Source organism: Sphingomonas sp. PL-96, from assembly GCF_020707215.1.
Taxonomy (GTDB): Bacteria; Pseudomonadota; Alphaproteobacteria; order Sphingomonadales; family Sphingomonadaceae; genus Sphingomonas.
In genome coordinates this window covers 1-54990 of sequence record NZ_JAJFET010000004.1, presented here as the reverse complement: position 1 = coordinate 54990, position 54990 = coordinate 1, and the positions used below count along the sequence as shown (strand labels likewise).

At 68.4% G+C, this 54990-nt stretch carries 54 protein-coding genes, 2 tRNA genes and 1 riboswitch (1 of these 57 only partly in view); of the genes, 25 read left to right on the top strand and 31 right to left on the bottom strand.

The features are described from left to right. From glyS to LK533_RS09415, 3 genes are all read left to right on the top strand, one after another. Window positions 1-137, top strand: partial view of a glycine--tRNA ligase subunit beta gene (gene glyS / locus LK533_RS09425; protein WP_229362542.1) — the 3' portion only. 2362 nt of this gene lie to the left of the window's left edge; only the last 137 of its 2499 coding nucleotides appear in the window; the start codon falls outside the window, past its left edge; its stop codon occupies window positions 135-137. 97 nt (window positions 138-234) lie between these two features. Beyond that, on the top strand, window positions 235-2901 hold the full coding sequence (gene ppdK / locus LK533_RS09420; RefSeq protein WP_229362541.1) for a pyruvate, phosphate dikinase: 2667 nt from the start codon (window positions 235-237) through the stop codon (window positions 2899-2901). Further along, entirely contained in the window at window positions 2898-3104 is a 207-nt protein-coding gene (locus tag LK533_RS09415) for a hypothetical protein (protein WP_229362540.1), read from the top strand. The genes ppdK and LK533_RS09415 overlap by 4 nt, the downstream gene beginning before the upstream one ends. A 191-nt stretch (window positions 3105-3295) precedes the next feature. Here LK533_RS09415 and LK533_RS09410 read toward each other — a convergent pair whose 3' ends face one another. The 8 genes from LK533_RS09410 to LK533_RS09375 form a co-directional block, all read right to left on the bottom strand. After that, entirely contained in the window at window positions 3296-3880 is a 585-nt protein-coding gene (locus LK533_RS09410) for a hypothetical protein (RefSeq protein WP_229362539.1), read from the bottom strand. Between the two features lie 66 nt (window positions 3881-3946). After that, window positions 3947-4945, bottom strand: a complete 999-nt coding sequence (locus LK533_RS09405) for a type II secretion system F family protein (RefSeq protein WP_229362538.1) — start codon at window positions 4943-4945, stop codon at window positions 3947-3949. Window positions 4946-4949: 4 nt separating this feature from the next. Further along, entirely contained in the window at window positions 4950-5927 is a 978-nt protein-coding gene (locus tag LK533_RS09400) for a type II secretion system F family protein (protein ID WP_229362537.1), read from the bottom strand. Window positions 5928-5972: 45 nt separating this feature from the next. Beyond that, window positions 5973-7259 (bottom strand): AAA family ATPase, encoded by a 1287-nt coding sequence (locus LK533_RS09395; protein WP_229362536.1) that lies wholly within the window; start codon window positions 7257-7259, stop codon window positions 5973-5975. Beyond that, on the bottom strand, window positions 7259-7966 hold the full coding sequence (locus tag LK533_RS09390) for a CpaD family pilus assembly lipoprotein (RefSeq protein WP_229362535.1): 708 nt from the start codon (window positions 7964-7966) through the stop codon (window positions 7259-7261). The genes LK533_RS09395 and LK533_RS09390 overlap by 1 nt, the downstream gene beginning before the upstream one ends. Then, window positions 7963-9459 (bottom strand): type II and III secretion system protein family protein, encoded by a 1497-nt coding sequence (locus tag LK533_RS09385; protein ID WP_420705839.1) that lies wholly within the window; start codon window positions 9457-9459, stop codon window positions 7963-7965. Before LK533_RS09385 ends, LK533_RS09390 begins: the two co-directional genes overlap by 4 nt. 1 nt (window position 9460) lies before the next feature. Beyond that, window positions 9461-10480: a Flp pilus assembly protein CpaB gene (gene cpaB, locus LK533_RS09380; protein WP_229362534.1), complete on the bottom strand. Its 1020-nt coding sequence runs from the start codon at window positions 10478-10480 to the stop codon at window positions 9461-9463. Window positions 10481-10530: 50 nt separating this feature from the next. Next, entirely contained in the window at window positions 10531-11001 is a 471-nt protein-coding gene (locus tag LK533_RS09375; protein WP_229362533.1) for an A24 family peptidase, read from the bottom strand. 48 nt (window positions 11002-11049) lie between these two features. Here LK533_RS09375 and LK533_RS09370 point away from each other — a divergent pair, with 48 nt between their 5' ends. Both LK533_RS09370 and LK533_RS09365 read left to right on the top strand, forming a co-directional pair. After that, window positions 11050-12000: an alpha/beta fold hydrolase gene (locus LK533_RS09370; RefSeq protein ID WP_229362532.1), complete on the top strand. Its 951-nt coding sequence runs from the start codon at window positions 11050-11052 to the stop codon at window positions 11998-12000. Beyond that, on the top strand, window positions 11997-13091 hold the full coding sequence (locus tag LK533_RS09365) for an NAD(P)/FAD-dependent oxidoreductase (RefSeq protein ID WP_229362531.1): 1095 nt from the start codon (window positions 11997-11999) through the stop codon (window positions 13089-13091). Before LK533_RS09370 ends, LK533_RS09365 begins: the two co-directional genes overlap by 4 nt. Before the next feature lie 4 nt (window positions 13092-13095). On the opposite strand, the gene rnhA is transcribed toward LK533_RS09365, so the two are convergent. Genes rnhA through ispH form a run of 3 tightly spaced genes read right to left on the bottom strand, consistent with a single transcriptional unit; the run spans window position 13096 to window position 15476 of the window. Further along, window positions 13096-13548: a ribonuclease HI gene (rnhA, locus tag LK533_RS09360; RefSeq protein ID WP_229362530.1), complete on the bottom strand. Its 453-nt coding sequence runs from the start codon at window positions 13546-13548 to the stop codon at window positions 13096-13098. Then, a complete protein-coding gene (gene thrB / locus LK533_RS09355; protein WP_229362529.1) occupies window positions 13545-14498 on the bottom strand; it encodes a homoserine kinase in 954 nt (317 codons plus the stop codon). Before thrB ends, rnhA begins: the two co-directional genes overlap by 4 nt. Before the next feature lie 3 nt (window positions 14499-14501). Next, complete coding sequence (ispH, locus tag LK533_RS09350; protein ID WP_229362528.1) at window positions 14502-15476, bottom strand: 4-hydroxy-3-methylbut-2-enyl diphosphate reductase; 975 nt, start codon at window positions 15474-15476, stop codon at window positions 14502-14504. Between the two features lie 194 nt (window positions 15477-15670). On the opposite strand from ispH, the gene LK533_RS09345 reads away from it, so the two are divergent. The 6 genes from LK533_RS09345 (at window position 15671) to LK533_RS09320 (ending at window position 22391) form a co-directional block, all read left to right on the top strand. Then, window positions 15671-16240 carry a hypothetical protein gene (locus tag LK533_RS09345; protein WP_324255280.1) on the top strand — a complete coding sequence of 190 codons (570 nt, stop codon included), beginning with the start codon at window positions 15671-15673 and terminating at the stop codon, window positions 16238-16240. Window positions 16241-16503: 263 nt separating this feature from the next. Beyond that, window positions 16504-16606, top strand: a riboswitch (glycine riboswitch). 156 nt (window positions 16607-16762) lie between these two features. Further along, window positions 16763-17944, top strand: coding sequence for a glycine cleavage system aminomethyltransferase GcvT (gene gcvT, locus LK533_RS09340; RefSeq protein WP_229362527.1), 1182 nt, complete (start codon window positions 16763-16765; stop codon window positions 17942-17944). Window positions 17945-17956: 12 nt separating this feature from the next. Continuing rightward, the gene (gene gcvH, locus LK533_RS09335) at window positions 17957-18328 is read left to right on the top strand and encodes a glycine cleavage system protein GcvH (protein ID WP_229362526.1); all 372 of its coding nucleotides are present in this window, start codon (window positions 17957-17959) and stop codon (window positions 18326-18328) included. Window positions 18329-18604: 276 nt separating this feature from the next. After that, window positions 18605-19963: an aminomethyl-transferring glycine dehydrogenase subunit GcvPA gene (gene gcvPA / locus LK533_RS09330; RefSeq protein WP_229362525.1), complete on the top strand. Its 1359-nt coding sequence runs from the start codon at window positions 18605-18607 to the stop codon at window positions 19961-19963. Then, a complete protein-coding gene (gcvPB, locus tag LK533_RS09325) occupies window positions 19960-21531 on the top strand; it encodes an aminomethyl-transferring glycine dehydrogenase subunit GcvPB (protein ID WP_229362524.1) in 1572 nt (523 codons plus the stop codon). The genes gcvPA and gcvPB overlap by 4 nt, the downstream gene beginning before the upstream one ends. A gap of 191 nt (window positions 21532-21722) precedes the next feature. Next, on the top strand, window positions 21723-22391 hold the full coding sequence (locus tag LK533_RS09320; protein WP_229362523.1) for a hypothetical protein: 669 nt from the start codon (window positions 21723-21725) through the stop codon (window positions 22389-22391). A gap of 50 nt (window positions 22392-22441) precedes the next feature. On the opposite strand, the gene LK533_RS09315 is transcribed toward LK533_RS09320, so the two are convergent. The 10 genes from LK533_RS09315 to LK533_RS09270 all read right to left on the bottom strand — a co-directional run bounded on the left by LK533_RS09315 (window position 22442) and on the right by LK533_RS09270 (window position 32010). Further along, window positions 22442-23725 (bottom strand): ectonucleotide pyrophosphatase/phosphodiesterase, encoded by a 1284-nt coding sequence (locus LK533_RS09315; protein ID WP_229362522.1) that lies wholly within the window; start codon window positions 23723-23725, stop codon window positions 22442-22444. Between the two features lie 221 nt (window positions 23726-23946). Then, window positions 23947-25047, bottom strand: coding sequence for a redox-regulated ATPase YchF (gene ychF / locus LK533_RS09310; protein ID WP_229362521.1), 1101 nt, complete (start codon window positions 25045-25047; stop codon window positions 23947-23949). 362 nt (window positions 25048-25409) lie between these two features. Continuing rightward, window positions 25410-25712: a hypothetical protein gene (locus tag LK533_RS09305; RefSeq protein ID WP_229362520.1), complete on the bottom strand. Its 303-nt coding sequence runs from the start codon at window positions 25710-25712 to the stop codon at window positions 25410-25412. Window positions 25713-25928: 216 nt separating this feature from the next. Beyond that, a complete protein-coding gene (locus LK533_RS09300) occupies window positions 25929-26534 on the bottom strand; it encodes a TIGR02466 family protein (RefSeq protein ID WP_229362519.1) in 606 nt (201 codons plus the stop codon). Window positions 26535-26543: 9 nt separating this feature from the next. Further along, entirely contained in the window at window positions 26544-27116 is a 573-nt protein-coding gene (pth, locus tag LK533_RS09295; protein ID WP_229362518.1) for an aminoacyl-tRNA hydrolase, read from the bottom strand. A gap of 95 nt (window positions 27117-27211) precedes the next feature. After that, window positions 27212-27829 carry a 50S ribosomal protein L25/general stress protein Ctc gene (locus tag LK533_RS09290; protein WP_229362517.1) on the bottom strand — a complete coding sequence of 206 codons (618 nt, stop codon included), beginning with the start codon at window positions 27827-27829 and terminating at the stop codon, window positions 27212-27214. Between the two features lie 127 nt (window positions 27830-27956). Beyond that, window positions 27957-29276, bottom strand: coding sequence for an amidohydrolase (locus LK533_RS09285; protein WP_420705838.1), 1320 nt, complete (start codon window positions 29274-29276; stop codon window positions 27957-27959). 64 nt (window positions 29277-29340) lie between these two features. After that, complete coding sequence (locus LK533_RS09280; RefSeq protein ID WP_229362516.1) at window positions 29341-29970, bottom strand: DUF4893 domain-containing protein; 630 nt, start codon at window positions 29968-29970, stop codon at window positions 29341-29343. A gap of 68 nt (window positions 29971-30038) precedes the next feature. Continuing rightward, window positions 30039-30824, bottom strand: coding sequence for a 3-hydroxybutyrate dehydrogenase (locus LK533_RS09275; protein WP_229362515.1), 786 nt, complete (start codon window positions 30822-30824; stop codon window positions 30039-30041). 16 nt (window positions 30825-30840) lie between these two features. After that, window positions 30841-32010, bottom strand: coding sequence for a patatin-like phospholipase family protein (locus LK533_RS09270; protein ID WP_229362514.1), 1170 nt, complete (start codon window positions 32008-32010; stop codon window positions 30841-30843). A 124-nt stretch (window positions 32011-32134) separates the two neighbouring features. On the opposite strand from LK533_RS09270, the gene LK533_RS09265 reads away from it, so the two are divergent. The 5 genes from LK533_RS09265 (at window position 32135) to LK533_RS09245 (ending at window position 35382) form a co-directional block, all read left to right on the top strand. Next, entirely contained in the window at window positions 32135-33034 is a 900-nt protein-coding gene (locus tag LK533_RS09265; protein WP_229362513.1) for a neutral zinc metallopeptidase, read from the top strand. Window positions 33035-33038: 4 nt separating this feature from the next. Then, entirely contained in the window at window positions 33039-33515 is a 477-nt protein-coding gene (locus tag LK533_RS09260) for a GreA/GreB family elongation factor (protein ID WP_229362512.1), read from the top strand. 8 nt (window positions 33516-33523) lie between these two features. Continuing rightward, complete coding sequence (locus LK533_RS09255) at window positions 33524-33967, top strand: YaiI/YqxD family protein (RefSeq protein WP_229362799.1); 444 nt, start codon at window positions 33524-33526, stop codon at window positions 33965-33967. 160 nt (window positions 33968-34127) lie between these two features. Continuing rightward, window positions 34128-34307, top strand: a complete 180-nt coding sequence (locus LK533_RS09250) for a hypothetical protein (protein ID WP_229362511.1) — start codon at window positions 34128-34130, stop codon at window positions 34305-34307. Between the two features lie 67 nt (window positions 34308-34374). Then, window positions 34375-35382, top strand: coding sequence for a zinc-dependent alcohol dehydrogenase family protein (locus LK533_RS09245; protein WP_229362510.1), 1008 nt, complete (start codon window positions 34375-34377; stop codon window positions 35380-35382). A gap of 116 nt (window positions 35383-35498) precedes the next feature. Here the strand turns inward: LK533_RS09245 and LK533_RS09240 are convergent, their stop codons facing one another. Next, window positions 35499-36884 (bottom strand): DUF2171 domain-containing protein, encoded by a 1386-nt coding sequence (locus LK533_RS09240; protein ID WP_229362509.1) that lies wholly within the window; start codon window positions 36882-36884, stop codon window positions 35499-35501. A 214-nt stretch (window positions 36885-37098) separates the two neighbouring features. Here LK533_RS09240 and LK533_RS09235 point away from each other — a divergent pair. Next, window positions 37099-37174: transfer RNA gene (locus LK533_RS09235), tRNA-Ala, on the top strand. Window positions 37175-37550: 376 nt separating this feature from the next. On the opposite strand, the gene LK533_RS09230 is transcribed toward LK533_RS09235, so the two are convergent. From LK533_RS09230 to LK533_RS09220, 3 genes are all read right to left on the bottom strand, one after another. Then, on the bottom strand, window positions 37551-37787 hold the full coding sequence (locus LK533_RS09230) for a hypothetical protein (RefSeq protein WP_229362508.1): 237 nt from the start codon (window positions 37785-37787) through the stop codon (window positions 37551-37553). Window positions 37788-38187: 400 nt separating this feature from the next. Further along, complete coding sequence (locus tag LK533_RS09225) at window positions 38188-38382, bottom strand: hypothetical protein (protein WP_229362507.1); 195 nt, start codon at window positions 38380-38382, stop codon at window positions 38188-38190. A gap of 180 nt (window positions 38383-38562) precedes the next feature. Further along, window positions 38563-38700, bottom strand: a complete 138-nt coding sequence (locus tag LK533_RS09220; RefSeq protein WP_229362506.1) for a hypothetical protein — start codon at window positions 38698-38700, stop codon at window positions 38563-38565. A 315-nt stretch (window positions 38701-39015) separates the two neighbouring features. Between LK533_RS09220 and LK533_RS09215 the strand changes: the two genes are divergently transcribed. Continuing rightward, window positions 39016-39411 carry a hypothetical protein gene (locus LK533_RS09215; RefSeq protein WP_229362505.1) on the top strand — a complete coding sequence of 132 codons (396 nt, stop codon included), beginning with the start codon at window positions 39016-39018 and terminating at the stop codon, window positions 39409-39411. 285 nt (window positions 39412-39696) lie between these two features. Here the strand turns inward: LK533_RS09215 and hspQ are convergent, their stop codons facing one another. Beyond that, complete coding sequence (gene hspQ / locus LK533_RS09210) at window positions 39697-40077, bottom strand: heat shock protein HspQ (protein WP_229362504.1); 381 nt, start codon at window positions 40075-40077, stop codon at window positions 39697-39699. Window positions 40078-40209: 132 nt separating this feature from the next. Between hspQ and LK533_RS09205 the strand changes: the two genes are divergently transcribed. The 3 genes from LK533_RS09205 to LK533_RS09195 all read left to right on the top strand — a co-directional run bounded on the left by LK533_RS09205 (window position 40210) and on the right by LK533_RS09195 (window position 42490). Next, a tRNA-Ser gene (locus tag LK533_RS09205) sits at window positions 40210-40299 on the top strand. Window positions 40300-40593: 294 nt separating this feature from the next. Beyond that, window positions 40594-41691: a Gfo/Idh/MocA family protein gene (locus LK533_RS09200; protein ID WP_229362503.1), complete on the top strand. Its 1098-nt coding sequence runs from the start codon at window positions 40594-40596 to the stop codon at window positions 41689-41691. Between the two features lie 67 nt (window positions 41692-41758). Beyond that, complete coding sequence (locus LK533_RS09195; protein WP_229362502.1) at window positions 41759-42490, top strand: SDR family oxidoreductase; 732 nt, start codon at window positions 41759-41761, stop codon at window positions 42488-42490. A 47-nt stretch (window positions 42491-42537) separates the two neighbouring features. Here the strand turns inward: LK533_RS09195 and LK533_RS09190 are convergent, their stop codons facing one another. Then, window positions 42538-43608 carry an amidohydrolase family protein gene (locus LK533_RS09190; RefSeq protein ID WP_229362501.1) on the bottom strand — a complete coding sequence of 357 codons (1071 nt, stop codon included), beginning with the start codon at window positions 43606-43608 and terminating at the stop codon, window positions 42538-42540. Continuing rightward, window positions 43605-44831: a Bcr/CflA family efflux MFS transporter gene (locus LK533_RS09185; RefSeq protein ID WP_229362500.1), complete on the bottom strand. Its 1227-nt coding sequence runs from the start codon at window positions 44829-44831 to the stop codon at window positions 43605-43607. The genes LK533_RS09190 and LK533_RS09185 overlap by 4 nt, the downstream gene beginning before the upstream one ends. A 118-nt stretch (window positions 44832-44949) precedes the next feature. On the opposite strand from LK533_RS09185, the gene LK533_RS09180 reads away from it, so the two are divergent. Next, window positions 44950-45831: a LysR substrate-binding domain-containing protein gene (locus LK533_RS09180; RefSeq protein ID WP_229362797.1), complete on the top strand. Its 882-nt coding sequence runs from the start codon at window positions 44950-44952 to the stop codon at window positions 45829-45831. 80 nt (window positions 45832-45911) lie between these two features. Here LK533_RS09180 and LK533_RS09175 read toward each other — a convergent pair whose 3' ends face one another. Beyond that, entirely contained in the window at window positions 45912-46805 is an 894-nt protein-coding gene (locus tag LK533_RS09175; protein ID WP_229362499.1) for an AraC family transcriptional regulator, read from the bottom strand. A gap of 131 nt (window positions 46806-46936) precedes the next feature. On the opposite strand from LK533_RS09175, the gene LK533_RS09170 reads away from it, so the two are divergent. After that, entirely contained in the window at window positions 46937-47692 is a 756-nt protein-coding gene (locus tag LK533_RS09170) for an SDR family oxidoreductase (RefSeq protein ID WP_229362498.1), read from the top strand. A gap of 545 nt (window positions 47693-48237) precedes the next feature. After that, complete coding sequence (locus LK533_RS09165) at window positions 48238-49260, top strand: phytase (protein WP_229362497.1); 1023 nt, start codon at window positions 48238-48240, stop codon at window positions 49258-49260. A 45-nt stretch (window positions 49261-49305) separates the two neighbouring features. On the opposite strand, the gene LK533_RS09160 is transcribed toward LK533_RS09165, so the two are convergent. Beyond that, entirely contained in the window at window positions 49306-50952 is a 1647-nt protein-coding gene (locus tag LK533_RS09160; RefSeq protein ID WP_229362496.1) for an alkaline phosphatase D family protein, read from the bottom strand. Window positions 50953-51122: 170 nt separating this feature from the next. Between LK533_RS09160 and LK533_RS09155 the strand changes: the two genes are divergently transcribed. Further along, window positions 51123-53510 (top strand): TonB-dependent receptor, encoded by a 2388-nt coding sequence (locus tag LK533_RS09155; protein ID WP_229362495.1) that lies wholly within the window; start codon window positions 51123-51125, stop codon window positions 53508-53510. Window positions 53511-53567: 57 nt separating this feature from the next. Here the strand turns inward: LK533_RS09155 and LK533_RS09150 are convergent. After that, a partial coding sequence (locus tag LK533_RS09150; RefSeq protein ID WP_324255279.1) for a L,D-transpeptidase family protein occupies window positions 53568-54990 on the bottom strand: 1423 nt, incomplete at its 5' end.

Here is a 54990-nt window from a genome sequence, read left to right as displayed (position 1 = left end):
CGCCAATCGACGGCTTCTTCGACGACGTGACCGTCAACGACGCCGATCCCGCCAAGCGCACGGCACGGCTCGCGCTGCTGGCGCGGGTGCGGGCGGCGGTGCACCGGGTGGCCGATTTCTCCCGGATCGAAGGATAGCGGACAGCCCGATGCGCTGATGCTATCCTTCGTCCGAAGGTCTGGTTTGTGATCCTCCTCCCCAGGGAACGCACTCCAACCCACGCAAGGAACCACGATGACGCAGTATGTGTACCGTTTTGGCGGCGGAGTTTCCGACGGGGGCTCCGGCGACAAGACGCTGCTTGGCGGCAAGGGCGCCAACCTGGCGGAAATGGCATCGATCGGTCTGCCGGTGCCGCCGGGGTTCACCATCTCCACTCAGATGTGCACGCGCTATTACGAGGAGGGGCAGCGCTTCCCGGACTCGCTGCGCCAGGAAGTGGCCGAGGGGATCGCGCACATCGAGGGCGTGACGGGCAAGCGCTTCGGCGACGCCGCCGATCCGCTGCTGGTGTCGGTCCGCTCGGGCGCGCGCGTGTCGATGCCGGGCATGATGGACACGGTGCTGAACCTGGGCCTCAACGACCAGACGGTCGAGGGGCTGGCGACCGCGTCGGGCGACGCACGCTTCGCCTGGGACAGCTATCGCCGCTTCATCCAGATGTATTCGGACGTCGTGCTTGAGCTCGATCACGGCCGCTTCGAGGAAGCGCTGGAGATCGCCAAGGAGGACAATGGCTACAACCTCGACACCGAACTGACGGCGGAGGACTGGCAGACGCTGGTCGCCGAGTACAAGGCGCTGGTCGAGGAGCTGTGGGGCAAGCCGTTCCCGCAGGACGTGCAGGACCAGCTGTGGGGCGCGGTCGGCGCGGTGTTCGGATCCTGGCAGGCGGAGCGTGCCAAGGTCTATCGCCGGCTGAACGACATTCCGGGCGACTGGGGCACCGCCGTCAACGTGCAGGCGATGGTGTTCGGCAACATGGGCGACACCTCGGCCACGGGCGTTGCCTTCACGCGCAACCCGGCGACCGGCGAGAACGCCTATTACGGTGAGTTCCTGATCAACGCGCAGGGCGAGGACGTGGTCGCGGGCATCCGCACGCCGCAGTATCTGACCAAGGCAGCACGCGAGGGCGCGGGCGCCAAGCCGCTGTCGATGGAAGAGGCGATGCCGGACGCTTATGCCGAGCTGGCGGCGGTGTTCGACCGGCTGGAGCGGCATTACCGCGACATGCAGGACATCGAGTTCACGGTGCAGCAGGGCAAGCTCTGGATGCTCCAGACGCGCTCGGGCAAGCGCACGGCCAAGGCGGCGCTCAAGATCGCGGTCGACATGGCCGAGGAAGGCCTGATCACCCGCGAGGAAGCCGTCGCGCGCGTCGACCCGGCGGCACTCGACCAGCTGCTCCACCCGACGCTCGATCCGGATGCGCCGCGCGACGTGCTGACCAAGGGACTGCCTGCGTCGCCGGGTGCCGCCTCGGGCGTGGCCGTGTTCGACAGCGAAACCGCCGAGCGCCGTTCCGCCACCGGCGAGCCGGTGATCCTGGTGCGCGTCGAGACCAGCCCCGAGGACATTCACGGCATGCACGCCGCCAAGGGCATCCTGACGGCGCGCGGCGGCATGACCAGCCACGCGGCGGTGGTCGCCCGCGGCATGGGGCGGCCGTGCGTGTCGGGTGCAGGCTCGCTCGCGATCGACAGCCGTGCGCGCGTGATGCGCGTCGGCACGCGCGAGATCCGCGAGGGCGACACGCTTACCATCGACGGCTCGACCGGCGAGGTGATGGCGGGCTCGGTGCCGACGGTGCAGCCGGAGCTTGCCGGCGACTTCGGGACGCTGATGGTGTGGGCCGATGGCGTCCGCCGCCTGAAGGTGCGCGCGAACGCGGAGACGCCGCTCGACTGCCGCACCGCCCGCGACTTCGGTGCCGAGGGCATCGGGCTGTGCCGCACCGAGCACATGTTCTTCGAGGGCAGCCGCATCACGGCCGTGCGCCAGATGATCCTGGCGGAGGACGAGAAGGGGCGCCGCGCCGCGCTCGAAAAGCTGCTGCCCGAGCAGCGCCGCGACTTCATCGAGATCTTTGAGGTGATGGCGGGGCTGCCCTGCACGATCCGCCTGCTCGATCCGCCGCTGCACGAGTTCCTGCCGCACCAGGAGGCGGAGTTCGCCGAGGTGGCGGAGGCCGCAGGTGTGGGCGTCGAGCAGCTCAAGCGCCGGGCTGCCGAACTCCATGAGTTCAATCCCATGCTCGGCCATCGCGGCTGCCGCCTGGGCGTGACCTACCCTGAGATCTACGAGATGCAGGCGCGCGCCATCTTCGAGGCGGCGTGCGAGGTTGCGGAGAAATCGGGCGAGGCGCCGATCCCGGAGGTGATGATCCCGCTGGTCGGCACGCGCAAGGAGCTCGAGCTGATGAAGGCGGTCGTCGACAAGGCGGCCCAGGACGTGTTCGCCGAGAAGGGCCGCACGATCGAGTATCTGGTCGGCACCATGATCGAGCTGCCGCGCGCGGCGCTCAAGGCGGGCGAGATCGCCGAGGTGGGCGAGTTCTTCTCCTTCGGCACCAACGATCTGACGCAGACGACACTGGGCGTCAGCCGCGATGACGCCGCACGCTTCCTCGGCACCTATGTCGACAAGGGCATCTATGCGCGCGATCCGTTCGTGAGCCTGGACGTCGAGGGCGTGGGCGAGCTGATCGAGATCGCGGCGGAGCGCGGGCGCAAGACGCGGCCGGACGTGAAGCTCGGCATCTGCGGCGAGCATGGCGGCGATCCGGCGTCGATCGCGTTTTGCGAGCGGACTGGCCTCGATTACGTCTCGGCCTCCCCCTATCGCGTGCCGATCGCGCGGCTTGCGGCAGCGCAGGCCGCGTTGAAGACGAAGGCATGAGCATGCGCCGCCCGGGCGAGGGTCAGAAGCTGACTCGGGACGGGTTCGATCCGATCGGACCCTTCCACCCCTATGTCGTCTGGGCGGCGATCCTGCTGTTCGACATGCTGGTGGTGGCGGCGATCCTCGCCGCGCTCACCCTGGCTGGCGACCGCATCGAGGACCAGCTTTGGCCCGGCGGGACGGAGTGGGTGACGATCTGAGGGGGCGCAGTCTGCGTCTCCAGCGGCGCCCAAGATAAGAATGTATCGCTGCGCAGGCAGGGATCCAGGGCCGAGCAGAACCGCGGCGTGCAGTGCTCGGGCCCCTGGGCTCCCGCCTACGCGGGAGCACGAGGATGGATCCCGCGAGAGTAGGTGAGGGCGTTGCAAGGGCGTCCTTGCCCCTGAAGCCGTCACCCCCAGCGGCGGACGTGGTCGTCGTCGCGACCTTCGCGGATCATTGCCGCCTGCTCGCGCCAGCCGTCGCGCGCGATGGTGCCGGGGGCAAGACGCAGCTGGACTTCCAGCGCCTGCTCGTCCTCCGCGGTCATGGTCTCGATCGCCTTGAAGGTCTTGATGCCGCGATCGTTCAGTTCGCGCTCGCGGACCTCGTCAATGCCACGGATACGCGACAGATTGTCGCGGCCCCAGCCGAACCAGCCGCCCAGGCTGCCTTCGTGGCGATGCGTGTCGTGGCCGTTGGTCGCGGCCACCGCGGCGGTGGATGCCGCGGCAAGCGGAACCGCACTGGTCGTCACGGTCCCCGCCGGGGCGGCGCGGACGGCGCGGTCACGCTCGGCCTCAAGCTCGCGGATGCGGGTGTCGCGCGCCTTGAGTTCGGCGACGGTCTCGTCGCGGTAGCGGCGGTGCTCGACCTCCTCGGCATGGTGCCGCTCGCGCCACTTGCGCCCGCCCGAACTGGAGGCGAGGCCGAACAGCCAGCCTGCCACCAGGCAGAGCACGAGGACCAGATATTGGGTGGGCGTGTGGAACAGCATGGCGGCGGCCTCCGATCGGTTCGGGGGCACAACGACGCGGGCGCGGCGTGCGTTCCTTTGAGGCGCTCAGCTCGTGACCAGCGTGTCGGAAATCGAGCAGGCAGCGGGCCCCAGGATCACCACGAACAGCGTCGGCAGGATGAACAGGATCAGCGGCACCGTCATGATCGCCGGCAGCCTTGCCGCCTTTTCCTCGGCGCGCATCATGCGTTCGTTGCGGAACTCGCCTGACAGCACGCGCAGCGCGGAGGCCAGCGGCGTGCCGTATTTCTCGGTCTGGATCATGGTGGTGGCGACGCTGCGGATCGCGTCCAGATCGATGCGCTGGGTCAGGTTCTCGAACGCCTGACGCCGTTCGGTAAGAAAGCCCAGCTCAATCGCGGTAAGCGAGAACTCCTCGCCCAGCTCGGGATAGGCGCGGCCCAGCTCGCGCGCCACGCGCCCGAATGCCGCGTCGACGGTCAGGCCCGCCTCGGCACAGATCACCAGGAGGTCGAGCGCGTCGGGAAGCCCCTTGCGGATCGCCTGCGACCGTTTGGTGATGCGGTTCTTCAGGTACAGGTCGGGCGCCTTGTAACTCACGATCAAGGAGCCTGCGACCAGCAGATAGGATTTGAACGCGCCCCAGTCCGCGAATGTGTCGGTCCCATACACCAGGAAGATCACCGGGCCGCCGATCAGGATCGGCAGCACCAGCCGGCCGAAGATCACCGCCACGGCCCATTCGCGCGAACGGATGCCGGCGCGCAACAGCTGGGTCTGGGCGGTCTTGAGCTGCTCGTCCTGCAGCACCTTCAGCGACGACAGCAGCGCGCGCATGCGGTCGGTCGTCTCGTTCTTCTTGACCAACTGTGCGCGGCGGCGGGAGACGGGCGCGGTGATGCCGGCTTTCAGCTGTTCGCGGCGTTCGTTGAGCGCCTTCACCCGCTTGGCCATCGGATCGCGCACCGACAGCGCGGCATAGATGGCGACCATCACCGCAAAGGCCGCAACACCGGCCAGCAGCGTCGCCACCATCAGCACGTCGATGCCCATGATCGTTGGGCCTTCGGGGTTGCTCAGCATCGCATCAGATCTCGAAACTGACCATCTTGGCCATCACAAAGGCGCCGATGCCCATCCACAGGAAGCCGCCGGCACCGATGATCATCAGCCGCTGGTCGGAAAAGAAGGCGGACAGATAGCCGCTGTTCACGAACCAGATCAGCCCGAACACCACGAACGGCAGGGAGCCGACGATGTAGGCGGAGGCCTTGGACTCCGACGACATCGCCTTGATCTTGAGCTTCATCTGCGAACGCTTGCGCAACACGTCCGCCAGGTTGCTCAGCGTCTCGGACAGGTTGCCGCCGGTTTCGCGCTGGATGGCGATGGTGATCAGGAAGAACTGGAACTCGGGCGTGCCGATGCGATCGGCCGTTTCCTGAAGTGCCGTGTCGAGCGTGCGGCCGATGCGCATCCGGTCGGACACCGCGCGGAACTCCTCGCCGACCGGACCCGGCACTTCCTGGCCTACCACCCCCATGGTCTCGGTGATCGGCAGGCCGGAGCGCAAGCCGCGTACCAGCAGCTCGATCGCGTCCGGGAACTTGGCAGTGAACTTGTTGACGCGGCGATTGATGGCCATGCCGACGACCTTGTGCGGCACGCCCGCGCCCAGGAACAGGCCGACGAACAGGCTCAGCAGCAGCGGCATGCCCTGGGACCATAGGAACAGCATCGACCCGATCGCGATGCCAAGCGTCGCCAGGCCGTACTGGCCCACGGTCCAGCTCTTGCCCGTCATCGACAATCGTTTCTGGAGCTGGGCCGGATTGGGAAGCAGCCGCCCCGCAGCCACGTCGACGCGCGTGGCGCGCGCGGTGGTAATGCGCCGGATCTGTGCTTCAATGCTGGCGCCGCCGGTTGCGGGCAGATGCCGCTCGCGCACGGCCGCCAGCCGCCGCGCCCGTGCCTTTGCCGGCGAGGGGCCCATCAAGGCGAACGCGAGCAGCAGCAACACCAATCCCGACCCCAGGATCAGCAGCAGGATCGGCAGTGGATTCATGCCCGCCTATCCCGGATGTGCATGCGGCGCCGCATCACCTTGATCCTAGCGCTTGCCGGCTCGGGCGCCGACGCGCGAGCGCAGGAGCCCAAGCTTGCCCAGCAACGAGGGAGCGCCGCCCGCTGCCTTCGGCCCGCCAAGGGTGCGTGAGCCGCCGCCTGCGCTTGCGTCGGTGATCTCGATCAGCCTGGCGGCCAGCTCGACCAGCGGCGCAACCGTCTTGGAGCCCTTGCCGACCTCCGCCAGCGGCTTACCGAGCTTGGCGGCCTGTGCGGCGAGCTTGGCATCGAACACCAGCTGATAGTCGACGCCACGCTCGATCGAGGTCTCGAACTCCTTGCGGCTGATCTCCATCTGGGCCGCCGGCTGGACGCGATTGGCGACCACCAGCACCGTCGCCTCGGGCACGTTGCTGCGGAACCAGGCAAGGATGCGGATCGCGTCGCGGGCCGCTGCAAGCGTATATTCGGTCACCACCACGGCGACCGGCATGCCTTGCGCCAGCTGCGGATGGTTGACGAGCATCGAGCGCGGCAGGTCGACGATCGTGCATTCGAAGCTGTTGCGCATCTCCTCCTGCAGGCGGCCGAACACGCTGCCGTCGGTAAGGATCGGGCTGTTGATCGGTGCTTCGGCGGAGAGCACGGCCAGTCGATCCGACGCGCGCACCATCGCGCGTTCGATGAACAGCCCGTCGATGCGGCTGGGATTCTCGATCGCATCGGTCAGGCCGCGGCCAGGTTCCAAGTCGAGCGCCAGCGCGTCGGTGCCGAAATGCACGTCGAGGTCGAGCAGCGCCGTGCTGCGCTGGGCGCGCTCGCTCACCAGCCAGGCGAGCGAGGTGGCCACGGTCGAGGCGCCCGCACCGCCGCGGGTGCCGACCACGACCGCGGCGCAATGCGGCCGCTCGACGGCGGCGGCATCATTCGCCTTGGGCGCGGTAAGCATCGCCTGTGCCTGGGTGAAGGCGTCGCGCACCGCATCGGCGTTGAGCGGCTTGAGCAGATAGTCCTGAATGCCGCTGGCGACGAGGTCGCGGTACAGGCGCACGTCGTTCACCTGGCCCGTGGCGATCACCACCGTGCCGGGCTCGCACACCTCGGCCAGCGCATTGATGTCGTTGGTCGGATCGCTCGATTCGGACAGGTCGACGAACAGTACGTGCGGGCTCGAGGCGACCGAAAGCGCCTGGACGGCGCTGCGCAGATTGCCGCGCTGTACCTTGTCGGCCTGCCACCCGAGCGCCTGGACCACGGGGCGCAAGACGTCGGCGGACGCTTCGTCAGTGACGAAGCCGGCGAAGGGGTCGCGGCTGGCTGAACGATCCGGCATCAGTTGCCCGCCGTTCCGCTGGGGCTGGAGCCGATACTGCTTGCCCCACTGGCGCCGCTTGCGCCGCTGGATTCAACCGCCGTCCCGCCGCCGCCGGTGGGCGCGGCTCTGCGATAGGCGGCGATCGCGCGCGCTGCGTTGCGCGGATCGGCCAGACCGGTCCCCGGCTGGCCGTGGATCAGGTGCTCCGGATTGGCGACCATCGCTGCCAGGTTCGAATTGATCGCGCAGCCGTGGTTGGCGGCGGTATGCGAGTCGAAGGTGTAGGCGCCATAGGCGTCCACCTGCGGACAAGTCGGGACACTTGCCGAGGCGCGGGTTACCACGACCCGCAGGGTTCCAGGCGCCACCGCGTCCCGGCTGGTCGCGGTGGTGTCGGCGAGCAGCAGCCCGTAGCGGGCTACCGTGCTTGCCACCTGCGTGCGGGCTCCGGTCGACCTGCTCGGGTCCTCGACCGCGATGCGGTCGCCATAGCCGGGGGCGAGCGACGCCATCCACCCGGCCAACCGGCCTGCCTCACCCTCGGCGAGACCATAGGGGGTAGTGCCCAGGTCGAGCACATAGTCGGTGCGGGACACGACCGGCTGATGGACCGATTCGATGCCGCGGCTCGCCCGCGGGTTGCAGGCGGTGAGAAGCAGGGCCGGAGCGCACAGCGCCAGAACTGCGAGACGCGAGGACATGTTCTTCTCCAACGGCTGCGTCATGGGTTGCTGAAGCCCGGGGTCGCGGGCGCCTTTTGCTTCTTGCGCTTGCCCGCGCCATCCTCGGCCAGCACCGGCAGGTTCGGGCCCGCAGGAAGCGCTGCGCCGAGTACGGGCGCACTCGCCGCCGGGGGCGCCAGGGTGGGGACGGGGCGCGAGCCTTCGGACGCGCGGCTGGCAGGCTGTCCCCACAGCACCCGCTCGGCATCGTTGGGCGCACGATAGCCATCGGTCGGCAGCACGATCTGGTTCGCGTCCACCGGCTTCACCAGATAGGGGGTGATCACGATCACCAATTCGGTCTCGTTGCGCTGGAACGCGTTGGAGCGGAACAGCGAGCCGATGATCGGCAGATTGGCCAGGAACGGCGTCTGGCTGATCGAATTGTCATGGCTGTTGGACAAGAGCCCCGCGATCATGAAGCTCTGGCCCGAGCCGAGCTCGACCGTCGTCTCTGCCCGGCGGGTGGTCAGCGCCGGGATGGTGATGTTGTTGACCTCGACCGCGCCGGTCGTGGTGATCTGCGAAACTTCGGGGCGGACGCGCAGGGTGATGCGGCCGTCCGACAGCACCGTCGGCGTATAGGCGAGGCTCACGCCATATTGCTTGTACTCGACCGAGATGGCCGCATTGTTGCCGCCCTGGGCGATCGGGACCGGGATCTCGCCGCCGGCCAGGAACGTGCCGGTCTCGCCCGAAATCGCGGTGAGGTTCGGGTTCGCAAGCGTCGTCACCTGGCCGTTGCGCTCCCCCAGGTCGAGGGAGGCGAGCAGGTCGAGGCCCAGCAGCCGTCCGGCAGCACCAAATGTGCCGCCGATCTCCGGGGCGCTGGGAAAGCTGGCGTCGGTGCCCTGCCGGCCCTGGCCGATGTTGAACCGGAAGCCGCCGGTGGTGTCGCTGGACTGGAGGTTGACCCCGATGTTCTTGACGTAGCTGCGGCTGACCTCGGCGATGCGGACCTGCAGGTTGACCTGCATCGGCGTCGCCGTCTTCAGCCGGCTGAGCACCTGGGTGTTCGCGCCGACGAACGCCTGCGCCAGCGTCTGCGCCTCGGCGATGTCGTCGGGCGACCGGACGGTGCCGGTCAGGAGCACCATGTTGTTCATGGGCGTGGCCGTGATCTGCGCATCCGGCATCGCCAGCGCGAGCATGTCGCCGACGGTGGTGATGTTGTTCCCCACCCGGACGGTCGCGGCATAGACGGTGGCGCCGCTTCGCGACACGGCGTGGATGGTGGTCTCTCCCGGCGTCTTGCCGAAGACATAGAGCTGGTGGGCTGACCGGACCTGCACGTCGGCGATGCGATCATCGGCGACGAACACGTCGGTCATGGCCGCCGGCAGATCGATCAACTGCCCGCGCCCGCTGTTCATCTGGACGACGGGGGGCGAGGGCGCGACCGCTTGTGCCGCAACGGGGGCGGAGCCGCCCATCCCGGCCGCAAGCGCAGCGATCAGCGCGAAGGGCGTGCCCAGCAGTCTGGCCTGAATGCGCATGTCAGTTCCTCCCCCCGACCGGAACCACCGTGGACGTGCTGCCACGCGCGATGCGGACGCTCGGGCCCGTCACCACAGCGGCGCTGCCGGAGGTTGCCGGCGCGCCCATCGGGCCGCCCGTGTTGTTCTGCGGCTTGCCCGGAACCGAGCTGCGCTGGAAGCGCGACACGTCCGCGCCGGTCGAATAGGTGACGCTGCCGTCAACCGGCCGTGCGGCAAGGCGGGCAAGCGCCGCGCGCTCGGCCTGTGGATCGTCGGTATCGGGCAATTCCGCATCGCCGCTCGCGATTGCCTCTTCCAGTTCGGTGCTGTTGTCCGCGATCGAGCGCAGCGACAGCGACAGCTGGCCGACGGTCTGCGCGACCGCGATCTTCTCGGCGATGCGCGGCGTCGCCTCCAGCGTCACGGTGGAAAAGGCGCTGACCACGGTGTTGCCCTTGTCGTCGACCTGCTTGTCGGTGCGCTGGTCGGTGGCGAGCACGCGCAGGTTGCGCAGCATCGTCTCCGAGGCTTTCAGCGGAGGCCCATCGCCGCCGCCCTCGATCGTCTGCGTCAGGATCAGGTCGACCCTGTCGCCCGGGAACACGAAGCCGCCGACCGCGCCCTGGGTGGAGACGGGCACGGTCACGGCCCGCATCCCCGGCCCAAGCGCTGCTGCCAGGAAGCCGCGATCGCCCGGCTTCACCAGCGCGCCCTGGGTGATCGGCTGGCCGGCCGGGATGGCATAGCGCACCACCGTGCCGACAAGCTTCCCGGCATCGGGCGATCCCTCGGTATAATAGGCGTTGGTGACCAGATCCTGCGGCCAGGACTGGAACGCGATCGCGCCCGGATCGATGATCGTACCCACCGGCAGCGCGCGCTTGGCGACCAGCACCTTGGGGCCGGCGACCACGGTCGGCTCTCCGCCCGCGGTCGCGACCGGGGTGGTTGCGTCCTGCATCAGGCTGCGCGCCATGAAGGCGGTGATCGCCGCCACGAACAGCGCGCCTACCAGCAGCAGGACTTTACGAGAATCCATGTCGTCGAGACCTTTCCGTCCCAAGGCGCAGTTGGTGCCGCATCAGGCAGTCACCGGAACTGATTAAGAATGGGTTCCCGGATCACCAGCAACGCCGCCAGCGCGATGGCGACGCCATAGGGTATTTCAGGAAGTTGTTGCTTTTTTCTCAATCGCTTGTCGATCAGCATCAGCAGCGTGAGGGCGCCACCCAGCAGCGACATCAGCACCAGCATCCACAGCAGGGGCTCGGGCGGGAGCCACAGCGCCAGGGCACCGATCAGCTTCACGTCGCCGCCGCCCATCTGCCCGATCGCAAAGGCGCCGACGAACAGGCCGAACACCAGGGTCGCGATTCCAAGCTGGATCGCCACACCCGGCCAAAGCGTCATTCCGCTCGCCATCCACCACGCCGGCGCGAGCAGCGCGATGACGCCATTCTTCCAGTTCGCGATCTCGCGCGTGCGCACGTCCTCGATGGCCGCCGACAGCAACAGCAGCATCAGCGCGAGCAACAGAAGCGAGGGAAGCGACAGCGGCATCGTTCAAGGCCCTAGACGCGGCCGCTTACGAAACCGTAACCGTGGCCCATGGCTGCCCACGCCCTGTATCGCCGCGCGATCCCGTCCGCGGCGCGGATCACGCATTGGAATGCTCCGGACGGCTGGACGCATCGCCGCTTCGACTGGCCGGCGGCCGACGGCGGCCGCACGCGGGGCGCGATGCTGTTCCAGGTCGGCCGCGGCGACATATTCGAGAAGTATCTGGAGAGCTTTGCCCATTGGCGCGCGTGCGGCTGGTCGATCACCAGCTTCGACTGGCGCGGGCAGGGGGGCTCCGGGCGGCTGACCGACGACCCGCATTGCGGGCACATCGATTCGTTCGACACCTATGTCGACGACCTCGCCGCCTTTGCCGGCGAATGGCAGGCGCAGGTGAAGGGGCCGTACGTCCTGATCGGCCATTCGATGGGCGGGCATCTGGTGCTGCGCGCGCTGGCCGAGGGCCGAGTCGCCGCCGATGCGGCGGTGCTGGTCGCGCCGATGCTGGGGCTGAAGGCGCCGATCAGTGCCGGGTTCGGCGAGCGCGCGGCGGGTCTGCTCGCACGGCTTGGCCCGCGCGCGCGCCGTGCGTGGCGCAGCAACGAGCGGCCGTACACACGTCGGGCCCGCCAGTCGCTGCTCACCTCCGATGCCGCCCGCTACGAGGACGAGCTGTGGTGGCAGGCGGCCAACCCGGCTCATGTCGCGGGTCCGCCGAGCTGGGCGTGGATGGTCGAGGCGTTTCGGTCGACCCGCGAACTGCTCGCCAGCCCGGCGCTCGCGACGCTGGACGTGCCGGTGCAGTTGCTGGTGGCAGACAAGGATGCGCTGGTCGATCCGCGCGCGGCACTGAAGGCGGCCGAGCGGTTGAAGCGCGCGACGCTGGTACGGTTCGGCGCCGAAGCGCGCCACGAACTGCTGCGGGAGGCCGATCCGGTCCGCAACCGGGCGATTGCGGAGATCGACCGCTTCCTGGCCGAGGCGCTGGCGGCGGCATGACCCGGCGCATCGCCATCGTCGGGGCGGGCATGGCCGGCACCAGCCTCGCCGCGCTGCTGGCCGGCGAGGACTCGGTCGTGCTGCTGGAGGCGGAGGCGCATCCCGGCTTCCATGCGACGGGGCGTTCGGCCGCCTTCTGGTCGGAAACCTATGGCGGACCGGGTGTCCAGCCGCTCACCAGCGCTTCCGGACCCTTTCTGCACAAGCCGCCGGCCGAGTTCGGCGGCGAGTCCTTCCTAGGTGAGCGCGGCGAGCTGATGATCGCGCCGGCCGGCGATGGCGGGGCGATCGACGCGTTCGAAGCGCGCTTCGCCGGGGCCGGCGTCGCGATGACGCGCGAGGATGCGGCGGCGCGGGTGCCGGGCCTGCGCGGCGAGTGGCAGGGGCTGTGGATGCCGAGTTGCGCCGACATCGACGTCGCGCGGCTGCACGGAGCGTTCCTCGCCCGCGCGCGCCGGCTCGGTGCAGAGCTACGCTGCGACTCTGCCCTGGTGGAAGCCCGAAGAGTCGGAGGCGCATGGCAACTGCGGCTGGCGGATGGCGAGACGCTTGCGGCCGATGTGCTGGTCAACGCCGCGGGCGCCTGGGCGGACCGGGTGGCGCAGATCGCGGGGGCGGCGCCGGTCGGCATCCAGCCCTATCGCCGCACCATGGTGCAGCTGCGCGTCGACCCGCCCGCACCCGCGACACTGCCGCTGGTGATGGATGCGGCCGGCGGCTTTTATTTCAAGCCCGAGCCAGGCGGGCGGGTGTGGCTGACCCCGCATGACGAGACGCCGGCCGCGCCCGGCGACGTGGCGGCGGAGGAGATCGACGTCGCGGTCGCGATCGACCGCATGCAGCGGGTGGTCGACTGGCGCGTGGAAGCGGTCGAGCGGCGTTGGGCGGGCTTGCGCAGCTTCGCGCCCGACCGGCTGCCCGTCTATGGCTGGGACCCGGCGGTCGAGGGGCTGTTCTGGTGCGCCGGCCAGGGCGGCTTCGGCATCCAGACCGCGCCCGCGGGCGCGGCCTTGTGCGCGGCACTGTTCGGGCGAGGCGGGGTGCCGACGAGCGTGGATGCGGCGCTCTATCGCCCGGGACGGTTTGGCTGAGCCTTCAGGCCGCGCGCCCGGCCGCCATCGCCGCGTCGCTCGCCAGCTTGTCGGCGCGCTCGTTCTCCGGGTGGCCGGCATGGCCCTTGACCCAGACCCATTGGATCTGGTGCGGCTTGGCGGCAGCGAGCAGCGCCTGCCACAGCTCCGCGTTCTTGACCGGCTTCCTGTCGGCGGTCTTCCAGCCGTTCTTCTGCCAGCCCTTGATCCACTTGGTGAGGCCGTCCATCACATAGCGGCTGTCGGTCGACAGCGTCACCCGGCACGGACGTTTCAAGGCGTTCAGCCCCTCGATCGCCGCGGTCAGCTCCATGCGGTTGTTGGTGGTGTGCGCCTCGCCACCCGACAGCTCGCGCTCATGCTCGCCGGAGCGGATCACCACGCCCCAGCCGCCGCGGCCCGGATTGCCCTTGCACGCACCGTCGGTGAAGATCTCGACGGGGGTCAGTTCGGTCATGCAAAGGCGTTCCTGTTGTTCTCGTACCATTCCAGTCGCCGCAGATAGGCGAGTGGGTCCTTGCGCGTCACCAGCGCATCGGCGGGGGTGTTGATCCAGTCCCAGGCGCGGGTCAGCAGGAAACGCAGGCAGGCGCCCTCCGCCAGCACCGGCAGCGCCGCACGCTCCGCATCCGACAGAGGAAAGCCTGCCACATAGCCTTGCAGCAGCGCGCGTCCGACCTCCGCATCGAGCGGCGTGCCGGCGCCGTCGAAGCTCCACGCCGAATGCATCACCGCCAGGTCGTAGGCGCGCACATCGGTGCAGGCGAAATAGAAGTCGATGAGGCCGGTGACCCGGTCACCCAGCATCAGCACATTGTCGGGGAACAGGTCGGCATGGATCGCGCCGACCGGCAACTGCCGCGGCCAGGCGGCGACCACGCGGTCGAGCGAAGTGCCGACGCGGTCACGCAGGCCGGGCTGGATGGTGTCGAGGCCGGGCGCGCACTGGTCGAACAGCTGCGGCCAGGCTTCGACGCCCATGGAGTTTGGGCGGGTGGGGGCAAAGTCGGTGAGCGCTGCGTGCATACGCGCCATCGCCGCGCCGCCCGCACGCGCCTGCGCCGGGGTGGGCTGGCTCAGCGAGACGCCGGACAGGAACTCGATCAGGCAGGCAGGGCGGCCCTCCAGCGTCTGGATCACTGTTCCGGTGCGGTCGGGCAGCGCGCGCGGCACGGGGTTGCCGGCGTCCGCCAGCCGGTCGATCATCGCGAAGAAGAAGGGCAGGTCGCCCGCATCCACGCGCTTTTCATAGAGCGTCAGGATGAAGCGGCCGCGGGTGGTGTCGACCAGATAGTTGGAGTTCTCGACCCCTTCGGCGATCCCTTTGGCCGAGACCAGCGCGCCCACGTCATAGCGGGCGAGGAAGGCGACGAGCGCCTCCGCCGAAACCTGCGTATAGACGGCCACGGATCAGGCGGCGACGGCTTCGAGGCCGCGGGGCAGCTTGAAGGTGAGGGTCTCGCGAGTCATTTCGACTTCACGCTCGTCGATCTCGAAGCGCTCGGCGAGGCGGTCGACCACTTCGCGCACCAGCATCTCGGGCGCGGACGCACCGGCGGTAAGGCCGAGCGAGCCGACGCCTTCCAGCCAGGCGAAGTCGATGTCGCTGCCGCGCTGGATCAGGTGCGACGGCGTGCCCTCGCGCTCGGCGACCTCGACCAGGCGCAGCGAGTTGGACGAATTGGGCGCGCCGATCACCAGCACCAGGTCGACGGACGAGGCGATCGCCTTCACCGCCGCCTGGCGGTTGGACGTCGCATAGCAGATGTCATCGGCCTTGGGCGCGACGATCGCGGGGAAGCGGCGCTGGAGCGTCGCCATGATGTCGGCGGTGTCGTCCACCGACAGCGTGGTCTGGGTGAGAAAGGCGAGGTGCTCGGGATTGGCGGGCATCACCGCTTCCGCATCCGCCACCGTCTCGATCAGCGTCATCTGGCCCTGGGGCACCTGGCCGAAGGTGCCGATCACTTCCGGGTGGCCGGCATGGCCGACGAACAGGATGTGGTGCCCGGTGGTCACCAGCCGCTCCGCCTGGCGATGGACCTTGGACACCAGCGGGCAGGTGGCGTCGAGATATTCCAGGCCGCGATCCTCCGCCTCGGCCGGGACCGACTTGGGCACGCCGTGGGCGGAAAACACGACCGGCACGCCCGGCGGAACCTCGTCCAGTTCCTCGACGAACACCGCGCCCTTGGCGCGCAGGCTGTCGACCACGAACTTGTTGTGGACGATCTCGTGCCGGACATAGACGGGGGCGCCGTGCTTCTCGATTGCGAGCTCGACGATGCGGATGGCGCGGTCGACGCCGGCGCAGAAGCCGCGCGGGGCGGCGATCAGCAGCTCGAGGACGGGCTTGGGCGACGGCGCTGTGGCAGGATCGGTCATCACTCCCGCGCATGTACGCGATTGCTTGCGCGCTTGAAAGGCGGTTCCTATGCTGGCGGCGGTCCGGGTCGGCGCTGCATGCGACGGCCCGTTCGTCGTGAAAGGTGTACCCCTCTGTGATCGTCCGAACGCTCGCTGTTTCCGCTGTCGCGCTCCTCGCCCTCGCGGGGTGCAGCCGTAAAGGCGAGATCGACGTGACCCGCGGCGTCGGCATCACCACGGTCCGCTCTGCCTGCCCGGCGGCAGGCGTGCCGGCAGGGACCGGCGACGTCACCCTGTTCGATCCCGCCGGCAGCCAGCTGGCGAGCGCGATCGACGTGACTGCGACCATCACCAACGTGCGCGCCAGCTGCAACGAAGCGGGCGAGGACATCGTCTCCACCGTCACCTTCGACATCCAGGCGCGCCGCACCCGCACCGACGGCGCCCGCCAGGTCGACCTGCCCTATTTCCTGACGGTGGTGCGCGGCGGATCGCAGGTGGTGGCAAAGCGCATCAACCACGCGGTGCTCGACTTCGCGCCGGGCGAAGCGCGCGCGCAGGCGACCGGCAGCGCGACCGCCGTCGTCCAGCGTTCGGCCGCAACCCTGCCGGCGGACATCCGCGAGCAGATCGTCCGCCCGCGCAAGGCCGGTGCCCAGGACGCTGCGGTTGATCCCTTGTCGACGCCGGAAGTGCGCCAGGCCGTGCTCAACGCTTCGTTCGAGGCGCTGGTCGGCTTCCAGCTGACCCAGGACCAGCTGCGCTACAACGCCACGCGCTGATTTCAGGTGGTTGGCTTCCATCAACGCCGTTTGTCTCGAGCAGGGATCGAGCTTGTAGAGAGCCCGTGTCGAGAGAGCCGCCGCAACCGGTTCTCGATACGCCGTCTCGACGGGCTCGACGGCTACTCGAACTAAACGGGAGGCCTGAAGACCCGAGCAAGCTCCGGATCGCACCGCTGCGAACCAGCTTTCCCGCGCGTGGCTGATTGACTCGGCCCCGCAGCCGAGCCACAGCAACTTCCGTCGATGGTCGGAAACGGCCATGGGCACGCGCGGGAGAGTGCCGCCGGCCTTCGAGGCCGCATGCGGCCGCCGAAGGAGCAACCGCCCCGGAATCTCTCAGGCAGAAGGGACCGCGCGCGCCAACGACACTCTGGAAAGCGCGCCGGTGATGCCGGCGCCACCGAAGGGGTAAGCGCAGCTTCTCTGCGCGAAAGCTCTCAGGTTCCGTGACAGAGGGGGCGGCGAAGATGCGGGGAGGCCCGCGTCTGCGTCGTGCCAGACCTGCCGGAGACTGCGCGAATGAGCGACTCGATTTCCTCCACTGATGCGGACGGCCTGGAGCCGATCGCCCCGTCGCTGCTGCCGCTCGATGCCTGGCACCGCGCCCAGGGTGGCCGGATGGTGCCCTTCGCCGGCTATGTGATGCCGGTGCAGTATGAAGGCATCATGGCCGAGCATCTGTGGACGCGCCAACATGCCGGGCTGTTCGACGTCAGCCACATGGGCCAGCTGCTGTTCACCGGCGAGGGCGTGGCGCAGGCGCTGGAAGCGCTGCTGCCGGGCGACCTTCAGGTGCTGGCGGCCAACCGCATGCGCTATTCGCTGCTGCTGGCCGACAATGGCGGCATTCTCGACGACCTGATGGTGACGCGCCTGCCGGAAGCGCATCCGTTCGGCGAGGCGGGCGAGCCGGCGCCGGCGGGCGAGGCCTTCTACATGGTCGTGAACGGCGCCACGAAATATGACGACCTTGGCCATCTGCGCGAGGCGCTGGCCGATACGATCACCATCAACCATCTCGAGGACCGCGCGCTGCTGGCGCTGCAGGGTCCCGAAGCCGTCGCCGTGCTCGCGCGCCTGATCCCGGGCGTCGACGCGCTGCGCTTCATGACCGCGGGGGCGTTCGAATGGGCCGGCCACGCGCTGTGGATCAGCCGTTCGGGCTATACCGGTGAGGACGGCTGCGAGATCTCGCTGCCGGCCGAGGCTGCCGAGGCGTTTGCCGACGCGCTCACTGCCCAGGCGGAGGTCAAGCCGATCGGTCTGGGCGCGCGCGACTCGCTGCGCCTGGAGGCGGGCCTGCCGCTCTACGGCCACGACCTGGACGAAGAGACCACGCCGGTCGCCGCCGACCTGGGCTTCGCCCTGTCGAAGCGTCGCCGCGAGGAAGGGGGCTTCCCCGGTGCCGATCGCATCCTGGCCGAGCGTGCCCAGGGCCCGGCGACCAAGCGCGTCGGCCTGCGCGTCGACGGCCGGCAGCCGGTGCGCGAGGGCGCGACCGTGGTTGACCAGAAGGGCAACACCATCGGCCGCGTGACCTCGGGCGGCTTTGCCCCCAGCGTGGGTGCGCCGATCGCCATGGCCTATGTGCCCGCCGCGCTTGCGGTCGCCGGCACCGACCTGATCCTGTCCCAGCGCGGCAAGGCGCACAGCGCCGAAGTCGTGCCCATGCCGTTCATTTCCCACCGTTACGTCCGCTAAGGAGCGCCGTCGATGAGCCGTTATTTCACCGAAGAGCATGAGTGGGTCGAAGTCGACGGCGACGTCGCGACCGTCGGCATCACCGAATATGCCCAGAGCCAGCTGGGCGACATCGTGTTCGTGGAAGTCCCCGACGAGGGCCGCGAGCTGTCCAAGGGCGACGAGGCCGCAGTGGTCGAGTCGGTGAAGGCCGCCTCCGACGTCTACACCCCGGCGTCGGGCACCGTGATCGAGGGTAATGCCGCCCTTGCCGACAGCCCCGCGCTGGTCAACGAGGATCCGGAAGGCGATGGCTGGTTCTTCCGCCTGACGCTGTCCGACCCGTCCGAGCTCGAGGAGCTGATGGACGCGGACAAGTACGCGGCTTTCGTCGCCAAGCTCTAAACGTCACGTCCTGCCAGTCGCGAGGCTGGCATCTCGGGCGGCGGGTAGGGCTCTTGAGCATTCCCGCCGCAGGAGGAACCCGGCGGTCGCCGGATCCTTGCATAGGCGCAACAGGCGCCCAGACACTCCTGTATCCCTGCGCAGGCGGGGATACAGGGCCAGGCAGAACAACGGCTTGCGGCGTCTGGAACCCTGGGCTCCTGCTTTCGCAGGAGCACGATGGCGGGCTTTCGCAAAGGTCTCGTGGGTGCCGGGGCAACGTCCCGAAGGATTGCCATGCGCTACCTGCCTTTGACTCAGCCCGATCGTGAGGCGATGCTCGCCGCGGTCGGCGCGCCTTCCGTCGAAGCCCTGTTCGCCGACGTGCCGGAGGCTGCCCGCCTCGACGGCCCGGTGCCGGGCCTGCCCAACCACGCCAGCGAACTCGCCGTAGAGCGCCACCTGTCGGCGCTCGCCGCCAAGAACCTGGCCGCGGGCACCGCGCCGTTTTTCCTCGGCTGCGGCGCCTATCGCCACCATGTGCCGGCGAGCGTCGACCATCTGATCCAGCGCGGCGAGTATCTGACCGCCTACACGCCCTATCAGCCGGAAATCGCGCAGGGCACGCTGCAGATGCTGTTCGAGTTCCAGACGCAGGTAGCGACGCTGCTCGGCTGCGACGTGGCCAACGCGTCGATGTACGACGGCTCGACCGCCTGCTGGGAAGCGATCACCATGGCGCGCCGGGTCACCCGCCGCGGCAAGGCGATCCTCTCGTCCGGCCTCCACCCGCACTATGTCTCGGTCGCGCAGACGATGGCGAAGTTCACCGGCGACATGCTGGAGACCTCGGCCCCGACGCTCACCGCCGACACCGACAGCGAGGCGCTGATCGCGGCGATCGACGGCGATACGTCGTGCGTGGTCGTCCAATATCCTGACATTCTGGGCCGTATCCCCGACCTGCGTCCGATCGCGGAGGCCGCGCACGCCAACAAGGCGCTGCTGATCGCGGTGGTGACCGAGCCGGTGGCACTGGGTGCGATCGCCGCGCCGGGTGACCTGGGCGCCGACATCGTCGTGGGCGAAGGCCAGTCGCTGGGCGTCGGCCTGCAGTTCGGCGGACCCTATGTCGGCCTGTTCGCCTGCTCCGACAAGCTGGTGCGCCAGATGCCGGGGCGCCTGTGTGGCGAGACCGTGGATGCCGAGGGCAAGCGCGGCTTCGTGCTGACGCTGTCGACCCGCGAGCAGCATATCCGCCGCGAGAAGGCGACGTCGAACATCTGCACCAACTCCGGCCTGTGTGCGCTCGCCTTCTCGATCCACATGACGCTGCTGGGCGAGAAGGGCCTGCGCCAGCTGGCCGCGAGCAACCATGCGCGTGCCTCGGCTGCGGCGGACCGGCTGACGAAGGTTCCGGGCGTGGAGCTGGTCAACACCAGCTTCTTCAACGAGTTCACGCTCAGGCTGTCGAAGGAAGCGCGCCCGGTCGTCCGGACGCTTGCGGATCGCGGCGTACTCGCGGGCGTGTCGCTCGGCCGGCTCTATCCGGACGCGCCGGAGCTTGCCAACGGCCTGGTGGTGGCGGTGACCGAGACGGTAACCGAAGAAGATATCGAAACGCTCGCGACCGAGCTCGAAGAGGTGCTGGCATGACGATCAACCAGAGCGGCTGGCGTCCGGAGATGGGCGGCAGCGACGAGGCCACGCAGGCGACCTTCACCGGCAACCGCGCACTGATGCTCGAGGAGCCGTTGCTGTTCGAGATCGGCTCGGCGGACGTGACCGGCGTCGACTTCGACGAGGCGCCGCAAGCGCCGTCCCGGCTTGGCGGCATGGAGCGCAAGGACCCGATCGGCCTGCCGGGCCTTTCGGAGCCGGAAGCGGTGCGCCACTATACGCGTCTCAGCCGTCAGAACTATGCGATCGACCTGGGCCTGTTCCCGCTCGGTTCGTGCACCATGAAGCACAACCCGCGCCTGAACGAGCGCATGGCCCGGCTGCCGGGCTTTGCCGATGTCCACCCGCTGCAGCCGGTCGACACCGTGCAGGGTGCGCTGGAGGTGATCCACCAGCTCGCCCACTGGCTGGTGACGTTGACGGGCATGGACTCGGTCGCGATGAGCCCCAAGGCGGGTGCGCATGGCGAGCTGTGCGGCATCCTCGCGATCCGCGCCGCGCTGGAGGCCAAGGGCGAAGGCCACCGCAAGGTGATCCTGGTGCCCGAAAGCGCGCACGGTACCAATCCCGCGACCGCGGCCTTTGCCGGCTTCAAGGTTGAGGACATTCCCGCCACTGCCGAGGGGCGTGTCGACCTGGAGGCGCTGAAGGCGCGGCTGGGGCCGGACGTGGCGGGCGTGATGATCACCAACCCGAACACCTGCGGCCTGTTCGAGCGCGACATGCGCGCGATCAGCGACGCGGTGCATGGCGTCGGCGGGTACGTCTACTGTGACGGCGCCAACTTCAACGCGATCGTCGGGCGCGTGCGTCCGGGCGACCTTGGCATCGACGCGATGCACATCAACCTGCACAAGACCTTCTCGACCCCGCACGGCGGCGGCGGGCCGGGTTCGGGGCCGGTGGTGTTCTCGGCAGCGCTGACGCCGTTCGCACCGCTCCCCTTCGTCGAGAAGCAGGGCGATCGCTTCGCGCTGATCGAGGAAGAGACGGCGGGCGAGCACCATGCCGGCAGCTTCGGGCGCATGGTGGCGTTCCACGGCCAGATGGGCATGTTCACCCGTGCGCTGAGCTACATCCTCAGCCACGGTGCCGATGGCCTGTACCAGGTGTCGGGCGATGCGGTGCTCAACGCCAACTACGTCCTGCGCCAGCTGGAAGACGTGCTCGACGCGCCGTTCGGCGGCAGCGGCCCGTGCATGCATGAGGCGCTGTTCTCGGACGCAGGCCTGGCCGAGGGCTTCACCACGCTGGACGTGGCCAAGGGGCTCATCGACGAGGGCTATCACCCGATGACGATGTACTTCCCGCTGGTCGTCCATGGCGCGATGCTGATCGAGCCGACCGAGACCGAGTCGAAGGCAGCGCTCGACCAGTTCATCGGCGCGCTGCGCTCGGTCGCGGAGCGCGCCAAGGCCGGCGACCAGGCGCTGAAGGGCGCGCCGCACTTCGCGCCGCGCCGTCGCCTCGACGAAACCCAGGCGGCCCGCAAGCCGGTGCTGCGCTGGAAGCCGTCACAGCAGGCTGCACAAGCCGCAGAGTAAGCCAGGGCACGGCGCGCCTCCCTCCGGACCGATCCGGAGGGAGGCGCGCCGGTCGCAAAGATGCCGCCAAGTTCCGACGCGCACGGCCGCCCGGAACTCGCGAACCCGTGGCCACGTTGTTCCGAATAGTTCACGCTCCGTTCAACCGCTTCCTGCGATCAACGGTTCATCTCTATTCGGGAGTTTTTCCCATGTTTCTGAAGCGCATCCGTACTTTGGCGCTGATCGCGGCGGCGGGCCTGGGCGTCAGCGCCTGCGCCTATGACGATTATGGCTATGGCGGCATGTCGGTGGGCTATGGCTCGGCCGGCTATTACGATCCCTATTACGACGGTTATGGCTACGGCTATGGCAGCGGCTTCGGCTCGCCCTATTGGGGCTGGTACGGCGACTATTATTATCCGGGCACCGGCTATTACGTCTATGATCGCTACCGGCGCCCGCATCGCTGGAACGACGGCCAGCGCCGCTATTGGGAGGGCCGCCGCGAAGGCTGGCGCGGGGAAGGCCGGCCAGGCAGCAACTGGAACGACTTCCGCCCCGGCAACGGCCGTCCGGGCGTGCGCCCCGGTCGTCCGGGCGACGGTCGCCCCGCGGTCCGCCCGGGGCAAGGTGGCGAATATCGGCCGGGCGTCCGCCCGGGCCGACCCGGCGCCTGGGTACCCGGCTCGCGCCCGCCGCAGGGCGGTTCCGGCGCGCAGCGTCCCGGTCGCCCCGCCGGCAGTGAGGCGCGTCCTGCGGGCCGGCCAAGCCAGAACTGGGGCGATCGCGGCGGTCGCTCCGGGCAGCGCTGGGGTGGTCAGGGCGGCCGCTCGGGCGGCCCCCGCTCCAGCGGTCGCGGCGGGTCGCGGCCGAACTGACACAAGCGGGAGGGCTTAGGCCGAAGCCTGGACCCTCCCGGCACAGCGCGTCACTGCGCCTTGCGCACGCTGCGGAACGGGGCGTCGGTACCGTCCACGCCCGCTGCGGCCGGCAGGCCGATCAGGTCGCGCAGCAGCGGATAGACGTCGACATTGTCGAAGCCCGGCAGCGTGCGTCCGCTCGCAAAGGCCGGGCCGTTGGCGATAAACAGCGCAGCCATCTCGGGCGCCATGTTGTCAAAGCCGTGGTTGCCGCCGGTCTGCGGCCTGTCGGGCGTGGTCGGCAGCACCTGCCAGCCGGTTTCGGCCAGGCACAGGATCGCCGGCACGCGCGGATTGCGGCCATAGTGGAAGCGGGCGGGGATCTCTCCCTTGCGCCAGCATTGCATGTGCGCGTGGGGCTTGAGCAGCGCCTGTTCCACCGCGGCCTCCTTGCCGGGCAGCGGTGTCAGGCTCGCATAGGGTCCGGCCTCCACGACATGGTAGAGGGCCGGGTCGGCGATCTTATCGAGCGCAACGGCGCGCTCGCTGCTGGTAGCGGCCATGCCGTGATCGGCGACGATCACCAGGTTGGCAGGCTGTCCCAGCGCGGCGAGCCCGTCGACCAGCGCGCCGATGGAGGCGTCCACGCCCGTGATGGCTGCGTTGACCTCGGCCGAGTCCGGGCCGAAGCGGTGTCCGGCCGTGTCCACCGCCTCAAAATAGAGCGTAAGCAGGCGCGGGCGAATGGCGGCGGGACGGCGCAGCCAGTCGAGCACGCCGTTGACGCGCTGAGTCGGGCTGATCGCCTCATTATACTGCTGCCAGTCCGAAGGCCGGGTGCCGCCGGTGATCTCGTGCGGCCACTCTGCGGCGCGGGTGCCGCCGATCGCGACATTGGAGCCAGGCCAGAATTGCGTGGCGGTGCGGATGCCTGCCTTTTCCGCGGCGACCCAGATCGGCTCGGCCGCGTTCCACCACTCCGGCTCGTCCGACGTCATGGTGAAGACGTTCTTGGGGTCGGCCGGGTCCTCCATCCGGTTGGCGACGATGCCGTGGCGGTCGGGGCGCACGCCGGTCACCAGCGTCCAGTGATTGGGAAAGGTCTTGGACGGGAAGGAGGGGTGCATCGGCCCGGTCACGCCGGTAGCGGCGAGGCGCGACAGCACCGGCGTCACGCCGCGGGCCAGATAGTCGGGACGAAAGCCATCGATCGACACCAGGATGGTGACGGGCGCGCGGGCCTCCGCCTGGGCGGTGGCGGCTTGTGCAGGGGCAACCGGCTGGGTGGTCTGCGCAGCGGCAGGAAAAGCGGCGGCTGCCAGCAACGCGGCAAGGAGGCGAGTCTTGAACATGGCCCCGCCATCGCGCCGCTCGGCGGCAGGAATATGACAACGGCGCTTCGCATGGCCGCTCTTCGTACTGCCAGCGAAGGCGGGCGTCGTTACTCTCTGCCCGTCTGCGGAACGCAGCCGGGCTCCTGCGCAGGCAGGAGCCCAGGGCCACAACTGCCGCCCTCGCTTGGAACCCTGGCCCCGGCCTGCGCAGGGGCACCCTCATCGCGTTGGCGTACGGCTCACACGTTGAAGCGGAACAACATCACGTCGCCGTCGTGGACGACATATTCCTTGCCTTCCTGGCGCAGCTTGCCCGCATCCCGCGCACCCGCTTCGCCCTTGCAGGCGACATAGTCGTCATAGGCGATGGTTTCGGCACGGATGAAGCCGCGTTCGAAGTCGGTGTGGATCTCGCCTGCCGCCTGCGGTGCCTTGGCACCGGCTTCGACGGTCCAGGCGCGCGCTTCCTTGGGGCCGACCGTAAAGAAGGTCAGCAGGTTGAGCAGCTTGTAGCCGGCGCGGATCACGCGGGCGAGGCCGGTCTCCGTCAGGCCCAGGTCGCTCAGGAACTCCTGGCGGTCGGCGGGGTCCATGGTGGCGATCTCGGCTTCGATCGCAGCGGACACGACGACCGCCTGCGCGCCTTCGGCGGCGGCCTTCTCGAACACCTTGGCAGAGAGCGCATTGCCCTCGGCCGCGTCCTCTTCGTTCACGTTGCAGACGTAGAGCACCGGCTTGGCGGTGAGCAACTGCGCCTGGGCGAAGACGCGGGCTTCCTCCTCGTCCTTGGGCTGGGTGAGGCGGGCAGGCTTGCCCTCGCGCAGCAGTTCGAGCGCCTGGCCGAGCACGGAGGCGCCGATCTTGGCCTCCTTGTCGCCCTGCTGGCCCTTCTTGACGAGGTTGGGGACGCGCTTTTCCAGGCTCTCCAGGTCGGAGAGCATCAGCTCGGTCTCGACGGTTTCTGCGTCGGCGATCGGGTCGACCTTGTTGTCGACGTGCTGGATGTCGTCGTTTTCGAAGCAGCGCAGGACGTGGACGATCGCGTCCACCTCACGAATGTTGCCAAGGAACTGGTTGCCCAGGCCCTCGCCTTTCGACGCGCCGCGCACCAGGCCGGCGATGTCGACGAAGCCCAGCTGGGTCTCGATGATCTTCTGCGAGCCGGCGATGGCGGCGAGCTGCTCCAGCCGCTCGTCGGGCACGGCGACGTTCCCGACGTTCGGCTCGATGGTGCAGAACGGATAGTTTGCCGCCTGCGCCGCTGCCGTCTGGGTCAGCGCGTTGAAAAGAGTGGACTTGCCGACGTTCGGAAGCCCGACGATGCCGCAGCGGAAACCCATGTCCGGTTCTTCGATCCCGTTGGTGAAGGTGAAGCCGCCGCATAGGCGGTTCGAGGCTTGTTGACCAGATGGGGCTGGGGCGGGCGGGCTGGAGAATCCCCACCCGTTTGTCGCTAGCGCTTGCCGATACGCCGTCTCGACAAGATCGACGGCTACTCGAAACGGACGGGGAGGGGACGGCGGCCGGTTGGAGCTCGTGGGGAGGCAGCCCCAACCACCACCGTTCGTGCTGAGTAGGGGCTGCGCTTGTCGAAGCTCCGTATCGAAGCGCGGGTCCTTCGATACGCCATTCCGACTTCGCTCAACGGCTACTCAGGACGAACGGGTGGTTGGAGGACGGCGTAAGCGGGGCCGGTGGCCCCTTACGCCTTCTTCGCGACCTTCTTGCGCCTAGCCTTCTTCTTCGCCTTGGGGGCTTCGCTGTCGCGCGACAGCAGCAGCAGGCCACCCACGGCGAGCACGCCGATGCCGACACCCGCCACCGTCGCCAGGATCACGTTGCGCTCGCGTTCGCGCTCCGCTTGGACCTTCTCTGCGGCGGCCTGCTGCGCCGCGCGATCGGCGGCGCGGGCCTGGGTTTCCGCAAGCGCCGGTGGGGGCGGGGGCGGCGCCTGGCGCGGATAGGGCGACTGGTTGGCGTCGGGGACGGGCGGCGTATGGCTCATGAAAAATGCTTCCGGTCAGCGTTGCAACAGGTGCGGCGGCTTATTGATAGCCGCCTTCTTCCTCGCGTTCTTCGGCGGCCTCGGCCTGCGCTTCTTCCAGCTCGTCCTCGTTCTGGTTCTCGGTGGACTGGTCGTCGGAGTTCGGATCCTGGATCATGGCTTGGTCCTTTCACGCTCGGGTTCCCCCTCAACCGACCAGCCTGCCCGGACGTTCCGTCACCAGCGGTAGTTGAAGCTCACGCTGATCCGCTCGCCCTTGCCGGCATGGGGCATGACCTCGTGCCGCAGCCAGCTTTCCCACAGCAGGATGGTGCCGGGCTGTGGGTTCACCTCGACAAAGGTGGCGAGGGTTTCGGGCGCGTCCGCGCGGCGTGGCGGGGCCGCCATCAGCCGTGCGAGGCGCGGGTCCTCCAGTTTGAGCCCGCCGGCTCCCTCGGGCACTGCGACATAGACGGTTCCGGACACGACGCTGTGCGGGTGGATATGCCCCGAATGGCCGCCGCCGGGCTTGAGCAGGTTCACCCACAGGCTGTCGAGCTTGAGCTTGCGGCCGCCCAGATCCATCGCGCACGCCTCTGCAAAGCGCGCGACATGGCGATCGAGCAGGCGCTTGAGATCGGCAAAGGCCGGGTCGCGGATCGGCAGGTCGTCGAGCGAGGCATAGCTGGTGTAGCCGCGATAGCGATGCTCGCGCGACCAGCGCCGACCGGCCACGTCTTCCTCCGCCAGCGCGCGGACGCTCTCCTCCAGTTCGGCGATCAGTTCGGGCTGGTCGATCTGCTCCTGGTAGAGCGGCGTGGTGAAAAGGTGACGAATGGGCATGGCGCCTCCTTAATCCCGCTGCAGCCGCAGCGCGACCTCGTTCATGAAGCGGACGTCATCGCCGCGCGCCAGCCATTCGGCCTCGGCCGCGACCGCGCCCAGCATGTCCGACAGATCGTCGATTTCGGCCTTGGCATAGTTGCCGAGCACATAGCCGGTCACGCGGTCCTTGTGCCCCGGATGGCCGATGCCGAGCCGCACGCGGCGATACGCGTTGCCGATGTGCTGGTCGGTCGAGCGCAGCCCGTTGTGGCCGGCCGCACCGCCGCCCGTCTTAACCTTGACCTTGAAGGGCACCAGGTCGAGCTCGTCGTGAAACAGCGTCACGTCCTCGGGCGCCAGCTTGTAGAAGCGCATCGCTTCCCCGACCGACCGCCCGGTCTCGTTCATATAGGTGCCGGGCTTGAGCAGCAGGAGCTTGCTCGCACCGATGCGGCCTTCCTGCACCCAGCCCTGGAACGCCTTTTTGGGCGGCGAGAAGCCGTGCACTTCGCCGATCGCATCGACGGCCATGAAGCCGACGTTGTGGCGCTGCATCGCATGTTGCGGGCCGGGATTGCCCAGGCCAACCCAGAGCTGCATGGCTGTCCCCGTGCTTGGGTGTCCAAAAGAACATCGCCCCCGCAACAGGTTGCGGAGGCGATGCAGTCTTTACCGATGTCGGGAAAGCGAAGGGCTCAGGCGCCCTCGCCCTCAGCCGCCTCGGTCTCGCCTTCGCTCGACTTGAGCGCCGACGGCGCCACGATCGTCGCGATGGTGAAGTCACGATCCTCGATCGCCGACTGCGCGCCCTGCGGCAGCGTCACGGCGGAGATGTGGATCGAGTCGCCGACTTCGGCACCCTTCAGCGAAACTTCGACCTGGTCGGGGATGCTTGCCGCGTCGACCACCAGCTCCAGCTCGTGACGGACGACGTTCAGAACGCCGCCGCGCTTGAGGCCGGGGGCTTCTTCCTCGTCGGTGAACACGACGGGCACCTGGACGGTGACGGTCGAGTGCTCGCCGATGCGCAGGAAGTCGACGTGCAGCGGCTGGTCGGTGACGGGGTCGAACGCCACGTCCTTGGGCAGCGTGCGGATGACCGAACCGCCGGCATCGATCATCACGACCGAGTTCATGAAGTGACCGGTCATCAGCAGGCGCATCAGTTCGCGGCCGTTGACGTGGATCGGGGTCGGTTCTTCCTTGTTGCCGTAGATCACGGCGGGCACGCGGCCTTCGCGACGAAGCAAACGGGAGGCTCCCTTGCCAACCCGATCGCGCGTCTCGGCCGACAGCGTAAGCTGGTCGCTCATCACAGTCTCCGTATATATGCGCTTGGTTCCAGTTTCGCCGGCCGGGCCTCCAGGGATGACCCCGGCACGACAAGTGCGCGCGCTTAGGCGAACGCCCGCCGAAAAGCAAGGCGCCGGGGCAGCTCTCCTACTTCTTGAGCACGTTCAGGGCGGCGGCGGTCAGCGCCTCGGTGGCAGTGCCGATCACCGCCTCCGCATCGGGTGCCCAGGTGGCGCTGTGGAGCGAGGGCAGCTCGGCACCCCCTGCCTGCGCCGCGGCCCATTTGTCCGTGGGCACGCCGCCGACCCAGAAGATCATGCTCTGGATCGACTTGTCGGCGAGATAGAAGCGGCTGAAGTCCTCGCCGCCCATGGTGGCCGGCACCTCGCGCACGCGCGCCTCGCCGAACCGCTGGGTGAACAGGGTGCGCAGCTCGCCCGACAGCGGCTCGGTGTTGAAGGTGGCTGGCGTGTAGGTCTGCTCCACCGTCACGGTCGGCATGCGGTCCTCGGGGACGCCGGCCGCGATCGCTTCGCCGCGCGCGATCCGGGCGATGCCGTCGAGCAGCTGCTTGCGCGAGTCGTCGGTGTAGCTGCGCACCGTCAGCAGCAGCTTCGCCTCGTCGGGGATGATGTTGTGCTTGGCGCCGGCGTGGAAGCTGCCGACCGTCACCACGCCCGGGGTCTGCGGATCAAGTTCGCGCGACACCAGAGTCTGGAGCGCACCGACGATGCGCGACGCGAGGACGATCGGGTCCTTGGTGGTGCTGGGATAGGCGCCATGGCCGCCGACGCCACGCACCACCACGTCCACGGAGTCGACGTTGGCAAAGGTGAAGCCCGAATGGACGCCGATCACGCCCGCCTGCAGCCCGGCGCTGTCGTGGAAGGCGATCGCATGATCGGGCTTGGGAAAGCGTGTGTAGAGCCCGTCGGCCAGCATCGCCTGCGCGCCGAGCCCCACTTCCTCCGCCGGCTGCGCGACCATCACCAGCGTTCCGGCCCATTGCCCCTTCATCGCCGCCAGGTTGCGGAGCGTGCCGACCCAGCTCGCCATGTGCGTGTCATGGCCGCAGGCGTGCATCACGCCGGTCTCCACGCCGTCCGCAGTCGTCGCGCGGACCTTGGAGGCGAAGGGGAGGCCGGTCGATTCGGTCACCGGCAGCCCGTCCATGTCGGTCCGGATCAGCAGCGTGGGGCCGGAGCCGTTGCGCAGCACTGCCACGACCCCGGTGCCGCCGACCTTTTCGGTAACGGTGAAGCCCGCTTTGCGCGCCTCTGCGGCCATGCGGGCGGCGCTCTTCACCTCCTGCCGGCTGAGTTCGGGCGCGGCGTGCAGCGCGCGATAAAGCGTCATCAGCTGCGGCAGCTCGGCGGCCGTGGCATCGTGCACCGGTTCGGCAGCGGCGGGCACCATCGTGACGGACGTGGCGGTGGCGAGCAGAACGGCGGCGAACAACGGACGCATGATCAATCCCCCCTTGCGGTCACACAGCCTGCGACGCCGCCCCGCGCTTGGCAAGCAGGAGGGCTTAGCCCGCGGGGGTCAGTTCGATCACGTCCAGCGTCGATTCGAAGCGCGGGTACGGCAGAACCACCCGCCAACGTCGCTCTGCAACCCGCTCGACCCGGCCGGCCATGTCGCGGGCAGCGTCGCGGCCATAGTCGAGAGGAGCAGTCTCATCGCCGAGCATGAGCGTGCCGAGAAAGACGCCGCGCGCCTCGGTATCCGGCAGGATCAGCCCGACCGGCCGCTGCGATCCGCTGTGCTTGTAGAAGCTCAGCACGTCGCCCTCACGATCGATGCGGCAGTCGAAAAAGGGATAGGCGATGAAACCCGGCGTCGCGGCGCGACCGGTGCCGAGCTTGAACACGCGGCAGCGATAGGCACCGGGCGGGGGCAGCGGGTCGAGCAGCGCGCGATCGGGATCGAACAGCGCGCCCTCGGCTGCAACCGCCTTGCGGTCGGTAACCCGCGCGGCCGCCAGCGCCGCCATCCAGGCCGTGCGCCAGTTGCGCAACCGCTCGCGGTCTGCCGAGGTCGCCATGGTGCGCCAGTTCGGCGTGGCGGGTGCCGCGGGGGCGGGGCGGTCCGCATTTCCTTGCGCGCATCCGCTTGCGAGCAGCGCCGCCGCCGTCACCGTCCACCACCCGCCCCGCATGCGCACTCCCCCAGGTCTTCGCGTCGAACGAACAAGCTCGCCGCTTCGATCCCGGCACGCAAGCGACATCAGGCGGCGGTCCAGCCGCCGTCCATCGAAAGATTGGCGCCCGTGATCGCCTTTGCCTCGTCCCGGCAAAGATACAGGGCAAAGGCGGCGACCTGCTCGGAGGTCACGAACTCCTTGGTCGGCTGGGCGGCGAGCAGCACGTCGTTCATCACCTGCTCGCGTGTCATCCCGCGCGACTTCATGGTGTCCGGGATCTGCTGCTCGACCAGCGGCGTCCAGACATAGCCGGGCGAGATGCAGTTGACGGTGATGCCGTCGGTCGCCGTCTCCAGCGCGATCGTCTTGGTGAGGCCGGCGATGCCGTGCTTGGCCATGACATAGGCGGACTTGTTGGGGCTCGCGACCAGCGAGTGGGCGGAGGCGGTGGAAAGGATCCGGCCCCAGCCCTGCTTCTTCATGTGCGGGACGGCCGCGCGCATCATGTGCCAGGCGGACGACAGATTGATGGCGAGGATCGCGTCGAACTTCTCGACCGGAAATTCCTCAATCGGGGCGACGTGCTGGATGCCGGCGTTGTTGACGATGATGTCGACCGAGCCGAACTCCGCCGCGGTGCCATCCACCATCGCCGCGATCTCGTCGGGCTTGGTCATGTCGGCGGCATTGTAGCGCGCCTCACCCCCGCTCAGCGCTGCCAGGCCAGCGCGCTCACGCTCGATCGCCTCTGCGTCACCAAAGCCGTTGATCACCAGCGTTGCGCCCTCGGCGGCAAGCGCCTTGGCGATGGCCAGGCCGATGCCGGAGGTCGAGCCAGTAACGATCGCAGTCTTGCCCTTCAGGAACATGGCAGTGCCTTTCTGGTCAGCGCCCCGCCGGCGGGGCCGGCGGTGTGCGGGTGAGGTCGTAGGCGGCAGTCTTGCCGTCGAGCATGTTGGCGGCGACCACCTGCGCGTTCGCCATCGTCTCGGCAACCGCCGCGCGGCCGGCGGCCCAATGTTCGTGCATGGTGCGCGCCGAAAATTCGAAGTCGCGCGATCCGCCCTCCCAAGCATTTGCGCGGTAGATCAGGTGGACCAGGCTGACCGGCATTTCGGCAGCCATCGCGGCAAGCGTCCGCACGTCGTCGTCCGCGCGCAGCTCGGCCGGAAGCTTCGCCAGCACCTTGCGGATCGCCTCGCGCTCCTGGCGCAGCTTCATGCGCTCGTCGCTCACCTGGCGGGTGCGGCTGGAAAAACGGATTTCCTTCTCGCGCGCCAGCACGTCCGTCAGCGTGCGCGGCAGTTCGGCCTCGGCCGGGAAGAGATCGACCTGGAACACCAGCATCTCGGCGTCCTGATGGTCGAGAACATGGGTAAGCGGCGTGTTGGAGACGAGCCCGCCGTCCCAGTACCAGCGCCCGTCGATCTCGACCGGCGGCAGGCCCGGCGGCAGCGCGCCCGAAGCCATGATGTGGCGCGCATCGATCCGCCGCTCGCGCGTGTCGAAATAGGCGAAGTTGCCGCTCTCCAGGTCGACCGCACCCACCGAAAGCCGGACCGGCCCTTCGTTGAGCAGGTCCCAGTCGATCAGCTCGTCCAGCGTCTCACGCAAGGGCGTGGTGTCGTAGAAGCTCAGCGCCTCGGGCGTGCCTGGGACCGCCAGGGTCGGCGGCCAGAAGCGCGGGCGGAAGAAGCCGGGCACGCCGTTGCCGAGCACGAACGCGGCCGACATTTCGTGCACCGCTTCCCGCACCTGGTCGTCGGGAAAGATCGGGAAGCGCGGCAGGGCACTGCTGGCCAGTTCCCAGAAGGCGCGCAGCCGCTCCAGCCGGCGTTCGGGCGGGTTGCCGGCGATGATGGCTGCATTGACCGCGCCGATCGAGATGCCGGCGACCCAGTCGATCTCGATGCCAGCGCCCTCGAGTTCCTCGATCACGCCCGCCTGGTAGCTGCCAAGCGCGCCGCCGCCTTGCAGCACCAGCGCCACGCAATCGGGCAGGGGAAGGGCACGGCTGCGTCGGGTCCGGCGCAGGCTGGGATCGGCATCGGCCATTGCAGGCGAGCATGGACCGATCGCGAGCCGGCATCAACTGGGCAGGCGCACATTCGGCGCTGCGTGCAACGTCCCGGCGTTCCGCGCATTTAATTGCGGAGCTTCAACGAACGGGGATGGCGCCATGCGTCTCGACGATCTCGATCCGACACGGAATGCGCGCGACCTGGGCAGCGGCGGCGGGGGTGGGGGCGGCGGCTTCGGCCTGCTGGGCCTGCTCCCGCTGATCCTTGGCCGTGGCCGCATGGGCTGCGGCAGCTTCGCCATCCTGGCGGTGGTCGTCGTCGGCTATCTGATGATGAGCGGCGGCGGCGGCATCCTGGGCGGCGGCGGCGGCCAGAGCGCGCGCCAGGGCCAGGTGGCCGGCGGCAGCAACGGCAACGTTGCCTGCGACACGCAAGCCGAGCTGTTCTCGTGCCGGGTGATGACCTCAACCGAGCAGACCTGGGGGCAGATCTTCCAGCAACAGGGCAGCACCTACCAGCCGGCGACGATCAACTTCTACCAGCGGAATGCGCCCTCAGGCTGCGGCGCGGCGCAGTCGGCGATGGGGCCGTTCTACTGCCCACCGGACCAGGGCGTGTACCTCGACACGAGCTTCTTCGACGAACTCAGCCAGCGTTTCGGCGCGGCCGGCGACTTTGCCCAGGCCTATGTGATCGCGCATGAGGTCGGCCATCACATTCAGAACCTGACCGGCACGTCCGAAAAGGTGACGGCGATCCAGCAGCGGTCGAGCCAGGCGGAGGGCAATGCGGCTTCGGTCCGGCTGGAGCTGCAGGCGGATTGCTATGCCGGCGTCTGGGCGGCGCGCAACCGCGACCGCATTGAACCGGGCGATGTCGAGGAGGGCATGCGCGCGGCGCAGGCGATCGGCGACGACACGCTTCAGCAGCAGTCGCAGGGCCGCGTCGTGCCGGAAAGCTTCACCCACGGCACCTCAGCGCAGCGCATGAAGTGGTTGCGCACCGGGCTGGAATCGGGTGATCCGGCGCGCTGCGATACCTTCAGCGGAGCGATTTGACCGGATGAGCGTGGCCTTTCGACGGGACGGAGATGACGAGCACAAGGAGCCGAAGTTCGAGCTGCCCTTGCCGCCCGGCCCCAATCTGGTGACCCGGCGCGGCCTGGCGAAGATCGAGGCGGAGGTCGCGCGGCTGGAGGCGGCGGTCGCGGCCGAGGCGGATGCGGAACAGCGCACCGTGTTGAAGCGCGACCTGCGCTACTGGCACGCGCGCTTCTCCACCGCGACCGTCGCCCCGCCGCCGCCGGAGGGGGAGGTCGCGTTCGGCGCCTGCGTCACCTTCCGCCTGAACGGCCAGACCCGCACCGTCGCGCTGGTCGGCAGCGACGAGGCGGATCCCGCTGCGGGCCTGATCCCCTTCACGGCGCCGCTGGCGGTGGCGATGACCGGTGCGGAGGCGGGCGAGCTGGTCGATTTTGGCGGGCGCACCGCCGCGATCGAGGTGCTCGACGTCCGCCCGACCGCGGAGCAGGCGGGCTGAGCATGGCCATGCGCGTGCTGGTCGACGCCGACGCCTGTCCGGTGAAGGACGAGGTGTACCGCGTCGCCGAACGGCACGGCGTGCCGGTGACGATCGTCAGCAACAGCTGGCTGCGCGTGCCGCCGGGTGTCGAGCGGGTGGTGGTCGACAGCGGCTTCGACGCGGCCGACGACTGGATCGCCGAACATGCCGACGCACGATCCGTGGTGGTCACCGCCGACATCCTGCTTGCCGATCGCGCCCTGAAAGCGGGGGCGGGCGTGATCGCGCCCAATGGCAAGCCGTTCACCACCGCCTCGATCGGCAGCGCCATCGCGGTGCGCGCGATCATGGCCGACCTGCGCGCGGGCGGCGACCAGATTGGCGGCCCGCCGCCCTTCTCGAAGGCCGACCGCTCGCGGTTCCTCCAGGCGCTCGACACGCTGCTGGTGAAGCTCGCACGGGCGGGGTAGTCGGGATCCACAACCAGCCCCTTTCCGTTCGGTTCGAGTGCCGTCGAGCTTGTCGAGACGGCGTATCGAGAACGGGCCGCGGCTCTCTCGACACGGGCTTTCGACAAGCTCGATCCCTGCTCGAGACGAACGGAAGGTCCGGAGGTAAGAAGGAAACATCATGGCCGAGAAGTTCGAACGCCACCGCCAGCCCTGGCGGCCCGACGAGGTCCAGAAGCTGCACACGCTCGCCAAGAAGGGCATGGCGCTCAAGGCGATCGCAAAGGCGCTGACCCGCAGCGAGGAGTCCGTGAAGCAGCGCGCAAAGGAAGACGGGCTGTCGATCGCCAAGCTGCACTGATCGCACCCGCGGAGACCTGCGCCGCCCGGCACGTTGTCGCTGCATGCCTCACAACATGGAGCACAGCATGAAGGCGATGACATTGGCGGCCCCCGGCGGTCTCGACCAACTGAGTCTTGCGGACCGGCCGGACCCTGGCCAGCCCGGCCCGGGCGAGATCCGCGTGGCGCTGCACGGCAGTTCGCTCAACTACCATGACTATGGCGTGGCGATCGGCGTGATGCCGACCGCCGATGGCCGCGTGCCGATGGCGGATGGCGCCGGCGTGGTGGAAGCGGTGGGCGACGGCGTGACCGAGTTTGCCCCGGGTGACACGGTGGTGTCCTGCTTCTTCCCCGACTGGCTGGCCGGGCCGCCGACCGTGGGCGATTTCAGCCGCACGCCGGGCGATGGCATCGACGGTTTCGCGCAGGAGCATGTGGTGCTGCCCGCCACCGCCTTTACCCGCGCGCCGCAGGGCTATGACGCGGTGGAGGCGGCGACCATCACCACCGCTGGCCTCACCGCCTGGCGGGCGCTGGTGGTCGACGGCAATCTCAAGCCCGGCGACACGGTGCTGCTGCTCGGCACCGGTGGCGTGTCGATCTGGGCGTTGCAGCTCGCCAAGGCGATCGGCGCGCGCGTGGCGATCACCTCCTCGTCCGACGAAAAGCTCGAACGGGCGCGGGCGCTCGGTGCCGATTTCACGCTCAACTATCGGACGGAGGCCGAATGGGGCCGTGCGGTGCGCGACTGGACCGGCGGGCTGGGCGTGGACCATGTCGTCGAGGTCGGCGGACCGGGTACGCTGGCGCAATCGATCGAGGCGGTGCGGGTCGGCGGGCATATCTCGCTGATCGGCGTGCTGACCGGACGCGGGGGCGAGGTGCCGACGGCGGCGCTGATGGCCAAGCAGGCGCGGCTCCAGGGCCTGATCGTCGGCAGCCGTGCCGACCAGCAGGCGTTCGTCACCGCGCTGGAGGCGACCGGCATCCGCCCGGTGGTCGACCGCCGCTTTCCGCTCGACCAGCTCGCCGATGCCTTTCGCCATCAGGAGAGCGGCGATCATTTCGGGAAGATCGGCGTCGAATGGTGACGCCGGCCTGATCGCGGTCCGCTTGCAGGCGGATACAAAAAGGGCCCGGACGCGAAGTCCGGGCCCTTGCCGTAGGTGCTGCCGGGCAGGGGGGCGGCCCGGCAGCGCTCGGGGGCTCAGCGGAAGGTCGAGCCGCCCTGAGGGGTGGTGCTGCCGGTCGACGTGCCGCCGGTCGTGCTGCCGGCAGGAGTGCCGGTCTGCGACGTGCCGCCGGTGTTGGCGGTCGATCCGATCGTCGGCAGCGTACCCGTGGTGCCGGGCGTGCCCAGGCCGCCAGTGGTGGTGGCGGTGGTGCGATCCGTGCCCGGCGAACGCTGCGCATCGTCGCCCAGCATCGACTCGTTGCGCTCCTCGTCGCGCCAGTGGCTCTTGGCCTCCTCGGCGGTTTTGCGGATCTTCACCTTGTCGTCGACTGTCTCGATCCAGCGCGACGGGATCGAGTGGTGGCGGCCATGCGCGTCGACATCGTTCTTGGTGAGCAGGATGCGGTCGCCGCGAACCTTGTCCACGGTGCCGACATGCTGCCCGTCGGAGCCGACGACTTCCATATGCTCCTGCACGCGGTTCAGCGACGAGCGCTGGCCCTGGCGCTCGGTGCGCCAGCTGCTGAACTCGTTGCTGAACTTGCTCGCATGCTCCTGGCGATATTCCAAATAGTCGCGGTCGATCTCGGCGATCTGCGCGTTGCGCCAGTTGTGGTAGTGCGGGTCGCTGTCATGGCGATCCTCGTGGCGCTCGCGCTGCTCGTCATAGCGCTGGTCCATCTCGCGGCGGCGCTCGGCCTCCTCGTCGCCGAACCACGAGCGGACCTCGTCGCCCGCGCGCTCCAGGAAGCCGCGGTCGTCATGGTCATAGCCCTGCTGCCGTCCGCGCGAGCGATCGTCGCGATCTTCGCGATAGCGGTTCTGCGCGCCATAGCCCTGGCGCTCACGGCCCCGGTCACGGTCACGGTCGCCGTAGCTGCGCTCGCCATAAGGGGAGCTGCCGTGGCTGCGATCCTGGAAGCCGCGCTCGGCATAGTTGCCATAGCCGCTGGTCTGGCCGCGGTCGCCGAAGTCGGCGCGACTGCCCCAATCGCGGTGGTGATGGTTGCTGGGGTGGTCGCGGTCGCCGAGATAGCGCCCGCCCGAATTGCGCTCGCCCGAATAGCGGTCGTCGCGATCCGAGCTGCGATCGTCCTGCTCCACATCGGTGAAGCGATGGCCATCGCTGGCATAGCTGCCGCGATAGGGCTGGCCCGAGCTCTGGCTGAAGCGGCGTGCGCCATAGTCGCGGCTGCCATAATCGCCGCCGCGCCCATAGTCGCTGCGGCCATAGTCGCGGTCGCTGTAGCTGCGGTTTTCGTCGCGGCCATAGCCGCCGCGTCCGCGCCCACGGTTCGGGTCCTGGCCGGCGGCAGCATAGTCGCGAGCGCTGGAGTAGGTGTAGTCGCGACCGGAGCCATAATCTTGGCCGTAATCACCCGCAGAATCACCTCCGCGGGGGTAGCGTTCGTACGCCATGGGTCGTCTCCTGAAACGTCATCCTGCGGCGCCGCGTCTCATGGCGCAGCTTCCGGGATTTATAACAGGTTAGAGATTTCGAGGTTCCGGACGCCTTGTCGCGCACGACAGGCCGTTCGGCGCAGCATCGGGCAGGTGCGGTGAATGAAGGGGCGGTTGCATCGCCTCGAAACCCCGGCTAAGGGAGCAGCCCCGGCGCTGCCGGGAACGGGGCGGGGCTGTAGCTCAGATGGGAGAGCGCTGCAATCGCACTGCAGAGGTCAGGGGTTCGATTCCCCTCAGCTCCACCACCCCGCATCCCAGCATTCTGGCCGCTCGCGGCATGCTGATCTCCACGAACCGCTGACAAGCTGACGCTTTCGGGACCGCGCCGGGGCCGCAAGTGCCGACGGTTTCGTGCCCTCGCCGATGTGCCCGGCGGCTGCTGATCTGCACCTCTAGTACGCCGCGCGGGCAGCTCCGTGACGATCGTGTGGCGTAGCGTGTCTGGCGTGCCGCGCCTCTCACAGCTTCGGCCTCGCCCGGCTTCCGGCTCGGGGGCAGCATGGCGGCTTGCCTAGCGCGTCCAGCACCGGCCGGCCGATCCCGGCCTCCACCAGGCGGGTGTCGAAAGCGTTGGGTGCCGTGGCGCAGGGCGGCCATCACCGCCGCCCTGCCCGGCTTGGCTCAGCGACAGACGCGCTGGCGATGGTGATGGCGCCACACGGTGCGGCAGCGCTGGTGGTGCTTGCGAGCTTGGTGACGACGACGATCATTGCGCCCGTAGTGGTGACCACGGTCGTCGCGCTGCTCGTAACGGCCATGATCCCGATCGCCATTGTGGCGCTGCGCCTCTGCGCTCGTGCCGGCACCGAGAGCGGCGAGCATGAGGCCGGCCGTGGCAACGATTTTGCTGATCTTCATCTGTCGTCCTCTTGCGCCCGGATGCCGGGCAGGGACCGGCACTACGCGCGTGCCGGGGCATCGTTCCTTGAGTGGAACTTCCGGACCGCCTGCGGACGGCTGGTGACGTGGCAAAACCATGGGTGCGGCGAGTGCGACGGCGCGGTGAAGGGGGGCACTGTTAGCGCGACATCACGCGGCTCCCGAGTTGATCGGGCTCGAATGGACCGAAAACCTGGCGGTTCGGAACATGCGGGGCAGGGATGGCTCTATGGGAAGCCTATCGCAGCCGCCGAGTTCGAGCAGCTCAGGCAAGTTGGCGATCAGCCCAGGCTTGCGTGTGCCTGAGCGGCGCAGCTACCTGCGCCGCTGGCGGTAACGACCTGAGGCTCGCCGTGCCTGAAACAGGCGGCTAGAATCTTCAGTCTTGTTCTTTGCCCGGCGCCTCAGGTGCGCCGAGCTTGCGTGCAACCCGCGCCACTTCTTCGTCTGTCGGTGCGGTCGGGAGAACCTCGCCAGGCGCAAGGGCATCATCGGGGATGCCAGGGCCTGTGCCTGCGATGGTTTCGTTGCGGGGGCGGTCGTTGAGGCCCTCGGTCGTCTTCTGCTCGCTCATGATCACCTCCATGTGCGCACGGCCAACGCACGGCCAACGCGTGTGGCGCCATCGTGGCGCGGTCTGCTCGCCGCTCGTGCGGCCGGGTGTTCGCGAGACCTACCGCACGGGCCGCGAACTGCGCCTGCTGAAGTCTCCTGTGACCCGGCCGCCGATCGGCCGAGCCACAGGGCGTCCAACCTACTTGTGACCGCCGTGGCCCGCGTTCTGATGGTTGTCCTTGCTGGCGGTATTGTCGCTGTTGTCCTGCTTCTTGTTGCCGCCCTCGTCGTCCTTCCCGTTCTTGTGGAAGTCGCCCTTCTTCTTGTGGTCGGTCATCGCAGCTCTCCTGGGTGGGGGATTTGGTCAACGCGCTACGGGGGGCGAGTTTCCGAGGGACGAGCCGGTAAAGCGGCGCATCCTGTGGAGTTGCCGTCGCATCGGCTGCGCAACCTCGCTCCGGAGATGGAGAGCCTGGGCGACGCGATGGAGCGCATCGCTGGCGATGTGGGGGCTGTGGTGCGTGGGTCCGCGTGGGCCGTCTATGCGCCGCTCCGGCATCGGGGCGGACCGGGGACGCACCCATTATTGAACATTCAGCGCCCCTGTCGGTTAACCTCGCCGCAAGCGAGTATCGATGACCAAGGAGTAGTCATGAAGAAGCACCTGATCGCGGCAGCGATGGCAGCGACGATTGTGGCGCCTGTCGCAGTTCCCTCGGCAGCACAGGCACAGCAGAACCACCACCGTGGCAACAGCGATCACCGCTGGCAGGGTGACCGCGATGGCGATTGGGATCCGTCGCAGCATTACAAGGCGCGCAACCGCGGCGAGCGCAAACTCGGCCGCAACGACCGTATCTACCGCGGCAACGACGGAAGGGCCTACTGCAAGCGCAGTGACGGAACCACGGGTCTCGTCATCGGTGCCCTCGGCGGCGGCGTGCTAGGCAACCTGCTCGGCGGCGGTACCCTCGGCACCCTGGCGGGTGCTGGCGGCGGTGCCCTGCTCGGCCGCTCGGTCGATCGCGGCGAGATCAAGTGCCGCTAAGCACATTGATGGGTCGGGACTGAGCTCACCCCGTCCGGTCACCATGGCTGGGCGGGGTTCGCAACAGGCTAGCCCGCCTTGAAGGCGTCTCCCTGCTCCAACTCTTCGAGGCTTGGGCGCAGGCAAGGTACGGGATCGACGGCGCGCAGGATGCGCTTGCGGCACGATCGTCCCCAAGGGCGCGGAGGCGAGAGGCGGAGGCCTCGATGCCGAAGATGCCGCCCAAGCAGACTGGGCCTGCGGCACTGAAGATCCGCGACCATGCTGTCGTGGCCGGGCCGTGCCTCAATGGCGATGTTCGCGGCGCAGCTGGTAGCGGCCCTCGGCGTCGACGTCGAACAGCCCGGTGATCGCCGGATGCTCCACCGGTTCGTCGCTTTCATCCACCATCAGGTTCTGCTGGCTGACATAGGCGATGTAGCTCGCCTCCGCATTCTCGGCGAGCAGGTGATAAAAGGGCTGGTCCTTGCGTGGGCGAACCTCTGCCGGGATCGCCTCATACCATTCGTCGCTGTTCGCGAAGACGGGATCGACGTCAAAGATCACGCCGCGGAAGTCGAACAGCCGGTGGCGTACCACGTCGCCGATCGAGAAGCGGGCATGGGCGATCGGCGGCATCGCGAGCGGCGCCTGGTGCAGATTCCGGGGTTCGGACAGTTCGTTCATGCCCCAATATTTAGTCGCGCGCGAAAAAGGCACAAGCAGGCGCTTGCACTGCCCGACGCTTTGGCCTAACGGCGACCGCTCGCTGACCGGCGTGCCGCTCCTTGCCAGGAACGGATCACGCCAAACCTCTACGGAGAGGTGCCGGAGTGGTCGATCGGGGCGGTCTCGAAAACCGTTGAGCCCGCAAGGGTTCCGAGGGTTCGAATCCCTCCCTCTCCGCCACTACCCCATCCAGCATTGTTCGATACCGTTCGGAAAACCGGCAGAAGGCTGCGGATTCTCGACTGATCGGGCCAGCCGTCCGCAAGCGTACTTCCTCGATCGCGCCCCGCTTCCACCCATCGTCGGTGATCGCGTTCAGGCCGTTGATCCTCAAACCGCACTCGATCTGGACGAACCATCGGTGGAGCAAACAGAAGCTGCTGCCGGTGGTCCGCCTGGTGGTGGCGACCGCATGAGATCCTATATAGCCGGAGCGGCTGATCCGCCCGAAATCATCGCCACTTGGAGCACCTCATGTCCGACAAGCCAATCCGTGTCGGCTTCATCGGCCTTAATCCGGGCGCTCACTGGGCCGCTGCGGCGCACATTCCGGCCTTGCAGGCACTTCCGGACGAGTTCGTGGTGGTCGGCGTTGCAAACACCAGCCCTGCCAGCGCCAGGAACGCCGCCGACGCATTCGGCCTGCCGCATGCTTTCGACAACGCGCAGGCGCTCGTCGACTCACCCGAGGTCGATCTGGTCGTCGTCACCGTGAAGGTGCCGCATCATCGCGAACTGGTGTCTGCCGCGTTGAACGCGGGCAAGCATGTCTATTGCGAATGGCCGCTCGGCAACGGCCTCGCCGAGGCGCGGGAGCTGGCCGCTCTTGCCGAAGCCAAGGGCGTCGTCGCCGCCGTCGGAACACAGATGCGCGTCGCCCCGGAGGTCGAGTATCTGCGCCAGCTCGTCGCCAACGGCTATGTCGGCGAGGTGCTCTCGACCACGCTTGTCGGCAGTGGCGGCCCATGGGGTGGCAGCGAGACGGACGCATCCCGCGCCTATCTCTACGATCGGAGGAACGGAGCAACGCTGCTCAGCATCGCCGTGGGGCACACGCTCGCTGGTATGCGCGACGTGCTCGGCAGCTTCAGAGACCTGTCCGCGCGTATGATCAACCGCCGCCACACCATGTACGTCGCCGATACGGGCGAGACGATACCCTCGACTGCGCATGACCAGATCCTCGTCCATGGCACGCTGGAAAGCGGAGCCGCAGTGTCGATCCATTATCGTGGGGGCTTGTCGCGCGGCACCAACCTGCTGTGGGAGATCAACGGCACGCAAGGCGATCTGCAGGTGACAGGCGCTCACGGTCATGGACAGATGGTTCAGTTGTCCATCCGCGGCGCCAACGGCGACATGCGTGAACTCGCTCCGCTGGCGCCGCCTGCCTCAGCCTATGAGGGCTGGCCTGACAGTTCCGTCGCCGGCAATGTCGCCCGCATCTATGCCCGGATCGCTGAGGACATCCGCACGGGCACACGCTCGGCACCCAGCTTTCGCGACGCTGTCGCGCTGCATGAGACGGTTGACGCGATCGAGCGCTCCGCTGCCGCGAATGAAGCCGGATAGCGGTGCTCTCGCCGCTGCCTCAGACAACCATCGGACGCGATCCGCCACGGTCGCTTGGAGTTCAGATATGAAGATGCAGGACCTGTCAGGGAAAGTCGCGGTGGTTACCGGCGCGTCGAGCGGGATCGGTCAAGCGGCCGCACGGCTGCTGATTGCCGAGGGTGTCCGCGTGGTGCTGGTCGCGCGTCGACGCGAACGGATCGAGGCGCTTGCCGCCGAACTGGGCTCCAATGCCGTGGCGCTCACTGCCGATGTCGCCGATCCGGCCCAGGTAGCAGCGGTCTTCGATCATGTGCAGGAACGGTTCGGAGGGCTGGACCTCCTGTTCAACAATGCCGGCCTGGGCGTGAATGCCGCGTTCGAGGACAGCGATCCGGCCGACTGGACCCGCATGATCGACGTCAACCTCTACGGCGTGCTGCATTGCACCCGCGCCGCCATCCCGCTGCTGCGCGGTCGTCCGGGTGCCATGATTTGCTCCGTGTCGAGCGTGGGCGGGCGCTACGGCGTTGCAAACTGGTCGGTGTACAGCGCCACCAAGTTCGCGGTGGTCGGCTTTCACGACGCGCTGCGCAAGGAACTGGGCGACGAGGGTATCCGCGTCTCTGTCATCGAGCCGGGCGCGGTACGCACCGATTTTGGCGCGAACGTCGCCGATGCAATGGCGGAACGCTGGGCCCAACTCGATGCGATGGCCGGGGAAGATGTGGCACAGGCGCTGGTCTATGCCTTTGCGCAGCCGGGACGCGTCCTTGTGGAAGAAATACTGCTCCGCCCCGTTAAGCAGACTGCGCCGTAAGCGTCATGCCCGCGCAGGGCATGGACGAATGAGCCGCGGAATCGCTGTCATACCGGTAGCCGGAGCAGCGCACGGGCGTTGGCGTGCGCCACCGCGGCCCGCTCTGCATCGCCAAGCCTTGCGGTTTCGATCCAGTCGCACGCGGTTTTGGTATCCTCGAATGGATAGTCGATCGAGAACATCACGTTGTGTGGCCCCAGCTCGTCGAGCGCGCAGCGCAACGCGGCATCCGAGCATACTCCAGAGGTCGTGATGAAGATGTTGGAGCGCAGATAGTCGGAAGGCTTCTTCGCCAGCGTGTAGCGGCGGTTGCTGATCGCGTAGCGGCTGTCGAGCCGCCAGCGCTGGATCGGCAGCGTTTCGCCCATATGGCCCAGGATCAAGCGCGCGTCCGGATAGCGGTCGAATGTGCCGCGCAGGATCAGGCGTAGTGCGTGGGTGCAGGTCTCCGCGGCCCAGCTCCAGGTCGGCCCCCACAGTTCCGGATGATCGGCATAGGCGGGTGCCATCACCTGCGGGTTGCCGGGATGGAGATAGATGGCGGCCTTGAGCGCCGAGACGCGCTCCCAGAACACGTCGTAGCGCGGATCGTCGAGGTACACGCCGTTGGTTTCGCCATTGATCAGCGCGCCGGAGAAATGAAGGTCGCGCATGCAGCGCTCCAGCTCATCGGCCGCTGCCTTGGGATCCTGAAGCGCCAGATGCGCGAAGCCGCCATAGCGGGTCGGCCGCTTTTGCACCTGCACCGCCAGCCGGTCGTTGGCCGACCGCGCGAGGCGCACGGCCTTGGCGGTGTCGGGCTCGATCTGGACGCCGGGCCCCGAGATCGACAGCACCACGAAGTCGACGCCGTTCGCGTCCATCACTTCCAGCCGCCGGTCGCCGAAATCCGACAGGATCGGCACCGCCTTGTCGAACAGGCTGGGCAGAATGTTCGGCTTCGTCTCGGCAAGATAGCCGACGAAGTCGGGGAACATGCAATGTTCCTCGAGCGCGATCTTGCCGATGCGCTTGCCACCGCCGAGCGCCTGCGCTGCAGCGTTGGTAGCGGCGAACCCCGCTATCCCGGCCATGCCGGCCATGGTCAGCGCCGCGCGGCGTGTGGGGTGTTCGGTCATTGCAGGTCTCCAGCAGGCATTTGGGAGGAAGCGCGGCGCGTGCCGACGCGCAGCCGGACGAGACACGCCGCCGCAGCAAGGCTAGCTGCCGCCATCAGTCCGGCCATCGTCAGCGTCGGGTCCGCCAGCGGCGAGAAATAGGCGACCAGCGCGCTGGCGAGTGCGCCGAGCACCATCTGCGTACAGCGCAGGATCCCCGAGGCCGATCCGGCAACGCCCGCGAGGTTGTGGAGCGCGTCATGATTGGCGCTCGGGCCGAGCAGGCCGAAGCAGAAGATCGCGACGGCGACGACAGGCACGACGGTGTAGACGTGAACGACACCCGCCAGCGTCAGCGCGAGCAGCACGAGGCACGCCGCGACCAGCCCGGCAATGCCGGCGTCGACCAGCGTATGGCCGGCGATGTCCCGCGCGTTTAGCCGCCCGCTGAGCAGCGAGCCCAGCAAAGTGCCGCACGAGCTGATCGCGAAAGCCAGCCCAAACATCGCTGGCGACAGGCCCAGGCGCCCCATCAGCACCGCGGGCGCGCTGGAGATGAAGCTGAACATGGCGGCAAAGGCGAAGGCGTAGAGCAGCGTGTTGCCGCGAAAGCCGCGATCTCGCACGACCGATGCATAGCCGGCCAGCAGCGCCCTGGGATTGAGCGAGCGGCGGCGAGACGCCGGCAACGTCTCTGCAAACAGCAGCAAGGTGGTCGCCAGCAGCGCGATCCCGCAAGCCGCCTGTGCCGCATAGATGGCCCGCCACCCGCCAGCCGCCATCACCCACCCACCGAGAAGGGGCGCGAGCATCGGCGCGAGGCCGACGACCGCCGTGATCCGGCTCAGATGATGGCGCGCGGCATTACCGTCGAACACGTCGCGGACAATCGCCAGCGGCATGATGACGCATGCGCCGGCCGCGATGCCCTGCACGAGCCGGCAGCCGAGCAGCAGCGAAAAGCTCTGCGCGAATACACATGCCGTCGCGGCCAGGACAAAGGCGAACAGGCCAACCGCGGTCGTCTTTCGGCGCCCGAAGCGGTCGGCCAGCGGTCCGCAGGCCAGCGGCGACAACGCGAAGCCGGCGAGAAACAGGCTGAGCGTGAGCGCGCCGCGGCCTGCCGCACCCGGCATCCCCGCTTCGATCGCCGGCACCCCCGGCAGTCCCATGTCGATCGACAGAGGCGGAAGCGCCGACAGCGCGCCAAGGAAGACGGTGAACGACAGTCCCCGAGTGTTCATCCTGCCCCGTTGCGGGGCGGCGCTTGGTTCAAGTCCGGCGGGCTGCATGCGATGCAGGTGGATCACGGCTGCTTATTCGTCCAATAGGCGTTCATGACTGCACTGATCACCTCGCGTGATGACACCTGAAATCCGGCACCTGCGGGCCTTCGTCACGGTCGCCGAGGAGTTGCACTTCGGCCGCGCTGCGGCGCGGCTCAACATCGTGCAGCCGGCGCTCAGCATGCAGATCAAGGGTCTGGAAACCATGCTGGGCGTCAGCTTGTTACACCGCACTCGGCGCGTCGTTGCCTTGACGGAGCCTGGCAGGCTGTTTCTCGAGGAGGCCAGCCGGATCCTGCGCCAACTCGACAGCGCCGTGGACCTGGCCCAGCGGGCCGGTCGAGGAGAGGCCGGCAGGCTGACGATCGGCTACTCCGCCGCGACCGCCCACTCCGGTCTGCTGTCACGCCTCGTCGGGGCGTTCCACCGTACCACGCCCGATGTCGAGCTGCTGATCCGGGAACTTCATCCTGCGCTACAGCGCGAGGCGCTGCTTGCAGGCGAGCTGGACGTGGGCTTTGTCGTAGCGGATGCGGCCAGCAGCCCGCCGGAGTTCGAGCGGACCGTGGTCGAGACTTGGCAGATGGTCCTGGCTCTGCCTGCCGAGCACCCACTGGCGACCCACGCCGTCGTGCCGCTGTCGGCGTTGCGCGACGAACGCTTCATTTCCTACTCGGCGCTTGGCGAGGATCTCGGCGTCGACGCTTTTCGGGCCGCGGCAGGCTTCGTACCTGCCGTCGAGCACCTTGCCGAGAACCCGATGATGCTGTTGACACTGGTTGGCGCCGGGCTCGGGATCGCCACCGTACCGGCGCCCATGACGCGCGGCGCGCCCCCGGGCGTCGCCTTTGTCGCTGTAGAACCAGCCCTGCCTGAGCTGCCGATCGTCGCGCTTGCTCGATGCGACTCTACGAACGCGGCATTGGCGCGCTTCGTTCACGGAATCAGCAACTGGTGAGCTTGCTTCTCAGAAGAAGGGGACGCCGGGATTTCGTGCTGGAGGAATGACCGGCAGGGAACATGAAATTCTCGAACGGTCTACGCAGCGGTGCTCATTCGCGTTCGCGCCTGTCGAACATCGCGGGCGGGGGGCTGTCCGAACATCCGACCATATTCCCGCGTGAATTGCGGCACGCTTTCGTAGCCCACACCATAGGCGGCATCGCTGACTGCCTCCCCCAGCGCGAGCATCCGGCGCCGGGCCTCGATGAGGCGGAGCTGCTTCTGGAACTGCAAGGGCGACAGCGACGTGATGCTGCGGAAATGGACGTGGAAGGCGGACAGGCTCATGCCAGCCGCCTCGGCCAGAGCCTCCACCTTGACCGGCTCGGCGTAGCGCGCGCGAAGCATGGCGACAGCCCGCGCGACCCGCTGGGCCTGGCTGTCGGTGACGCCGAGCGCCCGGATTGCGCCGCCATGCCGCCCGCTGAGCAGCCAGAAGTGCAGCTCGCGGCTGAGCTGCGGCCCCAGCACCGCCAGCGCGCCGGGGCGGTCGAGCAGCCGAAGCAGGCGCAGGGCCGCGTCGGCGACCTCTGCCTCGGTCGGATCGACCCTGACCGGCCGATCCGCCTCGAACGGCACGGGCCCGATTTCGCCCACCAGACCGGCTATGATGGTGGGATCGAGTTCGAGAACGAGCGAGTAATAAGGCAAGGCGCGAGTGGCTGTCGTGATCTGGCTGACGGTCGGCACGTCGGTGGTGATGAGCAGGGAGTCGCCCGCACCAAAGTCAAAGGTGCTGCTCCCCATGGTCACGCGCTTGCCGCCTTGCAGCACCAGCGCCACCAGCGGTCTCGACACCGCATATTGCAGCGCGGTCGGAGCCGTCTCGTGCAGGATCACCAGCCCTTCCACCGGGGTGGCCGCTACCCCGGCCCGGTCGGCATGGGCGTCGGCATAGCGCCGGGCGTAGTCGAGGAGCTGGTCCGTCATGGACACCAGGATAGAGGCGCCACGACCACGCGGCAACGCACGCGGACAATCAGGCAAGTCTTCCGGATGATCGCGCAACACCGTTGATCCGGTTCGATGCATACAGCCGGCAGCACCAACCGGAGGCTTGCATGACCACCCTTTCCCTCGTGACCGGCGGCAGCCGTGGCCTCGGCCGCAACACCGCGATCAGCATCGCCCGCCACGGCGGCGACGTGATCCTCACCTACCATAGCGGCAAGGACAACGCCGATGCCGTCGTAGCCGAGATCGAAGCGCTGGGCCGCAAGGCCGTGGCGTTGCAGCTCGATACCGGCAACGTCTCTACCTTCTCCGCCTTCGTGGACGCCCTGCGCATCGCGCTTACCACCAGCTTCGACCGCGACACGGTCGATCACCTGGTCAACAATGCCGGCCATGGCGAAATGGCGGACTTCGCCGCCACGACCGAGGAGCAGTTCGACAAGCTGTTCGCCGTCCACCTCAAGGGCGTGTTCTTCCTAACCCAGGCGCTGCTGCCGGTGCTGGCCGATGGCGGCCGCATCATAAACTTCTCGTCGGGGCTGACCCGCGTGTCGTTCCCTGGCTTCTCGGCCTACGCGGCCGCCAAGGGTGCGATTGAGGTGCTGACCGTCTACATGGCGAAGGAGCTGGGCGCGCGCGGCATCACCGCCAACACCGTCGCCCCCGGCGCGATCGAGACCGACTTTCTGGGTGGCGCGGTGCGCGACATTCCCGATTACAACGCGGCGTTCGCCGGCATGACGGCGCTCGGCCGCGTCGGACTGCCCGACGATATCGGCCCGATGGTGGCAAGCCTGCTCGGCCCGGACAACCGCTGGGTCAATGCCCAGCGCATCGAGGTGTCGGGCGGCCAGACCATCTGACGCCCATCGCCGGGTGCCGCACGGCGGCACCCGGCACGTCCGATGCAGCCGATCGCCCGATCGAAACCGATGTGCGATCCAGATCAGGCCGATCGACCCGATTACGCCGGGTGGCGAGCCCAACCGCAACAAGGATGGTCGGCAAGCCGTACCGGTGGCCCGCATTTCAGATTGCGGCACCCAGCCCTGGCCCGCGCAGACATCCGATCATGGATAAGTCCGGGACCAGGAACCAGGTCGAACAACCACCAGCTTGCGTGCAGCAAGCGTAGGAGGGAAATCGCAGCGACCGTCGCTCTCGGCTAAGACCTCTGTTTTCCGCGACCTGGGCGCTTGGCGCGTGGCTCTGCCGGCGCATCGCCGTCACGGTGCGACTTCGGCACATCCTTCCATGCGACATCCCGGTTTTGCGGCAGGCGCGGCGGTGTGGGCGAGGTCTGCAACAAAGCTGTCATTTTCTCCTTGCATCGCCAGCCCGGCAAGCCCCCCTGGGGGGCTCAACAGGGATGGACATGAAGATGCGAGGACGTTTCCGGTGCGGTTTGATGACGGTCGGGTTGCTCTTGAGTGGCTGTGCCGCCCAGACGACCAGCGGTAACCTGGCGTCGGCGCCGACGGTGAGCGTCGCGGCAGCGGCCGAGACCGCTGCGGTTGCGACCCGCATGGCCGACGCGGCGGACGATCCCGCGATCTGGACCACGGCCAACGGTGTGTCTTTTGCCGGCAAGAATCAGCAGGGCATCCTGCTCGGGACCGACAAGAAGGCGGGCCTCTACGTGTTCGGCCTTGGCGGCGACGTGCTCCAGTTCCTGGCCGAAGGGCTGCTCAACAACGTCGATCTCCGCGCCGAGGGCGCGGGCTTCGTTGCCGGCGCTTCCGATCGCGGCCGCATGGGCGTCGCTCTCTACCGCTTCGACGGGCAGGGGGAGTTGCGCCCGGCCGGCTTCATCAAGTCCGACCTGGCCGAACCCTATGGCTTCTGCATGGGTCGGGTGGACGGACAGCTGCTGGCGGTGGTGATCGGCAAGGACGGGCAGGTTCGCGAATATGGCGTGACCGGCACCGGCACTGCGCTGACGGGCACCGAGCGCCGCCGCTATGCGGTAGGCTCGCAGTCCGAGGGCTGCTCGATCGACGACGCCAGCGCGACGCTGTACATCGGCGAAGAGTTGAAGGGCGTCTGGCGCTATCCGCTCAAGGGTGCGCCGGAGCGCACGCTGCTCGCCGGGGTCGGCGACGGCCGGCTGGTGGCCGATGTCGAGGGCGTGACCCTGCTGCGCGACGGCGCCGAGACGTTTCTGATCGTGTCCAGCCAGGGTGACGACGCCTTTGCCGTGTGGCAGGTCGCCGCCGCGGCAGGCGCCGAGCGCTACGTCGGGCGCTTCCGCGTGGCGGCCAGCGGATCGGTGGACGGGGTGAGCGGCACCGACGGCGTCGACGCCTGGTCGGGTCCGATCGGCCCCTACGCACGGGGCTTGCTGGTGATGCAGGACAATGACAACGGGGCCGAGGCCCAGAACTTCAAGCTCGTCGACTGGGCGGGCGTGCGGGCCGCGCTGGAGCGCTGAGCCGACAAGGACGGGCCGGGGCGGATCGCGCCCCGGCCCTGCCGGTCAGGCGAGCTGCTGGAGCCGGGCCTTGCCCGCGGTGCGGAAGCGGGCGGCGACCTTCTTCTCATAGGGTTTCGCAAGGATCGTCGAGACGGTGACAAACTCGGCGGTCGCAGCCTCTGGCGTCAACGTCAGCTGCAGATAGCCCTTGTTGTCCTGGTCGCAGAAGCGGACCTCGTCATTGACGTCGGCCAGGAGCTTGCCGATGCCCGGCAGCAGCGAGCCATAGGACGGGCTGGTGATCGCGGTCGTGCCGAACTCGGCCGCGACCAGGCGCCCGTCGGCATCATGCAGGTCGTTGGCCCAGGCCGCATGGCTGTCGCCCGAGAGCACGATCGGCTGCGAGCCCGCACGGCGAAAGCTCGCATAGAGCCGCTCGCGCGCCGCCGGATAGCCGTCCCAGCTGTCGAAGTTGAACGGCAGGCCCGCGCGATAGGAGGCAGCGGCCGAAGACATCCGCTCGCGATAGGCCGCGGGCATGCGCGCCATGGCGGCGGCAAAGCGTTCGGCGCCCAGCTGGCGCTCCAGATCGGGTCCGGCGACCCGCGCCATCACCACCTGGTTGCCCAGGATCTGCCACGGCTTGCCCGCCTTGACCGAACCCGCAAGCGTGGTTTCCAGCCAGCGCTGCTGCTTGGCGCCCAGCAACTCGCGGTCGGCGCGGGCACGTTCGGCCAGCATCGGCGCATAGTCGGCCGGCGTGACGGCCGCGCCCTTGGGGGCAACCTGAAGGTCGCGGGCGAGCAGGCGGGTCTCCACCATCGCCAGTGTCGCCAGATTGCCGAATTCGAAGCTGCGGTTGATTGCCTCCCACGGCTGGCCCGGGCGCGGATCGCGGATCGGCATCCATTCGAAATAGGCCTGCATGGCCGCGGCCTTGCGCTTGTCCCAATCCCCTTCGGACTTGGGCTCGTGATTCTCGGCACCGTGGAGCCAGCTGTCGTTGGCCACCTCATGGTCGTCCCACACGCAGATGAACGCGGCACGGGCGTGGGCGGCCTGCATGTCGGGGTCGCGCTTCACCTGCGCATGGCGTTGGCGATAGTCGGCGAGCGTCAGGATTTCGTGGCGCGGCTCGGGCAGGCGGTTCAGCTTGGCGCCGATTTCGCCGCCATAGCCCTCGGCGCCATATTCATAGATATAGTCGCCCAGGTGGAGCACGGCGTCGAGCCGCTCGCTCTTCGCGATGGCGTCATAGGCGTTGAAGAGGCCGCCCGGGAACAGCTGGCAGGAGACCACCGCCAGCACGAGATCGGGCGCAGCGCCGACCGGCAACGTGCGGAAGCGGCCGACTGGCGAGCGCGTGCCGGCGGCGTCGGTGAACCAGAACCAATAGTTCGTGGCCGGCGACAGGCCTGTCGCCACGACCTTTGCCGTGAAGTCGCGGGCAGAGCGGGCGACAATGTCGCCAGAGGCGATCGGCTCTGCCGCCTCGGCCTGTGCGACATGCCAGCGCAGCGGGATGTCGCCGGTGGCGGCGGCGGCCGGCGACGCGCGCGTCCACAGGACGGCGCCGTCGGCGGCGGGGTCGCCGCTCGCCACGCCATGGTCGAAGCGCGCAGCGGACGGTGCGGCATTGGCCCCGGCCGGAAGGGTCATGGCCAGTCCGCTGCCCAGCAGGGTCAGCGCGTCGCGGCGGTTGATCGTCATGTTTGATGCTCCCCAAGGACGCCGCGGCCACTAAGCAGCCCACGCGACACTTCGGTTGCGGGGTTGTGACAGTTCCGCGAAGGCGGCGTCACCGCTGCGTCACGCGGCTGCCGCTGCACTGTCATCTGCCGCGCCTACCGGAGCCGCGTCGTTCCAGGGGGAAGCAGAATATGAAGAAGTTCGGGTTGGGTGCAGCGCTTGCGGTGCTGTCCACGGGTGTCTCGTCGGGCGCGCTGGCGCAGGCCAGCGCACAGCCGGAGGACACCGCCTTCCAGCCGCAGGATGTCATCGTCACGGCCCAGAAGCGCGCCGAGCGTATCGAGGACGTGCCGGTCACCGTTACCGCCCTGACCGGCAGCCGGATGGCCGAGATCGGCGTGTCCGAGCTCGACGAGATCGCCGCCTTCGTGCCCGGCCTGCAGGTGCAGGAGCAGAGCGCCAACAACCCCGGCTTCGTGATCCGCGGCATCACCAGCGACAACGGATCGTCGCAGCAGGGCGCGCGCGTCACCCTCTACTACAACGGCGTCGACATCAGCCGCTCGCGCGGTGCCTGGCAGGACCTGTACGACCTGGAGCGGATCGAGGTCGTCAAGGGCCCGCAGGCGACGCTGTTCGGCACGGCTGCGGCCGTGGGCGCGGTGTCGATCGTGTCGGCTCGGCCCGAACCCGGCTTCTCGGGCGAGATCGCGGGGTCGTACGGCAATTACGACCGGACCCAGGTGTCGGGCTTCCTGAACGCGGGCAACGACGTGCTCGCCGGCCGCATCGCCTTCGCCTACAAATATCGCGACGGCTATGTCCGCAACATCGCCGGGGATCCGGATGTGGCCAACCAGAACCAGGGCCGCGTCGACCAGGACGATCTGAACGGCCAGGACCAGCGCGGCATCCGCGGGTCGCTGCGCTGGCAGCCGAGCGACGCGGTCACGGCCGATCTGGTGCTGACCTATGACGGGCAGCGCAACCCCGGCACCGCGTTCAAGTCGCGCGCCCATGCGCCGACCGGCGGGCAGACCGGCGACTATGGCTATGCCGAGCTGTCGGGCTCGCCCTACAGCGAGGAGGTGCTCGGCGCCCGCAAGCTCGGGCTCGACCGCAACGTCTATGACGCGAACCTGACGGTGAACGTAGACCTGGCGGACGGCATCCGCTTCACGACCGTGAACGGCTTCCGCAAGTTCGACGCGCTGGAGATCTTCGACGCGGACGGCGGCCCGGCCTGGTACCTCGAGTTCGCCGAGGACGCGCAGGGCGAGCAGTGGAGCCACGAGAGCCGCTTCTCGTTCGAGGGTACGACGTACCGCGCCGCCTTCGGCTGGAACGCCTTCTTCGAGAACGGCTTCCAGCGCGTGCCCTTCTCGACCGAAGAGGGCACCTATCTCGCCTGTTCGGTGGCGGCTGCCTATGCGCCGATCCGCGCGCAGATCCAGGCGCTCGGCATCCCGACCGGCACGGGCTGCGTGACCGCCAACGGCACCATCCCGGCAACGCAGGTGACCTCGCTCGTCACCGGCGGCGCGGCGACCGAACTGCCTTATGCTTCCGAATTCACCAACTACGGCAACAACGACACCTATTCGGTATTCGCCGACGCGACCTGGATCCCGACGCCGCGGCTGGAGCTGACCGCCGGCGCGCGCGTGCTGATCGAGGACCGGGAATCGGGGTACAGCTCGGTCCAGCCGAACTCGCAGATTCTGGCGGCGCTCGGCATCCAGACCAGCCTGATCGGCACGGCCAACACCAACGGCGTCAAGTTCACGGCCAAGCGCAGCTTTGCCGCGCTGCTGCCGCGTTTCAATGCGCTGTTCCGCCTGAACGACAGCCTCAACCTCTATGCGACCGCCAGCAAGGGCCGGCGCTCGCCGGTGGTGCAGCTGAGCGCCGCGAACTCCGCAGCCGGCGTGGTCCCGAACCTTCAGATCGTTCCGGAAGAAACCGTCTGGAACTATGAAGGCGGCATCAAGGGGCGGGTGGGGCCGTTCACCGGCGCGGCCTCGGTCTTCTACCAGAAGTATGACGGCTTCCAGGTCTCCGTCACCGGCGACGATGGCGTCACCCGCACGCAGAGCGCCGGCTCGGCCGACAATCTGGGCGTCGAGCTGGAGGCGAACCTGCAGCTGGGTCGCGTGCTGACGCTGTTCGGCACCTTCGCCTATCTCGACGGCGGCATCGCCGACGATGCCAGCAACGGCGTGTATGCGGGCAACAGCTTCCGCCTGCAGCCCGACACGACTGCGTCCGCCGGTGCGTCGCTGCGCCTGCCGGTCGGTCGTTGGACGCTGTATGCGACGCCCAGCGTCACCTATCGCTCCAAGGTCTATTTCGAGGTGCCCAACAACGAGGCGATCAGCCAGCCCGGCTATACGCTGGTCAACCTGCGCGCCGGGGTCGAGACCGAGGGCGGCCGTTTCCGCATCGGCGGCTTCGCGCGCAACCTGACGAACGAAGAGTATCTGATCGACGCCGGCAACACCGGCGGCGGCTTCGGCATCCCCACCTATATCGCGGGCGAGCCGCGCTTCTACGGCGTGGAAGCGAGCGCGCGTTTCTAAGCGATCAAGCCGTGGGAAGGGCCGGGCACCGATCGCGGTGCCCGGCTGCTCTTGCGCTCAGGCGCCGCGATCGCGGCCGTAGACGTCCTTCAGGAAGCTCACGCCATTGCTTGTCGGCGTGGCGGTAAAATAGGTGAGGTACACCGGCACGGCCTCTGGCAGCGGGACGCCCTGTTCCGGCTTCCTGGCGATCGCCGTGATCGGCTTGCCCAGCAGCCATTTGCCCAGCGTCGACGCGTCCTCCAGCCGGACGCAGCCGTTGCTGAAGTGCCGGTCGGGCTTTTTCAGCAGTGCCTTGTTGTTGGTATCGTGCAGATAGATGCCCAGATCGTTGGGGAACATGAACTTCACGCGGCCCATCGAGTTGCCGGGGCCGGGCAGCTCGCGCACGCGAACCTCCTGCTGGCCGGCGGCGACCGCCTGCCAGTCGATCGCCTTGGGATCGAGCTTGGCAGCGTCGGTGCTCCAGTCCGACAGCGCCTCGAACCGCATGCTCGACAGCGAGCGGCCCGCCAGGACCTTGGGCGCGATGTTCTTGCGCACCAGGTCGGTCGGCACGTTCCAATAGGGGTTCAGGATCGCATAGCGCACCATGCCGGCAAGCATCGGCGTCGGCGTCTGCGGCGTGCCCGCGACCACGCGCATCGTGCCGACCTGCTTGCCGTTCTGGTAGAAGAACAGCTGCGCGGCGGCGGCATCCACCACGATGTGGCGGGTCCAGGGGCCGGGCAGCAGTCGCGCGCGATCCAGGTTCAGCTGCAATCGCGCGCGATCCTCGGCCGATAGCCCCGGCCCCGCGGCGAGCTTGCGCAGTCGGACGTATTGCGGGCTCATCCAGCCCATGTCGCGGATATAGCTGGCGAACGACTTGGTGAGGACCGCCGCGCGCAGCACGTTCTCGGCCTTGAGCTTGCGCGGCTTCACCTCCTCGTCGAGGTAGGTCATGCCGACGTCGGTCGGGCGCCGGACGTCCGCGACATAGTCGGCCATCGCCTCCGACAGCGCGATCTCGGCACGCGCGACGGCGGCCGGGTCCCCGCCGCGGGCGGCGCGCACTGCCTCTCGGACGCGGTCGGGGTCGTAGCTGCGGGGGCGCAGCCCATCGAGATCCGCGCTTTCGAGCATGTCGATAAAGGCGTCGGCCTCCGGCCCGATCCGGCCCGTGCTCGCCCAGATCGGCCAAAAGCCGCGGCTGGCATAGAAGCGCTTGGTCTTGCCGCCGATCTGCTCGCGGATCTGCACCGCGATCGCGCGGGTGGCGGGCGTTGCCTTTGGTGCCTCGGCCGTTTGGTCGGCAGGCGCCTTGGCGACGGGCTTCTTGGCGCCAGTCTTCTTCGCGCTGGCGGCGGATTTCTTTGCCTGGGCAAAGGCGCGCGCGTCGTCCGACCGGGCAAGCCCGGTTCCGGCGACGGCAATCAGCAGTGCGAGGGCGGGGATGCGGACGTGCCGCATCCCCCGATCGGAACGGATCAGCCGCGTT

Coding starts and splice junctions, on each gene's coding strand:
- ppdK (WP_229362541.1), top strand. CDS start 235: ATGACGCAGTATGTGTACCGTTTTGGCGGCGGAGTTTCCGACGGGGGC.
- LK533_RS09415 (WP_229362540.1), top strand. CDS start 2,898: ATGAGCATGCGCCGCCCGGGCGAGGGTCAGAAGCTGACTCGGGACGGG.
- LK533_RS09410 (WP_229362539.1), bottom strand. CDS start 3,880: ATGCTGTTCCACACGCCCACCCAATATCTGGTCCTCGTGCTCTGCCTG.
- LK533_RS09405 (WP_229362538.1), bottom strand. CDS start 4,945: ATGCTGAGCAACCCCGAAGGCCCAACGATCATGGGCATCGACGTGCTG.
- LK533_RS09400 (WP_229362537.1), bottom strand. CDS start 5,927: ATGAATCCACTGCCGATCCTGCTGCTGATCCTGGGGTCGGGATTGGTG.
- LK533_RS09395 (WP_229362536.1), bottom strand. CDS start 7,259: ATGCCGGATCGTTCAGCCAGCCGCGACCCCTTCGCCGGCTTCGTCACT.
- LK533_RS09390 (WP_229362535.1), bottom strand. CDS start 7,966: ATGACGCAGCCGTTGGAGAAGAACATGTCCTCGCGTCTCGCAGTTCTG.
- LK533_RS09385 (WP_420705839.1), bottom strand. CDS start 9,459: ATGCGCATTCAGGCCAGACTGCTGGGCACGCCCTTCGCGCTGATCGCT.
- cpaB (WP_229362534.1), bottom strand. CDS start 10,480: ATGGATTCTCGTAAAGTCCTGCTGCTGGTAGGCGCGCTGTTCGTGGCG.
- LK533_RS09375 (WP_229362533.1), bottom strand. CDS start 11,001: ATGCCGCTGTCGCTTCCCTCGCTTCTGTTGCTCGCGCTGATGCTGCTG.
- LK533_RS09370 (WP_229362532.1), top strand. CDS start 11,050: ATGGCTGCCCACGCCCTGTATCGCCGCGCGATCCCGTCCGCGGCGCGG.
- LK533_RS09365 (WP_229362531.1), top strand. CDS start 11,997: ATGACCCGGCGCATCGCCATCGTCGGGGCGGGCATGGCCGGCACCAGC.
- rnhA (WP_229362530.1), bottom strand. CDS start 13,548: ATGACCGAACTGACCCCCGTCGAGATCTTCACCGACGGTGCGTGCAAG.
- ispH (WP_229362528.1), bottom strand. CDS start 15,476: ATGACCGATCCTGCCACAGCGCCGTCGCCCAAGCCCGTCCTCGAGCTG.
- gcvT (WP_229362527.1), top strand. CDS start 16,763: ATGAGCGACTCGATTTCCTCCACTGATGCGGACGGCCTGGAGCCGATC.
- gcvH (WP_229362526.1), top strand. CDS start 17,957: ATGAGCCGTTATTTCACCGAAGAGCATGAGTGGGTCGAAGTCGACGGC.
- gcvPA (WP_229362525.1), top strand. CDS start 18,605: ATGCGCTACCTGCCTTTGACTCAGCCCGATCGTGAGGCGATGCTCGCC.
- gcvPB (WP_229362524.1), top strand. CDS start 19,960: ATGACGATCAACCAGAGCGGCTGGCGTCCGGAGATGGGCGGCAGCGAC.
- LK533_RS09320 (WP_229362523.1), top strand. CDS start 21,723: ATGTTTCTGAAGCGCATCCGTACTTTGGCGCTGATCGCGGCGGCGGGC.
- LK533_RS09315 (WP_229362522.1), bottom strand. CDS start 23,725: ATGTTCAAGACTCGCCTCCTTGCCGCGTTGCTGGCAGCCGCCGCTTTT.
- ychF (WP_229362521.1), bottom strand. CDS start 25,047: ATGGGTTTCCGCTGCGGCATCGTCGGGCTTCCGAACGTCGGCAAGTCC.
- LK533_RS09305 (WP_229362520.1), bottom strand. CDS start 25,712: ATGAGCCATACGCCGCCCGTCCCCGACGCCAACCAGTCGCCCTATCCG.
- LK533_RS09300 (WP_229362519.1), bottom strand. CDS start 26,534: ATGCCCATTCGTCACCTTTTCACCACGCCGCTCTACCAGGAGCAGATC.
- pth (WP_229362518.1), bottom strand. CDS start 27,116: ATGCAGCTCTGGGTTGGCCTGGGCAATCCCGGCCCGCAACATGCGATG.
- LK533_RS09290 (WP_229362517.1), bottom strand. CDS start 27,829: ATGAGCGACCAGCTTACGCTGTCGGCCGAGACGCGCGATCGGGTTGGC.
- LK533_RS09285 (WP_420705838.1), bottom strand. CDS start 29,276: ATGCGTCCGTTGTTCGCCGCCGTTCTGCTCGCCACCGCCACGTCCGTC.
- LK533_RS09280 (WP_229362516.1), bottom strand. CDS start 29,970: ATGCGGGGCGGGTGGTGGACGGTGACGGCGGCGGCGCTGCTCGCAAGC.
- LK533_RS09275 (WP_229362515.1), bottom strand. CDS start 30,824: ATGTTCCTGAAGGGCAAGACTGCGATCGTTACTGGCTCGACCTCCGGC.
- LK533_RS09270 (WP_229362514.1), bottom strand. CDS start 32,010: ATGGCCGATGCCGATCCCAGCCTGCGCCGGACCCGACGCAGCCGTGCC.
- LK533_RS09265 (WP_229362513.1), top strand. CDS start 32,135: ATGCGTCTCGACGATCTCGATCCGACACGGAATGCGCGCGACCTGGGC.
- LK533_RS09260 (WP_229362512.1), top strand. CDS start 33,039: ATGAGCGTGGCCTTTCGACGGGACGGAGATGACGAGCACAAGGAGCCG.
- LK533_RS09255 (WP_229362799.1), top strand. CDS start 33,524: ATGCGCGTGCTGGTCGACGCCGACGCCTGTCCGGTGAAGGACGAGGTG.
- LK533_RS09250 (WP_229362511.1), top strand. CDS start 34,128: ATGGCCGAGAAGTTCGAACGCCACCGCCAGCCCTGGCGGCCCGACGAG.
- LK533_RS09245 (WP_229362510.1), top strand. CDS start 34,375: ATGAAGGCGATGACATTGGCGGCCCCCGGCGGTCTCGACCAACTGAGT.
- LK533_RS09240 (WP_229362509.1), bottom strand. CDS start 36,884: ATGGCGTACGAACGCTACCCCCGCGGAGGTGATTCTGCGGGTGATTAC.
- LK533_RS09230 (WP_229362508.1), bottom strand. CDS start 37,787: ATGAAGATCAGCAAAATCGTTGCCACGGCCGGCCTCATGCTCGCCGCT.
- LK533_RS09225 (WP_229362507.1), bottom strand. CDS start 38,382: ATGAGCGAGCAGAAGACGACCGAGGGCCTCAACGACCGCCCCCGCAAC.
- LK533_RS09220 (WP_229362506.1), bottom strand. CDS start 38,700: ATGACCGACCACAAGAAGAAGGGCGACTTCCACAAGAACGGGAAGGAC.
- LK533_RS09215 (WP_229362505.1), top strand. CDS start 39,016: ATGAAGAAGCACCTGATCGCGGCAGCGATGGCAGCGACGATTGTGGCG.
- hspQ (WP_229362504.1), bottom strand. CDS start 40,077: ATGAACGAACTGTCCGAACCCCGGAATCTGCACCAGGCGCCGCTCGCG.
- LK533_RS09200 (WP_229362503.1), top strand. CDS start 40,594: ATGTCCGACAAGCCAATCCGTGTCGGCTTCATCGGCCTTAATCCGGGC.
- LK533_RS09195 (WP_229362502.1), top strand. CDS start 41,759: ATGAAGATGCAGGACCTGTCAGGGAAAGTCGCGGTGGTTACCGGCGCG.
- LK533_RS09190 (WP_229362501.1), bottom strand. CDS start 43,608: ATGACCGAACACCCCACACGCCGCGCGGCGCTGACCATGGCCGGCATG.
- LK533_RS09185 (WP_229362500.1), bottom strand. CDS start 44,831: ATGAACACTCGGGGACTGTCGTTCACCGTCTTCCTTGGCGCGCTGTCG.
- LK533_RS09180 (WP_229362797.1), top strand. CDS start 44,950: ATGACACCTGAAATCCGGCACCTGCGGGCCTTCGTCACGGTCGCCGAG.
- LK533_RS09175 (WP_229362499.1), bottom strand. CDS start 46,805: ATGACGGACCAGCTCCTCGACTACGCCCGGCGCTATGCCGACGCCCAT.
- LK533_RS09170 (WP_229362498.1), top strand. CDS start 46,937: ATGACCACCCTTTCCCTCGTGACCGGCGGCAGCCGTGGCCTCGGCCGC.
- LK533_RS09165 (WP_229362497.1), top strand. CDS start 48,238: ATGACGGTCGGGTTGCTCTTGAGTGGCTGTGCCGCCCAGACGACCAGC.
- LK533_RS09160 (WP_229362496.1), bottom strand. CDS start 50,952: ATGACGATCAACCGCCGCGACGCGCTGACCCTGCTGGGCAGCGGACTG.
- LK533_RS09155 (WP_229362495.1), top strand. CDS start 51,123: ATGAAGAAGTTCGGGTTGGGTGCAGCGCTTGCGGTGCTGTCCACGGGT.